Consider the following 56694-nt stretch of genomic DNA (forward strand, 5'->3'; position numbering starts at 1 on the left):
ATGGCGCTGCTGGCGCATCTTTGCTGGCTTTTTAGCATGGTGACGGCCTTCATGAGGGGATATGTGGCCCGGAGGCTGTGGCTGAAAACGCTGGCCAGGTGAAGAGAAAAAAATCGCGATCGCGACCTGCGGTCGCTCAAAAACAGAGCCCCACCAAAAAACAGTGGGGTTAGTCAGCAGTCTGAGGGGCGCAATGCGCCCCTCTTCTTATCCACGAGTTAGCGCCGCGTATTCCTTCGGGCTGAGGTAAAGTTCACGATACTTTTCATCAACCTGCTGCCACATCCGCTGAGAAAAATAGAGCGCCGCAGGCAGTGGATGATGGTGAATCATCAGCGAATCTGCCTGCCCTTGCTCATTGATATGCACCCACACTGCGCACTCCACGGCCACGCCGTCCACGCTTGCGCGGTAAGACTCCATAAAGAACCGCTCGTTGACATAATCCCGGTAAGTAAAGCGCTGGAAGTCATACAGCGGAATGGCCGCTTTCAGGATCTCCAGAATCGCCGTTTTGCCGTGAACCGGCGCTTTTAGCACCACGCCTTGCAGGCTCGCCTCATCAGCAAGGATAGCCAGCCAGGGTGGCGGCCCCTGTACATCAAGAATGGGGGATGCGGTGTCGTTAAATAACATAGAACTCTCCTGAAAGGTCAGTGGCGTGGCAAAGTCGGGTAGTCGGTGTAACCGCGGGCATCCCCGGCGTAAAATGTTGAACGGTCATAGGCGTTTAAAGGCGCATTTACGGACAGCCGATACGGCAGATCGGGGTTAGCAATAAATGCTCGCCCGAAGGCCACGGCATCCGCATTTCCTGCGGCAATAAGCGCATTTGCTGATTCGCGGGTAAAACCGCCTGAGGCAATAATAGCGCCGTCAAAATAGGGCCGTAGCAATGCAGCAATAGAGGCTGGCTGCGTCATGTCCTGCTCTTCATTTAGCCCAGTGTTGGCTCGCGGCTCCACCAGATGCAGGTAGCCAATCTGCTGTTCTGAAAGCCAGGTGGCAACGTCCGTAAACAGCGCCATCGGGTTACTGTCGCCAATGTCTCCCAGCTTGCCGAACGGGGAAAGCCTGACACCGATTTCCCCAGCGGAGTAAACCTCACGCAGCGCCGCAAGCGCTTCGCGCATGAAGCGCATTCGGTTTGCTATGCTGCCACCATATTCGTCCGTGCGCTGGTTAGTTTTGTTCTGCAAAAACTGATCAATGAGAAAACCGTTCGCCGCATGCAACTCCACGCCGTCGAAACCCGCAGCCTTCGCTCGCCGTGCCGCCTCGCGATACTCCTCAATCACCGCAGGAATGGCCGAGAGTTCAAGGGCTGCCGGTGTGGCAAACGGCTGAGGTGTAAAGTTAGCATCCAGGGTTTCACCCACAGGGCGAATAGCCGAGGGAGCAATCGACGGGGTTTCAGGGTGGTGACTCTGATGAGAAATGCGCCCCGTGTGCCAGAGCTGGAGGTAAATAGCGCCGCCCTTTTGATGCACGGCTTCCACAACCTGCTTCCAGCCTGCCTGCTGACTATCGCTATAGATGCCCGGCGTTTGCGGAAAACCTTTCCCCTGCAGCGAAATATTCGTCGCCTCGGTAATAATCAGGCCGCCTTCGCTGGCACGCTGGCCGTAGTATTCGGCGTTAAGCGCGTCAGGTGCGCCTTCTGGCCCGGATGCACGCATTCTGGTTAGCGGCGCCATCACTACCCGATGTTGTAAACTGAGCCTGCCTGCCCGTAGCGGGCTGAACAGATCTTTGACATGTGTGGTCATCATTGCACTCTCACTATTGACTTAAAATGGCGATCAACTCGCCGTCGCTTGTGGCCGGGTTTCATCCCCGGTTTGTCCTTTGTCCAGAAATAAAAACACCACCAGTGCGACCAGCAATGTGATGCTCATCAACAGCAGCAACAGGTCGCTGAATGCCGCGTCGTAGCTGGCGGCAATTGTTTTATACGTCACGCCCTGCAGCGATGTGGTTGCGGTCGCGACATCACCGGTAACAACGCTTTGCGCGACATGGGCAAGCCGTTGAGGGCTGCCGGACACCGCCTGGTGCAGGTTCTTTGCCATCAGTGAAGAGAGCAGCGCGCTCACAATGGCCATCGCAATCCCTTCCCCAGCCACCCGCGTGGTACTGAAAATACCCGTTGCCATGCCCGCCCTTTCGCGGGGCACCACGCTCACCGCCAGGCCATCCATCAATCCCCAGGGCAGGCTTATCCCGCAGCCGATCGTCCACATCGGTAAGGCAAACTGCCACGCAGATGCCCCACCCGGAATGCGGCTGAGCCACAATAATCCGGCCGCACAGACCAGCAACCCAACCCCGCACAGGACGGAAGCAGAGAACCAGCGGGTCAGGGAACCGGCAATAATCGGCAGGAACAACAGCGGCGCAGAGAGCGCAATCATTAACCGTCCGGCCTCAAGCACCGGCATCCCTTCCACGCCAACAAAGCGCAGCGGTAAGAGCAGAAGCAAAACTACAAAGGAATAGGCCGGGGCAGCCGCGAGGAGCTGAACACCAACAAACCGGGGAAACTTAAATAAAGTCAGGTCGAGCATCGGCTGCTGAACACGCAGTTCAATGCGAATAAATACCAGCAGTGAAATCGTGACCACCGCAAACAGTGCCAGGTTATAGACATCCCCCCAACCAACCTCCGGCACGCGCAGAACGGCATAAGTGAAAACACCCAGTGTCCACGTAAACACCACGGCTCCGGCCCAGTCGATACCGTTTGCCGCTGGATTGCGGGATTCGGGCATATAGCGACAGGACAAAAAACAGGCAATGCCTGCCACCAGCGTCAGTAGAATAAAGACAATTGACCAGTTGAAGAGATCGATCATTACCGCCGCTGCTACGGGGCCAAAAGCCAGGCCAATACCGAAACTGCAGCCGACGAAGCTGAAAGCACGCATCCTGTCGGTTCCGTCAAAAACCTGCGCCAGTGCCGACATCCCGCCGGAAAACGCGATAGCGGCGGCAATTCCTTGTGCCCCTCGCAGCAGGTCGAAAACAAACAAGTTTGGCGCGGCAAGCAGCGCGGCTGACAGTAACGCAAAGGCCGCAATCCCTCCGGCAAACATGCGCTTACGCCCGTAGCTGTCGGCAAGTGCGCCCGCCAGCATCAGGCAACTGCCAAAGGTCAGCATAAATGCATTAGCTACCCAGTTAACCGCCATGCTCGAGCCGTGAAAGCTTTGCCCGATAGCGGGTAAGGCCACGGCAGCGGCGGTAAAATTAAAAGGCATAGTGATCGAGGCAAGACACACAGCGACCAGCGTCAGGAGCTGTTCTTGCGGCGGGTGGAGACGGGTAACGGCCATCATTCATATCCTTAGCGGAACTCACAATCTCAAAACAGAGCCTGCAGTAAGCAGGTGGGATAGCGTGCAGAGTAGCGGGTGTTTTTCAGTGACAAAAATGATAAAACGTCCGAACATTACGGAACAAAACGCTCGAATAGAGGTATCACTATGGATCGCCTGTCCAGCCTGACCTATTTTGTCCGCACCGCAGAGTTGGGCAGTTTTGTCCGCGCCGGACAAGCTCTGGGGCTTTCCGCTTCGGCGGTGGGAAAAGGGATTACGAGACTTGAAGAGCAGCTTGGGGTGCGGCTTTTTCACCGCACCACCCGCAGCCTGCAGATGACGTCCGAAGGCAGGGTTTACTTTGAACGCTGCCGGCACATTCTGCAGGATTTGGATGAGGCGGATGCCCTGCTCTCCCATGCCAGTGAAACACCCAGAGGCCGCCTGCGAGTTAGCCTGCCCGCCGCCAGCCACATCCTGTTTGAAGCAGCCATTATCGCTTTCGTTCGCCGTTACCCAGACATCGATCTCGATCTGGATTTCAGCGACAGGCTGGTGAACTTGATTGACGAGGACGTGGATATTGCTATCCGAACCGGCGAACTCCCGGATTCTCGCTTGATGCGTCGCGCGCTGCCCTCTTTGCAACTTATTCTCTGCGCTTCTCCGGCCTATCTTGCCCGGCATGGCGTGCCACAATCGCCCCGGGAACTGGAGGGGCATTGCGGAATTCGTTTCCGCTATGTGAACACCGGCAAGCTGCAGGCCTGGCCGCTGCGTGACTTATCTGAACTGGCGGACGTTCGCACCCGCACCGTGTTCAGTTCGAACAACATGGAGATGGTGCGTAGCGCGATCATTAACGGCCTGGGCGTTGGGGCTGTCCCTGATTTTATGATTGAGCCTCAGTTGGCGAGAGGTATTGTGCAACCGCTGCTGGGTAAGTATTTGAAGGCGCCAGGACAATTCCAGATGGTCTGGACTTCGGGGAAACAGCTTTCGTCGAAGATCCGCGTTTTTGTCGACTTTATCAGCGATTTTATTCTGGCACAGCGGCAAAATAGCGACCTGGATAGTGAAGAATAAACGAGAAAAAATGCCTGATTTTATCTTTCTTATTGGTCCCGGCGGAGCCGGTAAAAGCACGGTGGGTACCAGACTTGCCCTGAAACTCGGCTATGGCGCGAAAGATCTTGATGATGAGTTTTGCCTTCGCCACATGAATATCCGCACCTTTATCTCCTCGCAGGGGTATGAAAGCTATCTTGAAGAGAATGCAAAGCTGCTGGACACGCTGCTCAAAGAAACCTACACCAGCACAGTCTTTATTCTTTCTTCGGGGTTTCTGGCGACCGACATACGGGCAGATATTGTGGCGGCGAATAAAAAGCGAGTGCAGCAGGCAGGTACTTCGGTACTGCTGATGCCCTCATGCGACTACCAGGAGGCGCTGAACATCATTGTTGCACGGCAGTTAAAACGAGGATTTGGCCTGCAAAGCGAAGGAGAAATCAAGAAATTCAGCCAACGTTTTGCGCCTTACATGGCTCAGGGCGATATTCAGATTTTTTCGACCGCTGAACCGGATACTATCGCCAGTCTTATTGCCCAACGGCTGGCAGAGCGGAAGCACTGAGGCAAGCTCCCGCTCGCCCCAGGTAAAACTAATCGACGATCTTTTCCAGATCCAGCAACTCTTCCAGCGTTAGCATGTTGCTTTGGGCGACCGCCAGCGCGTCCTCAAGTCCTTTATTGTAGAGCGCGGGTGCCATTTTTTTCACCAGCTCATCCAGGAAGAATTCAGCTTCAAACTGCCCTATTTGCAGGTCGTGCTTGTCGTCCAGCCAGTCGGTGATGAAATCACTCAGTTGCCGGTAACCCTCGGCGGGAAGCTCAATCTTTTTCATTATGCCTCCACGTCCGGCACCACCAGCGATTCGCCAATGGCGTAGAACTGGCCGCCGGCAATGTAGTGCAGGCTGCGGTATTCCGGCGGGGAGGATTCAAACGACCAGTGGCCGTTCTGGAACACACGGTCGTCAGCCCAGGCAGCAATAATTTCACCGATAAACAGATCGTGGGCCTGATGGTTATGCGGCTCGGGGATAAGTTTGCACACCATCCAGGCCGTGCAGCCTGCGACCAGCGGCACGCTGTGACCCGGCGCGCGGAACAGCTCCACGCCGGATTGTTCGAGCTTGTCGGGCATCTCTTTCAGGCTGTGGGTACCGAGAAAATGGGTCATTTTGAGCTGGGCGGCGCAGGGCACCTGAATCACAAAGATGCCGCTATTTTCGATAAGCGTGCGGGTGGCGGTGATTTTATCCAGCACCACCATCAACTTGGACGGGGTAAAGTCCAGCGCACAGGCCCAGGCAGCGGTCATTACGTCGTCCACGCCATTGTGGTGGGCAGACACCAGCACGGTTGGGCCGTGGTTGATCAGGCGATAAGACTTTTCTAACGGCACTTCAATGATATGTGGGTTCATACTTCACATCCGGTTTTCATCAGGTTGCCGTCAGTTTGCCTGAACAACTAGCGCATTACTTTTCCTTTTTGTGACGTAGCTGATGAGGCAGGCAAATCAGCACCAGGCCGACGAAAATCGCCGCCACGCCGAGAAGCTTGCCCGGACTGAACTCTTCGTTAAGCCACGGCAGGTTAATGGCAGCGAACCACACCAGCACATAGCTCAGGCTTAAAAGCGGATACGCTTTGCTGAGCGGAATGCGCTTTAGCGCCATGTACCAGCAGCCCATTGAAAATGCATAGGCCGCCAGCCCACTCATCAGCGCCAGCAGCCCGTAGCCGCCAAACAGCACGGCCTTAATAAACTCAAGGCTCGGTGCGGCGGGAGGAAACTGAATCATCGCCCATTTCATGCTGAGCTGCGCCCCGCTGACCAGCAGCACGCTCATCAACGCCCAGATATAACCCATCAGGCGTGCCCTCCCAGCGCGATAATTCCCAGAATGATCAGTATCACGCCCAGCCAGTGGTGCGCAGAAATTTTCTCTTTCCAGATCCAGCGCGCGGCAAGGGTGATGAAGATAAAGTTCAGGCTCAGCATGGGGTAAGCGATACTCACCTCGACGTGCTGGAGCACCAGCAGCCAGACGAGCATCCCCAGCCCTAGTAGCATCACGCTAATCCCAAGCCACAGCATCAGGTGACGGCGCCCCGCCCCCTGAGCCGCCTGCTTCTGGCACAGCTGCCCGCCGCAGCTAAGCAAACTGGCCAGAACGATCAGCGCAATGTTCATGGTTGCGCGTCGTACTCAAACAGAACGAAACGCCCGCTGTTGGCCCGGTGATCCGGTTCCGGCAACTTCAGGTCATTAAGATCGCTATTATTCGACACCAGCAGCATCAGCGACACTTTGCCCTGCTTGCGGTGTTCCGCCAGCCAGGATTCGAAGTCGGCGGCGCTAACATAGCGGTTAGACACGTCCGGATAATCAAGGCCGTAGCGCAGCTCGCCCGCCTGATTATAAAGATTGATATCGCTACGCTTCAGCTCCCATGCAACCCCGGCGGCGATACCGACGTTGTTGGTGAAGATGTAACGGCTGTCTTCCAGCTGCGGACGCATTTCATGGATAAATGCCTGCGGCTGCTTGGAGTTTTCCACTTTTGATGGAATGACCACGCCCACCAGCAGCGCCAGGCCCAGCGGACACAGCGCCGCCCAGTACCAGCGTTTCGCGGTCTGACTCAGCGTCAGAAGACCGAACAGCCCCCAGACGGCAAACGCCAGACAGGCCAATACCACCTTCAGCGTTTCATTGGCGGCATACACCGGATGTCTTGCCAGCCCCCACGGTGCGAGGAAGAAGGCGACGATAATCACACAGACCGATCCGAACAGCAGATTAATCCAGCCGTTGGCGCGTAAAATAGCGGAGCCGCTTTTCGCCAGCTCTACGGCGTGACGCGCCATCAGGATCGCCAGTGGCGCAAAGCACGGCAGGATGTAGGTCGGCAGTTTGCCTTTCGCGATACTGAAGAACAGCAACGGCATCACAACCCAGCCCAGCAGGTAGAACGCACCGCCCTGCTCGCCCCGGCTTTTCCAACCGCTTTTCAGCGCACCCGGCAGCAGCGCCAGCCATGGCAGGGAACCCGCAATCAGGAACGGAATGTAGTACCAGAACGGCGCTTTATGCTGCGCGTCTTTCTCGGCAAAGCGCTGAATGTGCTCCACCCAGAAGAAATAGTGCCAGAAATCAGGCTCTGCTTTGGCGATTGCCACCGCCCACGGCAGCATAATCAGCACTGCGCTCAACACCGCCAGCGGCCCAAACAGCAAGACTTCTTTCCAGCGTTTCTGTGCAATCACCCACGGCAGCACGCCAATCACCGGCACTGCCAGCGCCAGGAACCCTTTGGTCATCACGCCCATGCCGCAGGCCAGGCCCAGCAGCACGTAACCGCCGATTTTACCGCCGGTGGTTTGCGCGGTACTGGCCAGCCAGAAGCTGCACATCGCCGCCGTCAGCCACAGGGTGATCATCGGATCGAGAACGGAATACGTACCAATGCCGTAGACCAGCAGGCAGGTAAGGAAGATAACCCCAGACAGCACAGCGATGGTTTTATCGCGCCACAGACGGAACGCCAGCCAGTAAGTCAACAACGCGCTCAGGGTCACTGAAAATACGGAACCAAAACGCACGGCAAAATTGTTATGACCAAAGATGAACTGGCTGATGTTGTTGATCCAGTACCCCGCCACCGGCTTTTCGAAATAGCGCAGGTCAAGGAAATGAGGAACGATCCAGTTGCCAGACAACAGCATTTCGCGGCTGATTTCCGCATAACGCGTCTCATCCGGCTGCCACAGGTGACGAAACTCCAGCGGTATAAGGTAAAGCAAGGCAAAACAGACCAGAAGGGTCATTCCATATTTTGCAAATTTCATCGGTTCACGACTCTATAAGTTGTTGGCAACCCAGCCAGCCTTCGCGGCCTGGAATTGTCCCGCGCACAATTTTGCCTCTCGGCAGCGTGGATAAATCGTCCGGCAGAAGCTCGCTTAGCGGGCAGAACTGAACCCCCTCGGTAGCGGCCATCGCCAGCAATTCACTAAAGGAATCTCGCATCACCATCCCTTCAACTTCGGCATGAATGGTGTAAACCGGTGTGCCGCTGTCCTGGTGAATTTTATCCAGGATAAAACGGTTAAAGTTCTCTTTACTGACTTCAGTCCCAATCACCTCGTCCCACGTTGGTAGCGTGACGGGAATCTGCACCGTCGCTTCGCGACAGCCAGACAGCACAGGGATAAACGGCATGGTACCACGGCAGTCACTGTTGTACTGGAACGGGAAAGCGGCTTTCGCTTTCACTACGCGCTGGTCTGCACGCCAGCCCGCCACCGCTGAGCAGCTAACAGGCTGACCCACAATTTTCTGCAGCGCATCCAGGCCGAGGCGAATCTGGTGTTCGAGCTTGTCCTGTTCCCAGACGCCCGCCCAGGCCTGCCAGGCATGGTGATCCCACGCGTGGAGGCCCACCTCATGGTGGTCCGCCGCTGCCGCGATAACCTCTGCGTTGCCTGCGCCAATCACGCGCCCGGGCCACGCGGTCCCCGCCAGCAGAATGTCCCAGCCATACAGCGATGCTGCGTTGGAGCGCAGCATCTTCCACAGGAATTTAGGCTTGATCAGGCGCCACAAGTGGCGCCCCATGTTGTCCGGCCCAACGCTGAAGAAAAAGGTTGCCTGAGTCGAGTGTAAACTTAGCGTCTCCAGAAGGTTTGGCACCCCTTCACGGGTGCCTCGCCAGGTGTCGACATCAATACGCAGGCCGACTTTTCTCATGAAGCAGGGTCCGTCAGCTCAACGGTTTTCAGGAAGAAGTCCAGCGTTTCATCGATGGTTTTCTCCATGTGGACTTCAGGCGTCCAGTCCAGCAGGCGCTGGGCGTTGCGGATGCTTGGCTTACGGTGCTCAACGTCCTGATAGCCTTTACCGTAGTACGCGCTGCTTTCCACTTCGCGGAAACCGGCAAACGGCGGGAACTGGTTGCGCAGCGGATGGCGTTCGAAGCTTTCCAGCAGCATTTCTGCCAGCTGTTTGATGCTTGCTTCGTTGTCCGGGTTACCGATGTTGATGATCTGGCCGTCGCAGTTATTGTTTTTGTTTTCAATAATGCGGAACAGCGCTTCGATACCGTCTCCGATGTCGGTGAAGCAGCGCTTCTGCTTACCGCCGTCGATAAGCTTGATCGGGGAACCTTCTACCAGGTTCAGGATCAGCTGAGTAATTGCACGGGAACTACCGATACGCGCGGCGTTCAGGTTGTCCAGACGCGGGCCCATCCAGTTAAACGGACGGAACAGCGTGAAGCGCAGCCCTTCTTTTTCGCCGTAAGCCCAGATAACACGGTCAAGCAGCTGCTTGGACACGGAGTAGATCCAGCGCTGTTTGTTGATTGGCCCAACGATCAGCGGGGAGTTATCTTCGTCAAACGACTTGTCGGTGCACATGCCGTACACTTCGGAGGTGGACGGGAAGATAATGCGTTTTTTGTATTTCACGCAGTCGCGGATGATCTTCAGGTTCTCTTCGAAGTCGAGTTCGAACACGCGCAGCGGGTTACGGGTATATTCGATTGGCGTCGCGATCGCCACCAGCGGCAGCACTACGTCACACTTCTTAATGTGGTATTCGATCCACTCGGAGTGGATGCTGATATCACCTTCGACAAAGTGGAAACGCTCGTTGCCGATGAAGCGAGAAATCGCGTCGGAACCGATGTCCAGGCCGAAGATTTCGAAGTTGTCATCACGCAGCAGGCGTTCAGTCAGGTGGTTACCGATGAAGCCGTTCACGCCCAGGATCAGTACGCGGGTACGACGTTTGATAGCGGAAACCGGTTTGCTGCTCAGAATCGCGCCGCTGACCAGGCCCAGAGACTGCGCAAGCTGGGAGCCCTGCATGTAAACACCGTTTTCAGCCTGGCCGGTTACCACTTCCAGAGCACCGGTACCACACGCAATCACCAGCGGATTAACGGAGAGCACGGTCCCGGCTTTCGCGCCGTTATTGCTTTCCAGCACGCGGCTTTTCCAGATAATGAATTTGCCGCCGCCCACGTAGCTGAACGCACCTGGCCACGGTTCGGAAACCGCACGTACCAGGTTGTTGGCTTCTGCTGCAGTGCCTTCCCAGTTGATCGCACCATCTTTAGGTGAACGGCCGCCGAAATAGGTCGCTTTGGATTCGTCCTGAGCGGTCTGTGGGAAGTGACCGGTTTTGATCACCGGCAGGCTTTTCGCCAGCAGGGATTTCGCGGTTTCGCACAGTTTGTGATGCAGAGTCAGGGCAGTATCTTCTGCGGCAATTGCCACGCGTTCCTGAGCAACGATGTCGCCCGCGTCTGCGCGTTTCACCATGCGGTGCAGAGTAACGCCGGTTTCGGTTTCACCTTTCACCAGCACCCAGTTCAGCGGCGCGCGGCCACGGAATTTAGGCAGCAGAGAACCGTGGAGGTTAAATGCCCCGACGGAAGCGCAGTCCAGGATCTCTTCGCTCAGCAGGTTGCGGTAGTAGAAGGAGAAAATCACTTCAGGCTGCGCGTCTTTAATGCGGTCAACCCACAGCGGGTGGTTCACATCTTCAGGAGCAAAAACCGGGATGCCGAATTCTGCCGCCGTGCGGGCCACAGAACCGAAGAAGTTATTCTCAGCGGCGTTATCCGGGTGAGTATAAATTGCTGCAATGTCATAGCCTGCTTCAACCAGGGCACGAACACCCACACAGCCCATATCGTGATAGGCGAAAACAACTGCTTTCATTATTGATTTTCCTCTGAAGATAAAGCGGTTTCACTGCTAACTACGCGTTGAATAAAGTAACGAGGGCGAGCACGCACGTCGTTATAGATACGGCCAATGTACTCACCCAGCAGCCCCATTCCGATGAACTGGGCGCCAATAAAGGTGAACAGAACGGCGAAGAGCATAAACACCCCGTCCGCCGCCCACTGCGGGCCAAGAGCAAGACGTAACACCACCAGCAGCACCGCAAGCGCAAAGCCGGACAGTGCGATAATGCTGCCGACGACGCTGAGCAAACGCAGCGGCGTCGTGGTCAGACAGGTGATCAGGTCATACATCAGGTTGATCAGGCGCATGAAGCTGTACTTCGAGTCGCCAAACTGACGCTCGTCGTGGTGCACCGGGATCTCAATGGCCCGACGGGCAAAGGTGTTTGCCAGAATAGGAATAAAGGTGCTGCGTTCGTGGCAGTGCAGCATCGCGTCGATGATGTGGCGGCGGTAGGCGCGCAGCATACAACCGTAGTCGCCCATCGCTTTACCGGTGGTACGCTGGATCAGGTGGTTAATCATTTTTGACGCGCGTTTGCGGAACCAACTGTCCTGACGGTTCTGGCGCACGGTGCCCACCACGTCATAGCCTTCATCAGCCTTCTCAACCAGGCGCGGGATCTCTTCCGGCGGGTTTTGCAGGTCGGCATCCAGGGTGACAATAAGGTCGCCAGTGACGTGGCTAAAGCCCGCCATGATCGCCGAGTGCTGGCCATAGTTGCGGTTCAACAATACCGCGACAATGTGGCTGTCCGGGGCTTCTGCCGCACGGGTCAGCATGGCGGCAGAGTCGTCGCTGCTGCCATCATCTATGAGGAGAATTTCGTAATCACGGTTCAGCTTTTGACAAGCTTCAGTGGTACGACGCAGCAGTTCAGGCAGGCTGTCCTGTTCGTTGTACACCGGGATCACAACGGAAACTTTCTTGATCGGTTCCGGGGTCGTCATCTTAAAGTCCTGCTATTTCACGTAAAGCGGTAATGACGCGGGAAGTGTCATCGTCGGTCATGGTTGGGAACAGAGGAATGGAGCAAATGCGCTCGCTGTTCCAGTCGCTGTTCGGCAGTTGAAGCTGCGGATAGCGCTCGCGGTAATATTTCTGGGTGTGCGCCGCGCGGAAGTGCAGGCCGGTGCCGATGCCACGCTCTTTCAGCGCTTCCATCAGGCCGCTGCGGGAAATGCCGCAGGTGGCTTCATCCACGCGGATGATAAACAGATGCCAGGCATGGCGGTGCTGCCAGGTCGGAGTGGCAAGCGGCAGGAATGGCGTGTCGGCCAGCTCTTTGAGATAGCGTTCGGCAATTTCCTGACGGCGGATATTGATTTGCTCCAGCTTGCCCAACTGCACCAGCGCGATAGCCGCGTTGATGTCCGCAAGGTTGTATTTGAACCCCGGAGAGATAACTTCAGCCTGCGGCGCGCGGCCATGCGTCTGACGGTCAAAGGCGTCTACGCCCAAACCGTGGAACTTCAGGCTACGAATGCGGTTAGCAAACTGGTCGTCGTCGGTAACGATCAGGCCGCCTTCGGCGCAGGTCATGTTCTTGATGGCGTGGAATGAGAAGATAGCCGTACCCTTGCCGCCAACGTGCTTGCCCTTATATTCGGTGCCGGCCGCATGAGCAGCATCTTCAATCACCGGAATACCGTGACGTTCGCCGATAGCACGGATAGCGTCGATGTCAGCTGGAGCACCCGCGTAATGCACCGGGATAATGGCTTTAGTTCGTGGGGTAATGGCCGCTTCAATGGCTTCTGGCGTGACCATCAGCGTGTCACGATCGACATCAATCATCACCGGTTCGGCGCCCAACAGCACAATCATATTGAGCGTGGAAACCCACGTCAGTGAAGGTGTAATCACCTCATCACCTGCCTGCAGCCCCAGTGCCATCAGGGTAACGTGCATCCCACCCGTTGCGGAACTTACCGCAATCGCGTGTTTGTTGCCGGTTAAGTCACAAAATGCCTTCTCAAGCGCCTGGTTTTTCGGCCCGGTGGTGATCCAGCCGGATTGCATGACTTCCGTTACCGCTGCAATTTCTTCCGCACCTAACGCCGGGCGTGAAAAAGGCAGAAAATCACTCATTACGTGGATTCCTTATTAAATCGCTAAACGCCAAAAGCTGACGGGATAATGAATCAGGCTAATTAAATAAAAGCACAACACTCAGGAAGTACGGCCTGTTTAGCTAAACAACTTATCAATGAAAAGAATTTAACAAAGAAATCTTAGAACAGTATTAAGAAAATGAGATATAACGAAAAATCGTGAAGTTAAGCATCACTGGCTGAAAAAATGGCTGACAAGGACAAAATTTGTCACCTGAATGTCACGCTTTAATCTTTTTTTTGTTTAATAGCGGAATAATTCCGTATGTGACAAATAATAATTAATCCCTTACCAGTGATTAAAAAAAAACCGCCTGCGATAGACGGTTTTAAATAATAAGCAGGGAAATTAACGCTTCGCTCTGCCCGGCAGCGTTTTCATCAAATCATCCGGGCTGATGGATGCCACCACGCTTCCCGGCAGCGGCATCTTCAGAATGTGGTTCTTCATTTTGCCGATGACGTGCATTTCGCAAGGTCGGCAGTCAAATTTCAGCGTCAACACCTCGTCGCCGTGCACCAGCTGCATCGGGGTCGCTTTCCAGCTCTTGATATTCCCTTTCGCCTGTTTCGGGCAAAGGTTGAATGCAAAGCGCAGGCAGTGTTTGGTGATCATCACCGGCACTTCGCCCTTCTCTTCATGCGCTTCATAGGCAGCATCGATCAGCTGAACGCCGTAGCGGTGATAAAATTCACGAGCTTTATGGTTATAAACGTTCGCCAGGAAGCTTAAATGGCTGTCCGGGTAGACCGGCGGCGGCACGCTGACCGCTTTACGGGTTCCACGCTGGTAGTTTTGCAGGCGCGCTTCCGTCAGGGCGTCAATGGCATCACGGCGCAGCTGGTTAAGCAGGGCGTTTGGCACGAACAACGCCTCTTCCAGCAAAATGTTCACTTTCCGCGCGGAGTACATGGTCTGGCCCAGCTTGGTCAGGCCGTCACGCAGGCTGTCGAAGGCTTTCTGCGGATTATTGGCGACATCAAACTGGCCGACCAGCGTTTGACTGACGCTGACGCCCTCTTCGCTGGTGGCTTTCATCACCAGTTGCTGCTGGCTGCCGGTAAGCTCGATATCCACCGCCACGCGACGTTCACTGGAGGTTTTAAGCAGCGCCTGCTGCCAGTTGTGGTCCAGGTTACGGTTCAGCGGGTGGTTAGGGCGCACCTTTTTCAGCGTTTCCGGCATTTCGTTTGGCCAGACGCGATACTGATTTTTCCCGGTTTTTTCTACCGTATTGGCGCGGAAACCGACAATTTCACGCTTGATCAGCACGTTCAGGCCGTCACCGTTAGTCAACGTGTCGGTGGTGGTGACGTCGAGGTGATCTTTGCTTACCTTCAGCACTTCACCCACCGGCAGGCCAACGAATTTCGGCGAGTCAAACGCGCCGATGTCGATTTTGCGCTCGTTCACGAAGTAGTCTGTGCTGCCACGGTGGAATGTTTTATCCGGGGACGGAATAAAGTAGTGCGATGTCACGCCGGAAGATGCGCGGGTCAGATCGCTGCGCCCTTCCATCAGCTCGTCCAGCAGCTGGCGGTAGTACGCGGTGATGTTTTTCACGTAGCTCATGTCTTTGTAACGCCCTTCAATTTTGAAGGAGCGCACGCCCGCCTCGACCAGCGCCGCCAGGTTGGCGCTCTGATCGTTGTCTTTCATCGACAGCAGGTGTTTTTCATAGGCCACGACGCGGCCCTGGTCGTCTTTCAGCGTGTACGGCAGGCGGCAGGCCTGAGAGCAGTCGCCGCGGTTAGCGCTGCGCCCTGTCTGGGCGTGGGAAATATTACACTGCCCGGAATAGGCCACGCACAGCGCGCCGTGAATAAAGAACTCAATTGTCGCATCAACATTCTGGTGAATAGCGGCAATTTGCTGCAGGTTCAGCTCGCGCGCCAGCACGATTTGCGAGAAACCCGCATCGGACAGAAACTTCGCTTTTTCGACGCTGCGAATGTCGCACTGGGTACTGGCGTGCAGCTCAATCGGCGGCAGATCCATTTCCAGCACGCCCATATCCTGCACGATCAGCGCATCAACCCCGGCTTCGTACAGGTCGACGATCATCGAGCGCGCGGGCTCCAGTTCGTCATCATGCAGAATGGTGTTCAGGGTAACAAAAATCTTCGCCCCGTAGCGGTGGGCAAACGGCACCAGTTCGGCCAGGTCTTGCAGGCTGTTACCGGCGTTATGGCGAGCGCCAAAGCCAGGCCCACCGATGTAAACCGCATCCGCGCCATGGAGAATGGCTTCGCGGGCGATGGCGGTATCACGGGCAGGGCTGAGTAATTCAAGTTGATTTGCGTGCAGGCGCATAAAATTTGTCGTGTTCTGTAATGGCGAAAGGCGGCTATTGTAGTCACTTCCCCCGCGCAAAAATAGAGGGATTATGCCGTCGTCGCCGGATAGTGAATCAGCGAATGAAAATGCGTCTCATCGGCGCCTGGATTACGGTAAGCGTGGGGGCGATCGCCGTGAAATTTTAAGCCTTCTCCGGCCAGCAACGTCTGCCAGAGTCCATCAATATTCATATCCAGTGCACCGCTTATCACCACCACATGCTCGATAACGCCGCTATCGTGTGCCGACGACTCGCTGAGCGCGCCGGGGGCGAGGCGAATAGAAAAGTGGTCAAAACGCAGGTGCGGATCGTAAGGAAAAATCGGCACCACCACCATTTCCCGCTGCTGCGGGTCAAAGACCGGGCGAACGGGCGTGGAACCGGCTTCAAGGAACACCGAAAACGGCACGTTAAAGCCGGTGGCAATTTTCCATAATGTGGCGACAGTCGGGCTGGATTCGTTGCGTTCGATTTGCCCGAGCATGGCTTTAGAGACGCCGGTTTGTTCCGCCGCGAAGGTCAGACTCCAGCCTCTGGCCTGACGCAGGCTTTTCAGGGTGCTCGCCAGATGTTGCGCTATGTCCATTCTCTCCTCCCGTTGAGGGCGAAGTATAGCGCCTTGTACGCTATAACGCACGATGCTATATTCCCCGGACGTTATAACGCACAGCGAGTCAAATATGCGTCTTTATCTCCCGCCGTTCCCCACTGTTCTGGCCGGTTTTGTTGCCGTCCTGGTTGGCTATGCCAGTTCTGCTGCCATTATCTGGCAGGCCGCAGATGCCGCAGGTGCCAGCCCGCACCAAATCGCCGGCTGGTTGACGATGCTGGGTATCGCCATGGGGATCAGCACGCTGGGGTTAACGCTGTGGTATCGCGCGCCTCTCCTGACGGCCTGGTCAACGCCGGGCGCGGCGCTGCTGGCCACCAGTCTGCCGGGCTACAGCCTGAACGAGGCGGTGGGCATTTTTATTTTCGCTTCGCTGCTGATCCTGATTTGCGGCGTCACCGGGCTGTTCGCCAGGCTGATGCGCCTGATCCCCCCTACGCTCTCCGCCGCCATGCTGGCCGGGGTTTTGCTGCGGTTTGGCCTCGACACGTTCACATCGTTACAGGGTCACTTTTTACTGTGCATCAGTATGCTGGCCGGCTGGCTGCTGGCAAAAGTGTTTGCTCCGCGCTATGCCGTGGTTGTCGCTATGTTGGTTGGCTTACTGATTTGCTTTATCAGCGGCGAACTTCACGCCGGGAACGTCCCGGTTGCTGTCGTTGTGCCTGAATTCATTCCCCCCTCGTTTAGCCTCGCCAGCCTGCTGGGCATCGGCGTGCCCTTCTTCCTGGTAACGATGGCCTCACAAAATGCCCCAGGCGTCGCCACGCTGGCGGCTTCCGGCTACAAAGTCCCGGTTTCACCGCTGATCGTCGTGACGGCGTTAATCGCCCTGTTGCTGGCGCCGTTCGGGGTGTTTTCGGTTTGCATTGCCGCCATTACCGCCGCCATTTGCCAGAGCGCGGAAGCGCATCCGGACAAAGACAAACGCTGGCTTGCCGCCGCAGCTGCTGGGGTGTTTTATTTACTCGCAGGGGCGTTTGGCGGGGCGATTTCAACGCTGTTGACGGCGCTGCCGCTCGCCTGGATCCATACCCTTGCCGGACTAGCCCTGTTGGGCACCATTGCCGGAAGCCTGCACCAGGCACTGAACCACGAGCGCGACAGGGACGCCGCCATTGTGACGTTTTTGGTCACCGCATCCGGGGTCAATCTGCTGGGCGTCAGCTCTGCATTTTGGGGCGTGATCGCCGGGGGGATTTGCTACACCGCGCTTTTAAGGCTGAAGCGCGCGTAGCTGCGACGGCGTAGCGCCGAAGACGCTTTTAAAGCGGTTGCTGAAGTGGCTGGGTGAACTGAACCCGCAGGCCATCGCGATCTCCGTCAGCGGCAGTTTCCCCTGGCGCACCAGGGTTTCCGCCTTCGCCATTCTGCGCTGCATAACGTACTGATGAGGCGCCAGGCCGGTGGACTGTTTAAACATACGTGCAAAGTGGTATTCGCTGAGATCCGCCAGCCGGGCAAGCTCGCCAAGGGTCAACGCCTCACTCAGATTCTGTTCGATATACGCCTGTGCATTGCGCAGTACCGCAGGGGCCAGCCCGCCGCGCACCGTCGGCAGTTTCCACTGTACGCTACTGTAATGCTGCACCAGATGCGTCAACAGCAGCGTAGAAGCCGTGCTTAACGTCAGGTGATTTGCTCGCTGCTGCCAGTCGTTGCTCAGCAGGAAATGGCGATAAAGCTGAGTTATGCGCGGGTCGTCGGCAAAGGTTTTTTCATCAAGGTTGATGGCCGCCGGACTGCGGTCCCAAATCTGCGCGGCAATGTCTTTCAGATGCTCGTCGGTGCAGTACAGGTGCACAAACGAGAAGTCATCCCGTACGTCCCACGTTGATTCGCTGTCTTCCGGCATGATACAGAAGCGATCCGGGCCGCCGCCGTTGCGCCAGCCCGAAGCCGTCTTTTGGTACGTTTCGTACCCTTCAGTCACGTACAGGCTCAGCGTGTGGTGATCGCAGCGCTGTGTAATGCAGTCATTTCCGTTGGACCAGGCGGCAAGCTGAATCCCTGAACCAAGCTGAACGCTGCCGTTCAGGCGGGCTTTGTGCTGCTGCAGGTTTTCAAAGGCGTGGTATGGCGCGGTCATAGCGGGAGTCGGCTTCTGGAACATAATGGCTAGTGTAAGGACTGCGCGCCGCCGTCGCCACTGCCGCCGTGAAAAAAAACCGCAAGAATATGCAAGTTGCCTGCCCCGATGAAAGTCGCAGAGTCAGAAAAAATGGAGACTTGTCATCTGGTTTTGACTGACGAGAACAACAATGAACGCTGTACTTTATATTCTGGTGGTGGTGATTTGGGGAACAACCTGGATAGCCATTTATATGCAACAGGGCGTTGTTTCCGTCCCCGTGTCTATTTTCTGGCGTTTTGCCGTGGCAGCAGTGGTGATGCTCGTGGTGCTGCTTGCTCTGGGTCGCCTGAAGCGCATCGGACTCAAAGACCACCTGTTTTGCGTCCTGCAGGGTGCCTGTGTTTTTGGCTTCAACTTCTTCTGCTTCTACCATGCGGCGGCCTATATCAGCTCCGGCCTGGAGTCGGTAATCTTCTCGATGGCGGTGCTGTTCAACGCCTTCAACAATTTTCTGTTCTTCCGCAAGAAACCGTCTCCCCGCGTATTACCCGCCGCCGCGCTGGGCATTGCCGGCATCGTAGCCTTGTTCTGGCACGACCTTGCAGCCACACAAATGGCACCTTCGCTACTGATCGGTATCGGCCTTAGCGCGCTCGGCACCTTTGGTTTTTCGCTGGGAAATATGATCAGCGCCCGCCATCAAAGTCGGGGCCTGGAAACGCTGTCGACCAATACCTATGCGATGTTTTACGGCACCGCGATTATGGGCATAGTCGCGCTGGCAAGCGGCGAGTCGTTTATGCCGGATTTCACCGTGCGCTACATTAGCTCGCTGCTTTACCTGGCGATTTTTGGTTCGGTGATAGCCTTTGGTGCCTATTTCACGCTGGTAGGCCGCATCGGGGCGAGCCAGGCCGCCTACAGTACGCTGCTCTTCCCGCTGGTGGCGCTGACGCTGTCCACGCTCTACGAAGGGTACGTCTGGCACGCTAACGCCGTGCTGGGGCTGGTGATGATTCTGCTGGGCAACCTGGTGATGTTCGCTAAGCCGGAACAGTGGCTGCCATGGCGGAGAAAACTGGCGTAATAAAAAAACCGCAGCGCTTACCGGGCTGCGGTTTCAGTTGGCACGCTCAACGTTATTTATTCGGCACGTCAAACATCGTGGCATCGGTGGCCAAATCATCTACCACCTGTTTCAGGGTATCGACGGTGACTTTGGCATTTTCGTTGCTGAGCACTTTCCCTTCGCCCTTACGCACCACACGTAAAACGGGCTTATTGGTCGCCGCATCAATCAGTTCACCTTCGAAATAGAGATCGGTATTCATGGTGCGGTGGCCGGTGGCCATTTGCGTGCCCGCAACGACCATCGCAATCGGGATCACTTCATAGAACTGCAGCCCTTCTTTGGTGCTGTCGACGCCAGTTATCGCGCCCCGGAAAATAAGGCTGTGCGGGCCTGGCGTCGTGACCAACGGTTTCCGCTGTGCCGCCGCGGCTTTTAGCTTGGTGTTGGTGTACGCCAGCAGGCCATCCAGCGTGTTCTGACCTATTTGGGTCGTGGGCCTTGGCGTCGGATAGTAGACCACCGGATTGTAGACCAGGCTGTCGTAGTTACCGGGTTTGAAGTTCGGGTCAACCCAACGCATAACCGTTTTACCGGTTGCCGATTTTGTCTCCTGCAAACCGGAATAATCTTTTAAAAAACCAGAGTATTTTTCCGGCGCGGTAGTTTTTGAAGCACACCCCGCCAGCGCGAATAAACCTGCCAGACAAGCCACTTTAAAATACGTTTTGCTACGCATCGTTTGATCCTGTTTGTGGGGATAAGCCATTCAGGTATAGCAAAAAACGATACATTGTGTGGGGGTTAAGCCACCTTGATGTCAAAACTCAGATCTTGCGCTCATCGTCGGGAGCAGCAAGACCATCGCAAAGCAGGTCAACAATCAATAACGCGCCATAATGCCCTTCACCGGGTGGCAGCCAGACATCTCCGGTATGGGCCACGCTGGCGGGATCTTTCGTCACCATAATGATGGCTGCGCCCTGCCGCCGGGCCTGCTGCACCGCCGCCAGCAGCGCGCTGTCCGGCGTCGAGCTGGCAAAGACGATCATCGCCTGCTCGCGATTCAACATGGAGGCGGTGAAACTCATCAGTGCCGGGTCATAACAGACGCTGGCGGGCTGGCCCTGCGTCAGCAGCCGGTACTGCAAAAGGCTGGCAAAAGGCGTGTCTGCCGTGCCTGCGCTGAAAATATGAATCGCTTTCGCTTGCTTCAACAGCGAAACAGCGCGCGAAACATTGGCTTCCGGGAGCGTTTCCAGTTGCTGAGTTAGCGCCTGCTGAATGCCGTTTAACCGCTGCTGCCAGGCAGCAGGCAGCTCACTGCCCGGTATGGCGGTGCTGGCCTGAGCCAGCTTCATGCGTAAATCGCGAATATCGTCGCAGCCTGCGGCTCTGGCAAAGCGTGTGATGGTAGCCGGACTGACGCCCGCAGCCTGGGCAAGCTGGTCGATTGTTGCCGACGACGCAAAGCCCGGATCGTGCAAAATAGCCTGCGCAACTCTCGCTTCCTGCTGGCTGAACTCCGCCAGCCGCTGACGGATCCGGCTGATAATGTCGCCCTCAGTCTCCCGTCCGATGGAATGAGAAAAACGCTCCAGAACATCTTTAGCCACGCCTCCCCGGTTGGCGAGAAACTGCAGCGTGTCGTTATCCACCCAGGCGGCATCTCCCAACATTTGGGACGGCGCTGCCAGCAAATCCTGTACCCGGCTGTCGTGCTGCTGGTGGCGAACCTGGCCGAGGAAATCATTCATATCGCTGCAGCCAATAGTGCGTGCGAACTGCTGGAGCGTAGCCTGACTGACACCCGCGCGCGCCGCCAGCTGCTCCATGGTGGCATCCGGTAGCTGGAAGAAATTCTCCAGAAAAAAGCGGGCCAGCCGCGTTTCCTGGGGAGAAGAGTCGGCTAAACCATGGACCAGGTGGTAAACAATATCCATCGCTGAAAGGTTCCTTGTGTCTGCGTCGCAGGCGGATAAATCATCATAATGCGTTGAAATTATTTTTCAATTAACTTTGCCGCGTTGCCTTGCCGCAGTTTCGTCCCCTTCCGTAAAAGCCTTGTTATTCCTTTAACATTCGGGAAACCAATAATCCAACGCAGATCACGGTCATGAAAATAATTTTCATACATGCTGAATAAACGCGCTGTTGTTTGAAACACGTTTTCAATTTGAAGGATAAAGGTAATGAAAAAGATCATGTTGTGTTGTGCCGCGGGGATGTCCACCAGCATGCTGGTGCAGAAAATGCGCGCCGAGGCCACGAAACGCGCCCTGGACGTTCAAATTGACGCTGTCTCTGTGGCCGAAATTGAAAGCCACCTCCAGAGCGCCGACGTGGTGCTGCTCGGCCCTCAGGTACAGTTCGAACTGGCCCGCCTTTCCGAGCTTTCAGCCCCGCTCGGCAAACCAGTCGCGGTGATCGACATGATGGATTACGGCACCATGCGCGGCGACCGCGTACTGGATAAAGCCATAACTCTGATGGCCTGATAACCTGGAGAAACCAATGAAAATTACCGTTGTGGGCGGGGGAAGCAGCTACACCCCGGAACTGATTGAAGGCCTGATTCTGCGCCATGCCGCCCTGCCGATGACGGAGCTGGCGCTGGTGGATGTAGAAGCGGGCCGCCAGAAGGTTGAAATCATCGCCGCGCTGGCTCGCCGCATGTTCGACAGCAAAGGGCTGGAGCAGGTCAAAGTGACGGTGCATTACGAACCAGACGCCGCGATTGCGGGTTCCAGCTTTGTGCTGACCCAGCTTCGCGTGGGGCAACTGCCCGCCCGTGCCGCCGACGAACGCCTGGGCCTCAGCCACGAGCTACTGGGCCAGGAGACCACCGGCGTCGGCGGTTTTGCCAAAGCGCTGCGGACTATTCCGGTGATGCTGGACATCGCTAAACGCGTTGAGCGCCTGGCCCCGAACGCGTGGATTATTAATTTCACCAACCCGGCAGGGATCGTCACCGAGGCGGTTTCCCGCTACAGCTCCGCCAACATTGTTGGCCTGTGCAACGTGCCGGTGACCATGCACCACACCATCGCTGACATGCTTCAACTGCCTTACGACAAAGTCACGCTGCGCTTCGCCGGGCTCAACCACATGGTATGGGTGCACGAGGTGATTGCCGATAGCCGTGACGCGACAGCCGAAGTCATTGAGATGTTGTGCGACGGCGAGCAGTTGTCGATGAACAACATTAAAGCGATTCCGTGGCCGCCCGCCCTGCTGCGTGCCCTGAAAGCGATCCCTTGCCCGTACCATCGTTACTTCTGGCAAACCCGCACCATGCTCAAAGACGAGCTGGCTGATGCAGCTAACGGGAAAGGCACCCGCGCCGAACAGGTGATGAAAGTCGAGGCCGAATTGTTTGAGCTGTACGCCAACCCGCAGCTCGACAAAAAGCCGGAGCAGTTGAGCCAGCGCGGCGGCTCGTTCTATTCGGAAGTGGCCCTGGAGCTTATCGACGCCCTGCACAACAACCTCGGCAAACAGATGGTGGTGAATACCGCCAACAACGGCGCTATTCAGGGGCTACCGGACGACGCGGTGATCGAAACCAACTGCGTGATCGATGCGCTGGGGGCTCATCCGCTGGCCTTCGGCAAACTTCCTCCCCTGATGAATGGCCTGACTCAACAGGTGAAAGACTTTGAACGACTGACGATTGAAGCGGCGGTTCACGGCGATAAGCAGCAGGCACTCCTGGCGCTGATAGCGAACCCGCTGGTGGCTGACGTGAATATCGCTCAGGCGTTGCTCGACGAAGTGCTTGCAAGCAACAAGGCGTGGCTGCCGCAGTTTAATTAGCGCCGCTTACCGGTGGGTGACGCTGTACGCCCACCCCACAACAGAAATCAATAACAATAATGCCCGGCCATGCGCCGGGACAGGGGTAACCGTGTCCGCAAAGAAATCGTTTCTTGAAAAATATGTGCTGCCCGTGGCGCTGAAAATCGCCGGGCAAAAGCACGTGCTTTCCGTCCGCGACGGGATCATTCTGAACATGCCGTTCATGCTGATTGGCTCTTTCTTCCTGATTTTCGCTTATCTGCCGGTGCCGGGTTACCCCCAGCTAATGACCGATCTGTTTGGTGCCACGTGGCAGACCAAGCTGCTTTATCCGGTCAAAGCGACCTATGACATCATGGCGATTATTTCAAGTTTCGGGATCGCCTATCGTCTTGCCGAAAAATACCGCACCATCGACCCGCTTACCGCCGGGGCCGTGTCGCTGGTCGCCTTTATCATGACCATCCCGCAGAACATTATGTTTACCCCACCGTCCGGGGGGCCAGCTGAGTTCGTGAAGGGCGTGCTGCCGATGGGGCAAATTGGCAGTCAGGGACTGTTTGTCGCGATTCTGATCGCCCTGCTTTCTACCGAAATTTACCGGTTTATCAGCAACCGTAATCTGGTAATCCGCATGCCAGAGGGTGTGCCGCCAGCGGTAGCAAAATCGTTCCTCGCGCTAGTGCCGGGTTTCTGCGTGCTGGCGGTAGTGCTGGCGCTTCGCCTGCTGGTGGAAGCCACGCCGTTTGGTGACATCAACACCATGATCACCGATCTGGTCGGCATCCCGATGAGCCACATTGGCGGCTCGTTACCGGGAATGATTGTGTCGGTGATCCTGATTGGCATTCTGTGGACGCTCGGCCTGCACGGTGACACCATCGTGCTGGTGTTTATCCGCCCGGTCTGGCTGACCAACATGTCCGAGAACCTGGCAGCATTCCAGAACGGCCTGCCTATCCCGCACATCATTACCCAACAGTTCTACGACCTGTGGATTGCCCCTGGCGGCACCGGCGCGCTGTTAGGCCTGGTGATCTTTATGCTGATCCGCAGCCGCAGCGTGCAGATGAAGCAACTGGGTAAAATTGCCGCGCCGGGCAGCCTGTTTAACATCAGCGAACCGATGGTGTTTGGTATTCCGCTGGTGATGAACCCGTACCTGGTGGTGCCGTTTATTCTGACCCCAGTGGTGCTGGTGATTGTCTCCTACACGGCGATGGCAACCGGCCTGGTGGCGCCGCCTGCGGGGATTGCGCTGCCGTTCACGACGCCTATTATCGTTAGCGGCTATTTAGCGACGGGCGGCCATGTTTCCGGCTCAATTCTGCAGATTGTGAACCTGGCTATCTCGCTGGTGATGTATTACCCGTTCTTCCGGGTCTGGGATAACCTGAAGTTCCGCGAGGAGCAACAGGCGAATCAGGCGGCGACAGTTGCGCCGGTTGAGGCGGTGAGTGAACGCAGTACGGTGTAGCGGTTTATTTGGGGCCGAGTGGGTAAAGCCCCTCACCCCGGCCCTCTCCCCAAAAGGGAGAGGGGGAAACGACATGCAATCTTGTTTATTCCCTCGCCCTTAAAGGACGAGGGACCTTCAGCCCACTTACTTCTTCACATCCACCTGATAAAAAATATGCTTACCGAACGGGTCAATTTCATACCCGGTCACCTCTTTACGCACCGGCTCGAAAATCGTGGAGTGGGCAATCATCACCGCAGGCATCTGGTCATGCATCATTTGCTGCGCTTCTTTGTAGAGTTCGACTCGCTTATCGTGGTTCCCCTCGGCGCGGGCTTCAAGGATCAGCTTATCAAACGGCTGGTAGCACCATTTGGAGGAGTTAGAACCGCCGTTGGCCGACGTGCAGGTAAACAGCGGCCCGAAGAAGTTGTCCGGGTCACCGGTGGCCGTCGTCCAGCCCATCAGCGCCGCCTGGTGCTCACCGCCCTTCACTCGCTTGAGGTACTCGCCCCATTCGTAGGTGACGATTTTCGCCGTTACGCCAACTTTCGCCCAGTCAGCCTGAATCATTTCTGCCATACGTTTAGCGTTAGGGTTATACGGACGCTGAACCGGCATCGCCCACAGGTCAATGCTCATGCCATTGGCAAACCCGGCTTCTTTGAGCAGCGCCTTCGCTTTTTCAGGATCGTAATCGTAATCTTTGAGCTTGTCGTCCGCGCTCCACACTCCCGGCGGCAGCAAATTTTTCGCCTCGATACCCGTGCCGTGGAACACCGCTTCGATGATGGCCGGTTTGTTAATCGCCATCGCCAGCGCCTGGCGCACTTTCACGTTATCCAGCGGCGGCTTCTGAGTGTTAAAGGCAAGGAAACCGGTGTTCAGCCCCGCTTTTTGCATCAGGGTTATATCTTTGTTTTCCTTCATTCGCGGCAGATCCGCCGGGTTCGGGAACGGCATCACCTGGCATTCATTTTTCTCAAGTTTGGCATAGCGAATCGACGCATCCGGGGTGATGGAGAACACCAGGCGGTCGATTTTTGATTTGCCCTGCCAGTAATCCGGGAAAGCGGTATAGAGAATGCGGGAGTCTTTCTGATATTGCTTCAGCTCAAATGGCCCGGTGCCGATAGGGTCGGAATCCACGCGCTCCGGCGTGCCGGCCTTCATCATGACATCGGCGTATTCGGCAGAGAGAATCGAGGCAAAATACCAGCCCAAATCCGCGACAAACGGCGCTTCCGGGTGCGCCAGGGTGAAGCGCACCGTGTTGTCATCCACTTTATCAATCGCCGTGATCAGCTTGCCAAACTCCAGGCTTTCAAAATTGGAATAGTTGCCGTTGGAGACATTGTGATACGGATGCTTCGGATCTTTCTGGCGCATAAATGAGAAAATCACGTCATCCGCGTTGAAGTCTCTGGTGGGCTTGAAGTATTTGTTGCTCTGGAACTTAACGCCTTTACGCAGATGGAAGGTATAGACTTTTCCGTCTTCGCTGACGTCCCAGCTTTCCGCCAGGCTGGGCTGCAGTTCCGTGGTGCCGACTTTAAAATCCACCAGCCGGTTATAAACCGGCACCGCGCTGGCATCCACGCTGGTGCCCGAGGTGTAGAGCTGCGGGTTGAAGTTTTCCGGTGAGCCTTCGGAGCAATAAACCAGCGTGCTGGCCGCCACGCTGGTACTGATGGAGAGCGCCGCTAGGGCAAGTGCAAGCGTTGTAATCTTTGTTTTCATCGCTGTCTTCCTGTGGTGTTTGTCCTGACCCTGAATGAATAAAGCTTGTGCAAAGCGCCTTAATAAATAACATTAAATTTACATTGCCAACAAACAACATCGAACAATAAGGAAACACTATGTCTTCGTCGCTGAGCGAGCAGCTCACCCAACGCTTCTTTCGTTATCTGGCGGTGACCAGCCAAAGCGATCCGCGAGTCAGCAGCCTGCCCAGCACCCCAGGGCAACACGAAATGGCCAGCCTGCTCGCGGAAGAACTGCGAACGCTGGGCCTAGAAAATATTGTGATTGATGAGCACGCCACGGTAACCGCCGTGAAGAAAGGTAACGTGGCCGGTGCACCGCGCGTGGGGTTCATTACGCACATTGATACCGTTGATGTTGGCCTTTCCCCGGATATTCATCCGCAGATCCTGCGCTTCACGGGGGAAGATTTATGCCTGAATGCCAAAGAGAACATCTGGCTGCGCACGTCAGAACACCCTGAAATCAACGCTTATCCTGGGGAAGAGATTATCTTCAGCGACGGCACCAGCGTGCTGGGCGCGGACAACAAGGCCGCCGTCACGGTGGTGATGACGCTGTTGGAAAACCTGACGCCGGAGCACCAGCACGGCGACATCGTGGTGGCCTTCGTCCCGGATGAAGAAATTGGCCTGTGTGGCGCCAAAGCGCTGGATCTGGCGCGTTTTGACGTGGACTTCGCGTGGACTATCGACTGCTGTGAGCTGGGCGAAGTAGTGTATGAAAACTTCAACGCTGCCCACGCAGAGCTTAAATTCACCGGCGTCACCAGCCATCCAATGTCCTCCAAAGGCGTGCTGGTTAATCCGCTGCTGATGGCGATGGACTACATCAGCCACTTTGACCGCCAACAAACGCCAGAACATACCGAAGGCCGCGAGGGTTACGTGTGGTTTAACGGGATGCAGGCTTCACAAAGCGAAGCGCTGCTGAAGGCAAATATTCGCGACTTCGATTTGGCCAACTTTGAACGCCGCAAACAGCAGATTGGCGAAGTGGCGCAGAAGATTGCCGCGCAATACCCGACCGCACGCGTGGAGTTCAGCCTCAGCGATACTTACAGCAACATCAGTAACGCCATTACCGACGATCGCCGGGCCATTGATTTGATTTTTGCCGCCCTGGATGAGCTGGGGATTGAACCAAAGGTCATTCCAATGCGCGGGGGCACGGATGGCGCAGCGCTTTCGGCTAAAGGGTTGCTGACGCCGAACTTCTTTACCGGTGCGCACAATTTCCATTCGCGATTTGAGTTTTTACCGCTGCGGGCGTTTGAGGCTTCTTACAATGTGGCGTTGAAGCTTTGCCTGTTGGCGGCGAAGTAATTTTCCCCTCACCCTAACCCTCTCCCCAAAGGGGAGAGGGAATTAGCGCAGAGCACGCGATTGTTCCCCCTCTCCCTTCCAGGGAGAGGGCCGGGGTGAGGGTTAATTATTACTTCTTACGCGCCAGCATCGTGGCAAAACGCAGCTTGATGCGGTTGCCGTTCTCATCGGTCTTGTGCAACTGCCCCACGTCCTCGTTGTACTTAACCAGTTCCCACCCTTCGTAGTAGTTCCGCAGTTCGCCCTCTTTAAAAGCAAACGGGAAGCCGACCGTGCACGGGAAATCCTCGGTATCCATGGCCGCCACAATCAGATTGTAGCCTCCGGGTTTGGTGCAGCGCTGCATATTGGCGATAAGTCCTGGGATCGTGCTGCGTTCGAGGAACATCATCACCACGGTGGAGAGAATAAAATCGTACTCGCCGTCAAAGCTCAACTGGTTCAGGTCAACCTCGGCGGTGGCAATATTTTTCAGCCCTTCCGTCTCGATAATCTGATTCAGCCTGGCGATGCTCATCGGGTTTTTATCCCAGGCGGTGACGTCGAACCCTTTCTGGTTCAGGTACAGACTGTTGCGCCCGCCGCCGCAGCCAAGATCCAGCGTTTTGCCAGGGGCAACGTACTTCACGGCGTTCAGCACGTCAGAGTGTGTGGCGGTTAAGCCGTATTTTTCGCTGTAGTAGCTTTCAGACTTCTCGGTCATGACAGATCCTTTTTTTCAGGCCGCGCGGTGCGCAAAATCAGTTTCCCCTGCATCAGCAGGATAAAAGTACGCACCAGCAGCAGGCCGATAATCACATTAGTAAAAATAAAAAGCGGCACGGCAATGACGTGAAACAGCCCGTCCCCGCTGCCAGCACTCAGGTGGAGTGCCGTGGTGGCCAGCGCAGAAATGCCGAATGAGAAGCTCCAGAAGGAGGCATTGAACGGCTGCGCAAGGTACCAGGGCATTAAGCGCAGCATGAAGAGCAATTGCAGCAGGCCGTAGCCAAACAGCATTTTGGCAAAGAAATCCGTCACGCCGCCGTTCACGGCCAGGTAAGCGCTACAGGCCACCAGTGCTGGGGCAAGCTGAATGCCCAGCGAGGTGCGCACCGGCGTGGGCAGTTCCCCGGCGCTGCGCATGCGGTGCAAAATCGCCGGTTCCAGGCTGAGCCAGGAAAACACACCGGCCCCGAGGAACAAGATCCCCAGGTCGTGATAACCCAACGCACCACAGGCCATCGCGCTGATAAAGTTATTGGCAACGGTGGGCAAATACAGCCCCGGCGTCGTGGCATCCTGCGGGTGCGTGCCCCGCCATAATCCGGCGGATTGCCATGCGGCATAACAAAGCTGTACCACGGCACCAAAACCAAACATCACTGCGGCGAGCGGGCGCAGATAAGGCGCCACGCCGATGGCTACCAGCATGGTTGTCGCCGGGAACAGGCTCACAAAGCTGCTCATCAAAGGATGATGAATTTCTGCAATCACGCTGTGCGGGTAGAGCACCAGGCGCGTCAGAAACGCTAACGCCAGCAGCAACCAGATACCTGCAGCAAGCGCCACCAGCGTCTCACCAACAAACGACGGCACTGGCCATATCGTGGCGGCATATCGCCACGCGAACCCCATGCCGATGGTGCCCAGCACCATGCCAAAGTAGCCTGCGGGGAGATTGATAAAGCTGCCGGCGGTCGGTTTATTCATTTTGTTTATTTTTTAAAATGTATTTTAAATGCATTTTATGCGATTACGCCGCCAAACGCTACGCCGGTGAATTACCTGCTACGTTTATCAGCAGTGCACTGCGAGAATCCACCATGAAAAAATATCGGCTCACTGAGGTTTCACGGCTTCATGATTATCCGCACGAGGGCGAACAGCGGCAAGTTCGGCTCTGGCAAATTGAGGCGCTTCGCGCTTTTGGTAGCGTCGTGGCCGGGCAATGCGGAGGCTGGATTGAAGAAGAAGCGAACCTGAGCCACGAGGGAACCTGCTGGCTTGAGCCTGGCGCTCTCGCCTGGAACGGCGCACGTGTTGAAGATGATGCAAAAATTCTCGGCGAGTCTGAAATCTGTCATCACGCAAAAGTGGGAGGCACCGCGCAGGTCGAGGATTCCCGCATCAGCGGCGAATGCTCTGTTTCCGGCTCGGCCCGCGTGTTGCAGCAGAGCCAGGTGATTGCCGTGCTGGGGCTGACCGAAGATACAGAAATGCGGCTGCAAATCTACGGAAACGCCACGGTGCTGGCCTCACGCATCGTCCATCAGGCACAAATCTACGGCCACGCCCGCGTGAACAATGCCTTTGTCGAACACCGCTCAGCCATTTTCGATAATGCAGTCATTGAAGGCAATGCAGAGAACAATGTCTGGATTTGCGACTGCGCGCAGATTTCAGGCAATGCACGTATCATCGCCGGCAGCGGCGACAGCCAAATCCCGACCATCCGCTACTCCTCTCAAGTTTACGGCAACGCCCTTATTGAAGGGGATTGCGTACTCAAGCACCGCGTCCAGGTTTACGGTAATGCGGCACTTATCGGCGGCCCGGTTCTGCTGGACAACAATGTACAAGTGTATGGCGAGGCGAAAGTGATGGGTAACGTGCTTATCGAAAACAACGTGCAGATTTATGACGAGGCTGCAGTGGAAGGCTTTGGCGGCGAACTGATTCATCTTCGCGGCATGAAGGATATTAACGGCGCGCAGCGAATTACCCGCACGCCGTTTTATGGCATTTTTTAATCAATAATGCGCCCGTAAATATTCTGATCGTGGAACTCGTCATTCAGAAATTCAGCCTGCTTCAGGCAGCCTTCAAGGGCAAAGCCGTTGCGTTGAGCCACCCGGTTGCTGGCCTCGTTGGTGACGATGCATTTGATAACAAACCGGCGTACCGTCCCTTCCCCCGCATATTTGCCGATCGCGGCCTCAATCACGGCGGAAATGATCCCTTTGCCCTGCCGATCCTCGCTTAGCCAGTAGCCGATGTAGGCCGTTTTGTCGGTCGGGACTATCTGGTTAAAAGAAAAAACGCCCGCCAGCTCACCGCGATAGAGGATCATAAACATCTTCGCGTAGCCCTTATGGTGGAGAACATAGTTCCCCTGCAGCGTTTTGCGGGTGTCATCCTCGGAAACAACATACTGCGGCCAGTTCATCGCCTTTTGCAGCCAGCTCTTGTTACGCTGCACCAGGGAAAAAACGTCCTTCACGAACCGCTCGTGCACCGAATGCAGCTCGATGTCATCATTAACCGCAATCACTTCATCCTGCCAGGCCTGCTGCTGTTCCACTCGTGACTCCTGCTTTTGTTAGAAGGTGACAGTCATCATATGTCACTTTTCCCCAGTATGTTGACTCTGATTTATGGTAGTCAAAAATAAATGCATAAAAATTCACTATGGTTAAATGTAAAATCAATGCCAAAAACCAATGTCGTTGAAAAACCATTGCATGCATTTTCATCAAAATATGGAATATATCGCGAAAATGACTTCAAATATTGAAGTCAAAACACGATATACTACGATGACAATGCACGTTGAATCATGGAAGGAATCATGGGGTATGGAAAGGACTATCTAAGAAACAAACATCGTCAGACGCTAATTCAAATTTTCACCAAGCCCGTGCCGTCTGGGGTGAAATGGCAGGATGTAGAAAGACTGATACTTGCACTTGGCGGAGATGTCAGCCCCGGCCGCGGCTCTCGTATACGTTTCCAGCTTAACGGCAGTATTGCCCACTTTCATCGCCCCCATCCCTCCCCTTAAACCGACAAAGGGGCTATTACCAACCTGAAAGAATGGTTTGAGAGTATCGGAGTCACACCATGACCACTGCAGAACCACTGCCAAATATCATGATCATTTGCGGGCAACCGGCGTTAATCACCTGGGTCTCCGAAATTAATCTCTTTCGCGGAAAGTTTCTCGGCCTGACGGGATATTGTGATTTTGTCGCTGATAGCGCGTCAGGGCTGATTCGTGAAGGTGAAACGTCTTTGCAGTGCTATCTGGAAGATTGCAGCACAGCGGGCATTGAGCCTTTTGAAAAAGAAGAAAAAATGAAAACATTCACCCTCCGCTATCCTGAATCCTTTGGGGAACATCTGGCCATCGCCGCCGCCGAGCAACAAATGTCGCTGAACAGCTACATCATCGGGGCGCTGACCAGGCAGCTGAAAAATAGATAAAAAAAGCCCCGCAGCTTTTACGCGGCGGGGCTGGAGGATTAACGCATTTCGCGGTCGTCAACGTATTTACGTTTGTCCGGCGGCGGCGGGAAGTACTGGTAAAGCCAGGTTTCACTGATGGCTTTGCCCTGGCAGCGCAGGAACATGCGCATCTCGACCGGGTCGGTGGAATCATTGGTCGGGTACCAGTCAAACAGAATGCGGTAGCCGTCAAACGGTTCAACGTAGAGGATCTCTACCTGCTTCGCTTCGCCGTTGGAGAGCGTAATCACCGGCTCAATGCCCTTCGGTGCGGCGGCTTTCAAATCGCCCCCGATAAAGTCGATAGCAAAGCGGCGGGACCATTTTTCCGGGAAGTGTTCACCCGGTGCCCAGCCTTCCGGGAAGCTGCCCATCCCGGTGCGGGTGGCGTAAACGCGAGCCAGGTCCGTTGTCACCGGCGGCAGACCGCTCCAGTAGAGGCGATATTTGAACTCGAACTCATCCCCTGCTTTGACCGGTTTTTCCGGCTGCCAGAAGCAGACAATATTGTCGAGCGTTTCGCCGGTGGTCGGAATTTCCATCAGGCCAACGGTGCCTTTACCCCACTTGTTACGCGGCTCCACCCACAGGCTCGGACGCTTGTTGTACCAGCCCATGATGTCCTGGTAGCTGGCAAAGTCGTGATCCAGCTGCAGCAAGCCAAAGCCTTTCGGGTTCTCGTCCATAAAGGCGTTGAACTGAAGTTTCTGCGGGTTATTCAGCGGACGGCAAATCCATTCGCCGTTACCGCGCCACATGGCCAGGCGGTCGGAATCGTGAATTTGCGGGTGAATAGTGTCGCAGGTCCGGCGTTCATTGGTGCCGCAGGCAAACATGCTGGTCATCGGCGCGATGCCCAGTTGCTTGACGTCTTTACGGGCATAAAGGTGGTTGTCCACCTCCATCACCACGCGCTCGGCTTCACAGCTGATAATAAATTTGTACGCGCCGGTCACGCTCGGGCTGTCGAGTAAGGCATAGACCACAAAAGTCGTGTCGGAGGCTTTCGGCGTTTCAAACCAGAACGAGGTGAAGTCCGGGAACTCTTCCGGTGTGTCGGTGAAGGTGTCTACCGCGAGGCCACGGGCGGAAAGGCCGTACTGATATGTGCTGTCCACGGCACGGAAATAGCTCGCCCCGAGGAAGGACACCACGTCACGACGCGCCAGCTCCGGTGCCTTAAAGACTTTAAGGCCGGCAAAGCCGAGATCCGTCTGGCCTTCGAGCTGTTTGGTGTCTACGCCAGCATTGTTGTAGTTAAACAATTCCGGGCGGAAGTGGATTTCGCGCGCCTGATGGGTGGCGGAATCCAGCGAGAACATTCTGACGCGGCGGCGGAACCCCATGCCAACGTGGAAGAACTGCACGTCAAGCTGGCGGTTTTCGATGTTGTTCCACAGCGAATGATCGGCGTCGTATTGAATGGCGTTATAAGCCTGAGGCGTCAGGTTAGCCAGGGTATTGGGCAGCGCGCGCGGTGCACCACCCCATGGTTTTTTCGACAGGTCGTGCGCCATGCCCTGAAGCACCGCAAAATCGAAGGCGGTTGAATGCCCGTCAGCGATGCCGGATTCGGCGGCAAAGGCGCTTCGGGAGAACAGCGTGGCAAGGGTTGGCGTGCCGCAGGCAGCGGCGAGAGCCATAGAGGCCTGGATAAAACGTCTGCGATTCATGCCTGAGAAATCGTCCTTATGTGTCGATGTGTTTTGTTCCTCCTTACGGGAAGAACAGCGGCAAGAGACTGCTACCTGTACGACCGCACACTCTAGACAAAATTCACAGTGAATCCAATGGGCGGAGAAGGCGTTTGGGGGAGGAACGAAGTTTTTTTTTCAGGAAACCAGATATCACCGAAAAATTCGCCATTGCCTGGCGAAAAAAGCGTTAAAGACCCGTCAGCCAGTGTGCCGACGAGCCCTGATAAACATTACTTCACGCTAACGTCGATGCCAGGGAAGAACTTCTGCGCGAGCTTCGTCACGGTGCCGTCGGCTTTCACCTTATCGATGGCAGCATCCAGTTCTTTTTTCGTGACAGCGTCACCTTTCCGCAGGCCAAAGCCAATCCCGCTGCCGAGGATAGTGTCGTCGCTGACCGGTTTGCCGATAAAGCCAAAGCCCTTGCCCTGCGGCGTGCTGAGGAAGCCAGCCTGGCCCGCCGCGGACATCACCAGCGAGGCATCAATACGGCCATTCAGCAAGTCAGCCCAGGCCATATTCTGGTCTTTGTACGACACGACATTCACGCCCTGCTTTTCCCAGTGCTCTTTGGCATAGGTTTCCTGAATGGAGCCCTGGAGCACGCCGATGGTTTTTCCTTTCAGCCCTTCCGCCGTGGCTTCAAGGCCGCTGCCTTCTTTACCCACTAGCTGAGACGGAATACGGTAGATTGGCTGCGTAAAATCAATACTTTTTCGGCGCTGCTCGGTGATGTTCATTGCCGAGTTGATGGCGTCAAACTTCTTCGCCACCAGCCCCGGGATCAGTGAATCAAACGACGTTTCAACCCAGGTACATTTCAGGCTGGCCGCCTGGCAAATGGCTTTGCCCAGTTCGACGTCAAACCCTTCCAGCTCGCCCGCGCTGTTGCGGCTTTCGAACGGCGGATATTCAGCCTCAAGGCCATAGCGCAGTTCGCCGGCGGCCAGCGCAGAAAACGAAGAACACAGCCCAAGCAGCAAACTTAGCGCATACACTTTTTTCATCATGACCCCTTATCAGCGTGGCTTAACCTGGCCCAGCGCCTCAGCGCCCGCCCGTAATGTGGCTTCATCTTTGGCAAATGAGAGCCGGATAATTTTATTGTCAGTACCGTCGGTATAAAACGCGGACAGCGGAATGGTCGCCACACCGTAGTCGGTGATTAACCGCTTCACCATCTCACTGTCGGACTCATCGCTGAAGTGCCCGAAGCGAGCCAACAGGAAGAATGACCCACCGCTCGGCAACAGTTCAAACGGCGAATCAGCCAGCAAAGACTGCATTAAATCACGCTTGCGCTGATAAAACGCCGCCAGTGAAAGATAAGTTTGCGGGTCGCTCATATAGTCGGCGAAGGCATACTGCATCGGCGTGTCGGCGGAGAACATCAGGAACTGATGCACCTTGCAGATTTCATCCATCAGCGCCGCCGGAGCCAGGCAATACCCGACCCGCCAGCCTGTGACGTGGAAGGTTTTACCGAATGACGACACAATCACGCTGCGCTCGGCAAGCTGCGGGTGCGTCGCCATGCCGTGGTGTTTTTTGCCGTCAAAGACGATGTGTTCATACACTTCATCGGACAGGATCACAATGTCGGTGTCGCGAGTTACCGCCGCCAGCATTTCCAGGTCATGGGCACTGAACACCTGCCCGCTTGGGTTATGCGGCGTGTTCACGATGATCATCCGCGTGCGTGGCGTAATCGCCGCCTGCACTTCGTCCCAGTCAACGGTGAAATCCGGCAGGCTTAGCTTGAGCGCCACCGGTTTGGCGCCCTGCAGGCGGACAATCGGCGCGTAGCTGTCGAAAGAAGGCTCAAAGTAGATAACTTCATCGCCGGGATGTACCAGGCCGCCGATGGCAGAATAAAGCCCTTCGCTGGCGCTGGCGGTGACCAGCACCTCATCGGCAGGGTCATACACGGTCCCGTAAAGGCTCGCCACTTTGTCGGCAATCAGCTGTTTCAGGGACGCCAGGCCGGTCATTGGGGCGTACTGGTTATGCCCTTCCTGCATGGCTTTGGTGACCCCAGCGACCAGTTTCGGATCGCAGGGGAAATTGGGGGCACCTTGAGAAAGATTTATCGCCTTGTGCTGCGCGGAAAGCTGGCCGATCACCGTAAAAATCGTGGTTCCGACGTCCGGCAATTTTGAACGTTGTTGTACCGGGGTTTGTATGGCCATAGCGGCTCCTGAACATGATGCGATTTGCATAACTATTCAATCTTGCGGCGATTGCCACGACAATCGAATTGTTGTCATAATAGCCATGCAAAAAATGCATAGCTCAGCGGAGAGCATCATGACCCGGCGTAATTTTCCCCTTAATACCCTCGATGCTTTTCTGGTCACGGCCAGGCACCTGAATCTCACCAGGGCGGCAAAAGAACTTTGCCTGACCCAGGGCGCCGTCAGCCGTAAAATTGCGGCGCTGGAGCAGTGGCTGGGGTTCGCGCTTTTTGAGCGCCATGCACGCGGATTACGCCTCACGCCGCAGGGCAGCGCCCTGCTCCCCGATCTCCAGAGCGCCTTCAACACGTTGCTGGATGTGGCCGACCGAGCCTGCCATAAGCCTGAAATTATTCGTCTTAAAGCCCCCACCTGCGCCATGCGCTGGCTGGTGCCGAAACTGATTCAGCTTGAGCAACGTATGCCGGAGATTCAGGTCGCGCTGACGACCACGGTAGAGCACAGCGTCAATTTCAAAAATGAGCCGTTTGATGCCGCCATTGTGTTTGGTCAGCAGGCCAAAAGCGGCGCGCTGCTGTTTGAAGAAAGGCTGACGCCGGTTATCAGTCAGGCACTGTTGCCGCCGGAGACAAGCAACTGGGAGCGACTAACCTTTTTGCACCCGACTCGCGATCGCACCGACTGGTCATTATGGCTTTCAAATACCCCTTCGCCACCGTGGCAGATGATGCAGAAAAATCAGCATTTCGACACCATGGATCTGGCGATCAGCGCCGCCATTCAGGGGTTTGGGATAGCCATCGCAGACGAAACGCTGGTGGCCGAAGATCTTCGTACCGGGCGGTTAGTGCGGCCTTTTGCCGGGAGCGTAAAAACCGGGGCCAGTTATCGACTGGCGGTGAAACCCGGCAGCGAAGGCGCCGCCGGGCTGGAAGCATTTTGCAATGCGTTACTCAGTCCAGACTGACGTGGTGTTTCATCACTCGCTTAAATAACTGCATTCTCAGCCGCATAAAGCGATTTTCGACCTTAAACTGCGCCCGCAGATGAACGCCCAGCCGCAGCGTGCGGTCCCGCCCTTTGGTGCTGGCAGGCCAGCTTAACGGCCCAGGTAACGCTTTGCTGTGCGCCCCGGCGCTGCGGGCGAAGCTAACCCAATAATCGCCAATTTGAGCGGCAAACTGCAGATCTCGTTCGGTCACATATTCGCTGGCCGGCGGGGAAAGCTGCAGCGTGTTAAAGACATAAGCCACTTCGTTACCGTGCCAGGTGCCGTTGGCGTAGGTTTCACGCTCGGCCTCCGCCACGTAGTCAAAATAATACCGCCAGCAGGGCTGGCCTGCACGCTGCTGCGCCTGCATTACCACAAACCCCAGCGTGGTAAACGCCATGTCCCGACACACCTGACGCCCCAGCTCAGCATCGCCTTTAACGCCGGGATACAGCAGCTTGATAAGCCCCAGGCCAAAACGCTTTTCCCGGCGCAGAAGCTCAACCTGCCCCGCGGGATCTATCCCGAAGTAGCTCAGCACGCTCGCCTCATCACTGTTGCTGCCCACCATCAGCGGCATGCGGTGCTGCCGTCCGGCAAAAAACGTGTCCAGCATCGGTTCAGGCAGAACAATGTCACCGCTGACGGGCGTTGGCCCGATATTTAGCGGGGCTTCCAGCGCCCATAGCTCACTGGCGGGAAGGGAACGTAGCGCTTCAGCGTTCGCATTCTTCAGCCCAAAATGTTCCGCCACCGCCACGCCGCGCTTCAACGCTTTACGGCGATCAACATCCGGCAGCGTATAGGCGCTTTGTATAATCCCTTTGTGGAACAAACCGCTGGCTAAAGGCGACGCCAGCAAAGAAAGCACGCTGCGAGCGCCTGCTGACTCGCCAAACAGTGTAACGTTGGCAGCATCTCCCCCAAAAGCGGCGATGTTGTCCTGCACCCATTTCAGCGCGGCTATCTGATCGAGCAAGGCAAAGTTGTGTATCGGCCCATCGGGGTTCTCTTCATCCAGCGCGGGATGAGCAAAAAAGCCCAGATGCCCGAGCCGGTAGTTCACCGTGACTAACACCACGCCCCGCGAGGCCAGCGCGGTGCCATCATACGGAGGTAAAGAACCGGCCCCGATGGTATAACCGCCACCGTGCAGCCAGACCATCACCGGCAAAGGTTTGCCCGTTCGCCGGGCGGGCGTCCAGATATTGAGGTAAAGGCAGTCTTCTGAGAACTGGCCAGGATCGCCGCCGCCGACGGCTTTACAGTATTCCAGACTTTGCCAGCAGGCCGGAGCGAAAGTATCGGCGACGCGAATATCTTGCCAGTTTTCTGGCGGCTGAGGCGCTCGCCAGCGCAGGTTTCCAGTGGGGGGCATGGCAAAGGGAATACCGCGATACACCGCAATATCCCCCTGAAGGACGCCGCTCAGTTGACCCTGAGCGACGTTAACAACGTGTTCCATCTGCTGTTCCTTGTGACTGACATTCCAGCAGGGTAACGCGTTTACAATAAACCGCAACGCCGTTTGCTGCGATCTTCCGCCTGTTGATAAAGGCTGAATTCATCGGCCACCGCCGCGCCAAGCGCCGTTTCGAACTCGCTACGGCTGGAATGCCCGTGCTGCCGCTGCCCTCCGTCACTGCCTAAATTTGACTGGAAGATGCCCGCCGCACTAACCGGCAGGAAATCCTCATAGATGATAGGCTGGGCGATGAGCCAGCCGCGCTCAATCAGCAACTGCGGATCGTCACCCGGTTTGATGGACTGGCGGTGCATGTCACCCACCGGCGTCAGGCGGTAGCGAAAATAGGCCAGCCCCTGACGGCGAAGCAGCGCGTCGCTGTCAGGGAAGCGGCTGAACACTTCCTGCAAATGCTGCTGGTGACTTAGGTTGTCCGTGCCGTTACCCGCCTCCAGCAGGAGTTCATCATACAGCGCACGGCCTTTGGGCGTCAGCGCCACGCCGCGTTGTTCAATCTCACCAAAACGGGCGGTGTGCGTGCCGTGATGCTCACCGGCAAACAGAATCGGCTCTTCAAGCGCTTTAAAACTGGTCTGCCGCAGCAGAATAGGCCGTTCACGGCGAGGCGGACCTTCAATAATGGCTTTGGGCGAAATGCCCCGCTCCGGCATCAGCGCCTGAACGCGGTCGATATCCAGCGTGCGCGGCGTGAGATGGTTAATGTGGCAGCCACGGAAGCAAACCACGTCGGCAATCAGGCGATGTTCGTCGTGTAGGGCGCGGTATGTGTCGGCGTCAACCGTGGCATGCTGATGCCAGCGAAAGGTTTCCAACGCTTCGGCCACAAAGGTGTTTGCTTCGGCCTCGCTGAATCCGCCCTGCCTGTCGTAGAGATCTAGCATTTCGCGGCAGCGAGGAGTGAAAATGTCGCGTTTATCGAGAATGGCGGCAGCACGCGCCCTTAGCGTCGGGTTGTCGATAAGCTCAAGCCGCAATAAAGAGGTAAACACGCGGAAGGGATTACGCGCCAACGCCTGGTCGTCAATCGGACGAAAAGCGGTGGAATGCACCGGCACGCCGGCCTGCGAAAGATCGTAGTAGCCCACCGGATGCATGCCCATCACCGCGAAAATTCGCTTCAGCACCGCCAGTTCTTCGGCCTTACCGACTCGAATCGCGCCGTGGCGCTCTACGTTTAATCTTGCCAGCTCGTCGGCATTTTCCAGCTGTTGGTGCAGCTCAGGATCGTGTTCCAGTACGGCCAGGTTTACATCCGCCACCAGTTCTAACAGCGTGCCGTACTGCGGAACTTCTTGCTGGTACATCGCCGACATAGCTTGCGAAAATTTGTCCCGAATCTCATCGGCCGTGAGGGTGTTCGCCATGATGTCATGCCTCCAGTGGATAGTGCTGAAAGCGTAGAACCTGGTGGATCACTTATCAGGAAGAATTTCCATTTTGTGATCTGCTTTGCAGCACCTAAAAAGTAATTTTTTCAGCACATTACATAACGCAGCGTTATGCAGAATGCCTGCCACAAAGAGTATAAATTAACAAAAAATTAACTAAAACAGGCCGCGTTAAAATCTGCAGACCGGCGCCACTTTTCAGCAAAATAGCGCCTGTTGTCGAAAAAATCTTCTCTGATTTAAAGCGGTTATGACCCTGGCCATAACAAAATGTTAATAATATTTTGCAATGAAGTTATCAAAATTCAACACCGAGGCTTGTCAGCGCCGCCGGACTGTTTTTAACATTGCTTATGGAAAAAAATGGTCTCTTCAGTCAGCGCATTCGCTTGCGCCATTTACATACTTTCGTGGCCGTCGCTCAGCAGGGAACACTGGGTCGCGCGGCTGAAACTCTTAACCTGAGCCAGCCGGCGCTCTCCAAAACCCTTAATGAGCTGGAGCAGCTTACCGGTACACGCCTGTTCGAACGCGGGCGGTTAGGCGCTCAGCTAACGCTCACCGGAGAACAGTTTTTAACCCATGCGGTAAAAGTGCTGGATGCCCTGAATCATGCCGGGCAGTCGTTTGTCCGCCGGGAAGACCGGCCTTCTGATGTGATACGGATTGGCGCCCTGCCTACCGCCGCGCTGGGTATTTTACCGGCGGTCATCGGCGAGTTTCATAGGCAACAGAGCGACGTCACCCTGCAGGTTGGCACCATGAATAACACCATGCTGCTGGCGGGGCTTAAGTCCGGGGAACTGGATTTAGGCATCGGGCGCATGTCCGATCCTGAGCTGATGACGGGCCTGAACTATGAACTGCTGTTCCTTGAGTCTCTCAAGCTGGTTGTTCGCCCTAACCACCCGCTGCTGCATGAAAATATTACCCTTAGCCGGGTGATGGAATGGCCTGCGGTGGTTTCCCCGCAGGGCACGGTGCCGCGCGATAACGCGGAATCTTTGCTCGCGTCACAGGGCTGCAAGCTGCCTTCAACCTGCATCGAAACGCTTTCGGCTTCGCTATCCCGCCAGCTGACCGTCGACTACAACTATGTCTGGTTTGTACCTTCCGGCGCGGTGAAGGACGATTTACGCCAGGGCACTCTGACCGCTCTTCCTGTCCCGATCCCAGGCGTTGGAGAGCCTATTGGTATTCTGACGCGGGTGGACACTCAGCTCTCAACGGCCGCGCAAATTTTGCTGTCCTCGATTCGTAAATCAATGCCGTCCTGAGTGAAGTTGCCGCCATTTCGCTGCTCAACGGCTTCGTTTGGCGTGCTTTTCCCAGGTTTCCAGTTTGGCCTGCTCTGATTTTTTTAACGCCACATAGCAGGCCCCGCTGCCGCCGTGGTGCGGCATCGCCGCGCAAAAAGCCTGGACTTCGTCAAACTCGGCCAGCCAGCGACCAAGGAAGCTACGCACCACGTTGGCGTGGGATTTATCTTCTCGCCCTTTGCCGTGCACGATCAGCAGATTACGCAGGCCATCCTGCTTAGCCTGCATAATGTAGGCAAACAACATCTGCCGGCAGCGCTCCACGGGCTGGCGGAGCAGATTAAGACTTGCCTGCTGGCTGTATTTTCCGAGACGGAGTTTGTCCAGCACGCCACTCTGCAGGCCCTCACGCTTGAACTCCAGCGGCGTGTCGAGGGGGATGATGTCCAGAAAATCGGTAGTGAGAAAGTTGTCCAACTGAGAGGTGTCTGGCTTTACGCCAATGTTCTCTTTCTGAGGTTTGATCCACTGGCTGTCCGCACAGTTTTTCAGCGGTTTGACATCCTCCATGGCGTCAAGAAACAGCGATTTGTCGTCAAGGTTCACGGTCAATCCTCCTGAGTTAGCTGCCGCTACTATAACCCCGCCCTGCCTGAGGCTCAACGGGACAGCCGTGGGAGATATTCCAGAATAGTTGGCAAATTATTTATGTCACTGGTTCTTTAAAATGAGAATATAAAGTTTGCATTTGCGTTAAAAAAACGTAAATCAAATGGCCGTAAAAGAAATTATTATTCCCTTCCCCGAGAAAATAATCACTGCCGCAATCAGACAGCCAGACGCTAACTATTTCGGGTGATGAGTCAGGAAAATTATCAAACTTTTTTCTCCGCGCCCGGCCATTATTTTTCAGTCTTCGACTGGGAATTTAGATGTGGTGATAATCCTTTTGAGGTCTGGATGGCGTCATTGGGGCTATGTTATCTTTTCAGCCTCAAAATGGGCCGCGCATTCGCTCAGGCCCGACTAAAAACGGAGTAATACCGTGCTGACAATACTGGAAGATAAGATTGACACCCCGCTTGGTCCGCTGTGGATCCTGTGCGACGAGCAGTTCAGGCTTCGGGCCGTGGAATGGGAAGAACACAGCGACCGCATGGAACAGCTGCTGAACATTCACTATGGGAAACAAGGATTTCAACGCGTTAGCAGCCGCAACCCGGGGAACCTTAGCGGCAAGCTGAGTGACTATTTTGCCGGCGATCTGGCGGTGATTGATACTCTGCCCACGGCGACGGCAGGCACGGATTTCCAGCGTCAGGTTTGGCAGGCTCTGCGTGATATTCCCTGCGGGCGTGTGATGCATTATGGCGAACTGGCAGAACAGCTTGGCCGCGCTGGAGCCGCGCGCGCGGTCGGTGCCGCGAACGGCTCAAACCCGGTCAGCATCGTGGTGCCGTGCCATCGTGTCATTGGCCGAAACGGCACAATGACAGGCTACGCAGGCGGCGTGGCGCGGAAAGAGTGGCTACTGCGTCATGAAGGTTATTTATTACTGTAATGGTGCCAAAAGTGCGGCTATTTATTCCAAAACAGAGTAGCTGCATTTTAATGTTTTAGGGAATTCAACAAGATGAAGGCCCTTTTAAAACCTCCTACCTTTATTATTGTCCGAATAACGTTCTGCCAGACTTACCTGATCGCGAAAAAGATGTTAAAATTGACCAATATCAATTACGGTCCGAGCATATCTATGATCCCTGAAAAGCGTATTATTCGACGAATTCAGTCTGGCGGTTGTGCTATCCATTGCCAGGATTGCAGCATCAGTCAATTATGCATCCCCTTCACGCTTAATGAGCATGAACTCGATCAGCTTGATAATATCATCGAGCGTAAAAAGCCGATTCAAAAGGGACAAACCCTGTTTAAAGCAGGAGATGAACTGAAATCGCTGTACGCTATCCGCTCCGGCACCATCAAAAGCTACACCATTACCGAGCAAGGCGATGAGCAAATCACCGGTTTCCACCTCGCGGGTGACCTGGTCGGCTTTGACGCCATTGGCACAGGGCATCACCCGAGCTTCGCTCAGGCGCTCGAAACGTCGATGGTTTGTGAAATCCCGTTTGAAACGCTCGACGATTTGTCTGGCAAAATGCCGAGCCTGCGCCAGCAGATGATGCGCCTGATGAGCGGCGAAATTAAAGGCGATCAGGACATGATTTTACTGCTGTCGAAAAAGAATGCCGAAGAACGCCTGGCGGCGTTTATCTACAATCTTTCTCGCCGCTTTGCGCAGCGTGGCTTCTCACCGCGTGAGTTCCGCCTGACCATGACCCGTGGCGATATCGGTAACTATCTGGGTCTGACGGTAGAAACCATCAGCCGCCTGCTGGGACGCTTCCAGAAAAACGGTATGCTGGCGGTAAAAGGCAAGTACATCACTATCGAGAATATCGATCTGTTATCAGACCTTGCGGGCCAGTCGCGTAACGTTGCCTGATAACCTTCTCCTTTGCCGGATCGGCTTTTATCCCTTTTATTGATCCGGCAAGGGCTCTCCACCTGTTTCATTCCTTTCTTATGGGTTAATCTTACTTCACAGACTGTGGTTAAGCAGTTGTAAGGAGACCTGTATGGCAAACTACCAAAACATGCTAGTCGCGATTGATCCCAACCAGGACGATCAACCTGCCCTGCGGCGTGCTGTTTATTTGCATCAACGGATTGGCGGCAGGATCAAAGCCTTCCTGCCTATCTATGATTTTTCCTACGAAATGACCACGCTTCTGTCACCTGATGAACGCACCGCTATGCGCAAAGGGGTTATCAGCCAGCGAACGGCCTGGATTAAACAGCAGGCGCACTACTACATCGAAGCCGGTATTCCTATTGATATTAAGGTGGTGTGGCATAACCGCCCGTTCGAAGCCATCATCCAGGAAGTGATCGCTGGCGGACACGACCTGCTGCTGAAAATGGCGCACCAGCATGACAAGCTGGAAGCCGTGATCTTCACGCCCACCGACTGGCACCTGTTGCGTAAATGCCCCTGCCCGGTGTGGATGGTTAAAGATCAGCCGTGGCCGGAAGGCGGCAAAGCGCTGGTGGCAGTGAATCTTGCCAGCGAAGAGCTTTACCACAACGCGCTGAATGAAAAACTGGTGAGAGAGACGCTGAAGCTAGCGGATGATGTTAACCACACCGAAGTTCACCTGATCGGAGCCTATCCGGTCACGCCAATCAATATTGCCATTGAGTTACCTGATTTTGACCCAAGCGTATATAACGACGCCATTCGCGGCCAGCATCTTGTGGCCATGAAGGCTCTGCGACAAAAATATGGCATTGACGAAAAAATGACGCACGTCGAGAAAGGCCTGCCGGAAGAGGTAATCCCTGACTTAGCAGAACATCTTGAGGCCGGGATTGTAGTGCTCGGCACCGTTGGGCGCACGGGGCTTTCCGCCGCGTTCCTGGGCAATACCGCGGAGCAGGTTATCGACCATTTGCGCTGTGATTTGCTGGTGATAAAACCGGACGATTACCAGACGCCGGTTGAGATGGATGACCCGGAAGACGACTGATATTGCTCTGCGTTTAAGCGAAAAATCCCGCTGATTACCGGCGGGATTTTTATTTGCAAATCAGGCGTTATCATCGAGGCGGATAATAATACCCCGCAGGTAATCGAGCACCATTCGGTCATTTTCCGCCAGAGGTTTTTCCTTCAGGGCTACAGCACCCACATCCATGTAAGTTGAGCTATCTTCTATCGTTTTTCTCATCACCCGAAGCCCCTCAAGAGACCAGGGACGATAGACCAGGTCGGATAAAATAGTTACGCCCCTTCCCTTTGCTACCAGACTGCGCACGGTTTCAAAAGACGTGGTAGTAAAAACAACATTTGGCTGCCCTCCTTTCGCCTGCCAATGCTGGCAAATGACGTCCGGGTATTTATCTGTATCCAGCATGATAAACGGCACGCCTGCAATATCGGTCAGTTTCACACCCGGCTGGCTGAGCAGCGGATGCCCCTGAGCAACCCATAGACGGCGCTGCGAACGAATAAATGTCTCAACGTTCAGTCCCGCGTCGTGACTAATGTTCGACGTAAGCACCAGGGAAAACGCCAGAGTTCCGTACCGGAGTTGTTCGATGAGTCTGGCTGGCTCGTTTTCAACAAAGCGAATGACCATCAGGGGAAAGTGCTGTTCGACTTCACTGATAATTGCCGGCAGTAAATAGGCCGAAAGCGTCCTGGCGATGCCAATTGTTATCTCTCCCGCAGCCAGCTCAGGCTGGAATTGCAAATCCTCGATAGCATGCTGACTGTCGCTGATAATTTTGCGGGCATGAAGCAGGAAGCGCTCGCCGGACGGTGTAAGCTGCACGCCCTTAGGCTGGCGCAGAAAAAGCTGACTGTTCAGCGCTTCTTCCAGATTTCGCATGGCCACCGTCATTGAGGACTGCGAAATATGGCAGTAGGTCGCCGCTTTAGAAACCTGTTTCGTGCGTGCTAAAGCGATGAAAAATTCCAGTTGCCGCAGAGTAAACTTCATAGATAAAAACGATACCTTTAAATAAAAAAGATGAATTAGCTTTGCAGCTCGCTCGTCCTTATCCTTTTCGTGTCGACAGGCAAGCACTACATGCCTTAAAAATCAAGCCATCAGGCGCCTGTATCCACTTTAATGTATCAAGCTGGCCGCATGTCTTATCGTAAGTATAGATAGAAGCGATATCCACAACATCCTGTCAGCTCCCAAAGATGGAAATTTCTCTATGCCGTATTTATTACTCAGTCTCGCCGCCCTGTTTTGGGGGGGCAACTACGTTGTCGGGCATTTGCTGGTGACTCAGGTTGATCCGATTATTCTCTCCGAAGCCCGCTGGTTAGCGACCGCCCTGCTGTTGATGGCTCTTTACCGGGTGCAGGTTAAAAACCAGTGGCCGGAAATGGTAAAAGCCCGGGGAACTGTCTTTTTTCTGGCACTTTGTGGTCAGGTGCTGTTTCCGGTGACGCTGTATATAGGCCTGCAGTATACCTCCTCGCTTAACGCTGCCATTTACCTGTCGACCACGCCGGCGCTGGTGCTGCTCATCAATAAACTGGTGTTCAAAGAGACCATCTCACGGCGAAACATCCTGGGCGTTCTGCTCAGCTCAGCAGGGGTGCTCTATCTGGTGATGCAGGGTGATTTGCTGCATATCGACACACTAAAAAACCTGAACAAGGGGGATGCCTGGACGATGGGCTCGGCGGCAAGTTGGGCGCTGTATTGTGCATTTTTACGGCTCAAGCCCCAAACCATCGGCGGCAATGCCTTTGTGGCCGTCAGCGCTGTGATTGGCGCGCTGGTGCTGATTCCGCTCTTTATTTTTACGCTCGTTCATCAGCCACATTCACTGAGTGGCCCTTACCTGAATACTCGTTTCTTATCCGGGCTGGCCTACCTGGTTATTTTCCCCTCATGGCTGTCATATCTGCTCTGGAATAAAGGAATTTTGGCCATTGGCGCAACACGTGGAGAGATCTATTCACACCTGATTCCACTTAGCGGCGGCGCGTTCAGCATCCTCTTTTTGAATGTCCCTCTACATGCTTTTCATGTGATAAGCGCATTGTTGATTACGGCCGGGATAGCCCTTTGCTCAGGGCAGACAAAAAAAAGCCGCCCCTTAGGACGGCTTTCACAAGATAGCTGACGCTTATAGCGCTTTCAGAATCGCTTCCACGCTGGCTTTGGCATCGCCAAACAGCATCTGGGTGTTCTCTTTAAAGAACAGCGGGTTTTGCACACCTGCGTAACCGGTATTCATTGAGCGTTTAAACACAATCACGTTCTGCGCTTTCCACACTTCCAGCACCGGCATACCGGCGATTGGGCTGCGCGGATCGTCCTGAGCGGCCGGGTTAACAGTATCGTTAGCCCCGATAACCAGCACGGTATCGGTATCGGCGAAATCATCATTGATCTCGTCCATTTCCAGCACGACGTCATACGGCACACGGGCTTCAGCCAGCAGTACGTTCATATGGCCCGGCAGACGCCCTGCGACAGGATGAATACCAAAACGCACTTTGACTCCGCGGGCACGCAGTTTTTCGGTAATTTCCGCCACCGGATACTGCGCCTGAGCCACCGCCATACCGTAGCCTGGAGTGATAATAACCGACGTGGAGTTCTTCAGCATCTCTGCGGTTTCTTCCGCGCTGATCTCACGGTGTTCACCCGCTTCTTCCGTTTCGCCAGTTGAAGAACCGTCGGTCCCAAAACCACCAGCGATAACGCTGATAAACGAACGGTTCATCGCCTTACACATGATGTAAGACAGGATAGCACCAGAAGAACCTACCAGCGCCCCCGTGACGATAAGCAGATCGTTACTGAGCATGAAGCCCGCAGCCGCGGCAGCCCAACCGGAATACGAGTTAAGCATTGACACCACAACCGGCATGTCTGCCCCACCGATGGAAGCCACCAGGTGCCAGCCAAAGGCCAGCGCAATGATCGTCATCACCAGCACAGCAAGAACCTGCATCCCCACGCTTTCAGTACGCACAAACACCAGCAGCAGCGCAAAGGAAACCACCAGTGCCGCCAGATTGAGCTTATGACGATTTGGCAGCATCAACGGTTTAGACGAAATTTTACCGCGCAGCTTGCCGAAGGCGACAATAGAGCCAGTAAAAGTGACGGCCCCGATAAAGATCCCGATGAAGACTTCCGTTAAATGTATATTCTCCATGATCGGCTCAAGGCCCGGGCCGTGATCAAGGTAGCTGTTAAAGCCAACCAGAACCGCCGCCAGGCCCACAAAGCTGTGCAGCACAGCAACCAGCTCCGGCATTTCAGTCATTTCGACTTTCTTCGCCAGGTGAATACCAATCGCCCCACCGATCACCATTGCGATGATAATCCACACCACGTTACCGGTTTCCGGACCAAAAATGGTCGCCACCAGCGCAATCGCCATCCCCGCAATACCAAACAGGTTGCCCTGCTTTGAGGTTTCGTGTTTTGACAGGCCAGCCAGGCTAAAAATAAACAGAATCGCGGCAACAATGTATGCAGCTGTCACTAATCCACCAGACATGTGTTACCCCTTAGTTCTTCCGGAACATTTTCAGCATGCGCTGAGTGACGGTGAAACCACCAAAAATATTGATACTGGCGATCAGTACCGCAATGAAGCTCAGGAAGCTAACCCAGCCACCGTGACCAATTTGTAACAGCGCACCCACCACGATTATCCCCGAAATGGCGTTAGTTACCGACATCAGCGGCGTATGCAGAGCATGGGAGACATTCCACACCACGTAGTAACCCACTACGCAGGCCAGCGCAAAGACGGTAAAGTGGCCAAGGAACTCTTTTGGTGCCACGCTGGCAAACCAGCCAAACAGAATGATGGCCAGTGCCATCAGGCCATATTTAAACCATGGCGACGTTGGTTTTTTCTCTTCGACCGGAGCTGCCGCTGGTTTTGCTGCGGCCTGAGGCTGAGCGGACACCTGAATTGGCGGCGCAGGCCAGGTCACTTCACCTTCGCGGATAACGGTCACGCCGCGCACCACCACATCATCAAAATCAACGGTGATATTGCCGTCTTTTTCTTTGCACAGCAGTTTAAGCAGGTTTACGAGGTTAGTGCCGTAAAGCTGGGAAGACTGGGTCGGCAAACGACCCGGCAGATCGGTATAACCAATGATTTTCACGCCGTCAGGCGTCACGGTAACCTGATTCGCAACGGTGTATTCACAGTTGCCGCCGTTTTGTGCCGCAAGATCGACAATCACGCTGCCCGGCTGCATGGTATCTACCATTTCACGGGTAATCAGCTTCGGCGCAGGTTTGCCTGGGATCAGTGCCGTAGTGACGATGATATCCACCTCTTTCGCCTGAGCCGCAAACAGCGCCATTTCGGCTTTGATAAAGGCTTCGGACATCACCTTCGCATAGCCATCCCCGCCGCCGGCTTCTTCTTTAAAGTCCAGCTCGAGGAATTCGGCGCCCATGCTTTGCACCTGCTCTTTTACTTCCGGGCGGGTATCAAACGCACGAACAATGGCCCCGAGGCTGTTGGCCGCGCCAATGGCTGCCAGGCCCGCAACACCCGCACCGATAACCATCACTTTGGCTGGCGGGACTTTACCGGCAGCGGTGATTTGCCCGGTAAAGAAGCGGCCAAACTCATGTGCAGCTTCGACAATCGCACGATAACCAGCAATGTTAGCCATGGAGCTCAGCGCATCGAGGGATTGCGCACGTGAAATACGCGGCACGGAATCCATCGCCATGACGGTGATGTTACGCGTCGCCAGCTTTTCCAGTAGCTCCGGGTTTTGCGCCGGCCAGATAAAACTGACCAGCGTCGAACCTTCACGAGCAAGCGCAATTTCGTCATCCAGCGGCGCATTAACTTTAAGAATAATGTCCGACTGCCAAACATCAGCGCTGTTGGCAACGATCGCCCCCGCGCGCTCAAACGCTTCGTCGTCAAAACTTGCCAGTTTACCCGCATCGTTTTCAACGGCGACACTGAACCCCAGTTTAATCAGCTGCTCTACCGTTTTCGGCGTGGCGGCTACACGGGTTTCATTGGCCAACCGCTCTCTTGGTACACCAATACGCATAGTATTCCCTTCCATCTGTTTTTGATGATGGTTTGCCAGACCTTGCCATGGCCAGACGCAAGCATCCGCCCGTATATGCAGGCAGATATCTGTTCCATTACCACTTCAACAAAAAATACATCTGTAACAAACTTTTTATAACCTACTGAAAATAACGATTGTGATCTACATCCGCATCCGGGTATTTGTATTTTTATCGCAAAAATTCAGCCATCACACACTCAGGCAGTCATTTTAATCTCTATTTACACGCGGAGGCCTGATAATACGCTTAAGCGAGGCGGTATGACATGATTCTGCGCCGCTATAAAACTCATTTTTAACAACATATTAACCAAATAAGTCATAAGATTTATCAGTTTTACCGGTGAACGTCTCTTTTTTTAACTTAATAACGTTTGCTGCTGCTATTCCGCCCCGGGAAGGCACAAGGCGTGAAAAATGGCGCAGACAAGGACGTTATTTCCAGCCATAATCGGCGACTAATCGGTCTTTATCAGAGAAGTATCTGTATTCATTTTGCGCAAGGCGAAGGATTATTTTTATGAATCTCAAGAACACCCTTCTGGCGTCAGCTCTTATTTCTGTCACCTCACTGTCCGCTCAGGCGGCGACTGAATTGACGCCAGATCAAGCTGCTGCTCTCAAGCCGTACGAGCGTATTACCGTCACGGGACGCTTCAACTCTATCGGCGATGCCGTGGCTGCCGTTTCTCGCCGTGCCGATGACATGGGCGTTGCATCATTCTACGTTCTGGACACAAACTTCATCGGCGAAAGTGGCAACGCCCGCGTTGTCGCAGATGTCTACAAAGCTGATGCACCAAAAGCCGATGCAGTAAAAAATCGCGTCATTAATGGCGTTGTTGAATTGCCGAAAGATCAGGCATTCAAACTTGAGCCTTTCGATACCGTCACCGTCCAGGGCTTCTATCGCAGCCAACCGGAAGTGAATGACGCCATCACCAAAGCTGCGCGTGACAAAGGTGCCGCTTCGTTCTTTATCGTTCGTCAGGTTGACGCGAACCAGGGCGGCAACCAGCGCGTAACAGCATTCATTTATAAAGCTGATGCTAAACAACGCGTGGTGCAAAGCCCGGATTTACTGCCGGCTAACTCTGAAGCAGGTAAAGCCGCGTTGGCCGCCGGTGGCGCTGCCGCTAAGCAGGTAGAAATTCCGGGTATTGCCTCTTCTGAAGCGCCGTCCAGTGATGTTGGCCGCTTCTTTGAAACCCAGTCATCTAAAGGTGGCCGTTACACCGTTACGCTGCCAGACGGCACCAAAATTGAAGAAGTGAATAAAATCACTGCAGCGCAAATGGTTCCGTTCGATAGCGTTCAGTTCACCGGTAACTACGGCAACATGACGGAGATCTCCTATCAGGTTGCGAAACGTGCCGCGAAGAAAGGGGCTAAGTTCTACCACATTACTCGCCAGTGGCAGGAACGTGGTGGCAACATCACCATCAGCGCAGACCTGTTTAAATAAGATACACCACATCCCAAAAGGCAGCGAAAGCTGCCTTTTTTTTGCGCCCAAATCATTTTATCGCACCACACGCATTGCAAGCAGTGTACACACTCCGTAAAATCCCGCGCCTTAGCGTGATCCTCCATTTTTATGCGTAAAAGCAAAATAATTATGCTGGTTCACTTCAGACCTCAACAGGATACCTATGGAAAAGAAACTTGGTCTCGCCGCGCTAACCGCGCTGGTATTAAGCTCCATGCTCGGTGCGGGTGTATTTAGCCTGCCGCAGAACATGGCGAGCGTTGCGAGTCCGGCTGCGTTGCTGATCGGCTGGACGATCACTGGCGTAGGTATTCTCTTGCTGGCTTTGGCGATGCTGGTACTCACCCGACTACGCCCCGATTTAGACGGCGGGATATTTACTTACGCGCGCGAGGGTTTCGGCGAGCTTATCGGCTTTTTCTCAGCCTGGGGTTACTGGCTGTGCGCGGTGATCGCCAACGTTTCTTATCTTGTCATTGTGTTCTCGGCACTGAGTTTCTTTACTGACACCCCTGAACTACGCTTTTTCGGCGATGGCAATACCTGGCAATCCATCGTCGGCGCTTCCATATTGTTATGGATGGTGCATTGGCTGGTACTGCGAGGCGTACAAACTGCGGCCAGCATTAACCTGGTCGCAACCCTTGCGAAGCTCCTGCCTTTGGGGATGTTCGTGGTACTGGCGATCATTGCCTTTAAGCTCTCCACTTTCTCTCTCGATTTTACCGGTATTGAACTCGGCGTTCCTGTCTGGGAACAGGTGAAAAACACCATGCTGATTACCCTTTGGGTCTTTATCGGCGTGGAAGGTGCCGTCGTGGTATCCGCGCGTGCAAGAAATAAAAAAGACGTTGGCAGAGCCACGCTGCTGGCCGTTATTGCCGCACTAAGTGTCTATTTACTGGTCACCTTGCTTTCTCTCGGTGTCGTCGCTCGTCCAGAACTCGCCGCAATGCGCAATCCGTCAATGGCGGGGCTGATGGTCGAAATGATGGGGCCATGGGGCGAAGTGATTATTGCGGCCGGACTGATTGTTTCCGTGTGCGGCGCCTATCTGAGTTGGACAATTATGGCTGCAGAGGTGCCACTGCTGGCGGCAACCCATAAAGCCTTCCCCAAAATGTTCGCCCGGCAGAATAAAAACAACGCACCGTCGGCTTCCCTTTGGCTGACAAACATCAGCGTGCAGGTATGCCTCGTGCTGATCTGGCTGACCGGCTCGGACTACAACACGCTGCTGACCATTGCCTCAGAAATGATTCTGGTGCCTTATTTCCTGGTCGGCGCTTATCTACTAAAAATTGCTACCCGTCCTCTGCACAAGGCGATTGGTGTTGGCGCCTGTCTTTACGGTTTGTGGCTACTTTACGCGTCGGGCCCGATGCATCTGCTGCTTTCAGTCGTGCTGTATGCGCCTGGATTATTAGTCTTTATTTACGCACGCCGTACCCATACGCACGAAAAGTCGCTAAATTTAAAAGAGCGTACAATGATTTGTCTAATGCTGCTGGCAGCATTTCCGGCAACGTGGCTGCTGGTGGGGTAACGAATGCTTCCCCGGCAGCGATTCTGGATCAGGGGAGCCAAGCTATTAACCGACCCATTCTTATCACCGGTGCAGGCCAGCGTATCGGCCTGGCACTGGCTCAGCATTTTCTGGCTAAATCTCAGCCGTTAATTGTCAGTTACCGCACGCGCCATCCTGCTGTCGATAAACTCGAACAGGCTGGCGTCACATGCCTGTACGCCGACTTTTCAACAAACGAAGGCATCCTTGAATTCGCTCAACGAGTGAAGTCGCACACGCCTGCTCTGCGGGCCATCATCCATAATGCCAGCGAATGGAAGCCGGAAACCCGCGAGACTGCGCCAGGCGATACACTGCAGGCAATGATGCAGGTTCATGTGGCAGCACCTTATTTACTTAATCATGAACTGGAAGACTTACTTCGCGGGCACGGGCAGGCCGGCAGCGATATTATCCATCTGACCGATTACGTCGCGGCACGCGGCAGCGACAAACATATCGCCTACGCCGCCAGTAAGGCGGCACTTGAAAATATGACGCTCTCTTTTGCGCTAAAGTTGGCCCCGGAAGTTAAGGTCAACGCCATCGCGCCAGCGCTGATTATGTTTAACGACGGGGATGATGCTGACTATCGCCAGCGCTCGCTGAACAAATCGCTGATGAAAATCGCCCCCGGCGAACAGGAAATTGTGAGTCTGGTTGAGTATCTGTTGACCAGCCGCTATGTCACCGGCAGAAGCCATGCAGTAGACGGCGGACGACACCTACGCTAACGCTGTTTACCAACCATTAATGGTGTAATCTATTGCATCATTGTATGTTCAAATTTTAAAAGCCGACGCGGCGGATTATGAGCAAAATAGTTTACGTGGAAGACGATCCTGAGGTTGGTGGCCTGATAGCCGCTTATCTCGGGAAACATGACATTGACGTTATTGTCGAAACCCGCGGCGATCGCGCCGAGGCCGTTATCCAGCAACAGCAGCCTGACCTGGTACTACTGGATATTATGCTGCCAGGAAAAGATGGCATGACGCTATGTCGCGATCTTCGCCCGCAGTGGGATGGCCCGATTGTACTGCTGACGTCATTAGACAGTGATATGAACCACATCCTCTCACTTGAGATGGGTGCTAATGACTATATTTTGAAAACGACGCCGCCTGCCGTCCTCCTGGCACGGCTTCGTCTGCATCTGCGCCAGCGCGTTTCAGCGCAACAAACGGTCGAGACAACCACCAGTAACCTTAAACCGCATAAAGCTATCCGCTTTGGCACGCTGTGCATTGACCCGCTGAACCGCCAGGTGACGCTGGGGGATGACAATGTCGTGCTGTCTACCGCGGATTTCGATCTCCTGTGGGAGTTGGCAACGCATGCTGGACAGATAATGGATCGCGATGCCCTGTTAAAAAATCTGCGCGGCGTGACCTACGATGGAATGGATCGCAGCGTGGATGTGGCTATCTCCCGTCTGCGTAAAAAGTTACTCGATAATGCGACAGAGCCTTTCCGTATCAAAACCGTTCGCAACAAAGGCTATTTATTTGCCCCTCATGCCTGGGAAAGCGAAGCTTAATAATCGCGTTAGAGATAAAAATACCCGCCGACGCGGGTTTTAGATAATCACTTAATTTATAGAGATTTTATTTCAAGATAAGTCAGTAGATCGACGTTCTGTGTTTGCCTGGCCCTGTCATTCAACGCGGTAAGCGTGAAGCCATAGGCTTTATCACTTGCATCATTGACGCTGTAAGCAAATTGGCTCGAACCATCCTGAGTAATGCAGAGAATATCCCACTCCCCACTCTGCTGTTTGTTACTTGAGCAATGCTGCGGCCCGAAACTATAGGAAAGATAGGATTCGACCCGGTCTTGTGCAGCGGAAACGTAAGGAGGCACGGAAGAAGTAAAGCCAGAAACCATAACCACGCCAGCAGCAACCAGAACCGCGATAACAGCGAAACCCCATTTCTTGGTCATTTTCATATTCCTTATGAACGAACAGCTATAATAAATTTATTGTGAAGTGGCTTATGATAAATCGTATTAATTTTAGATAGAGATAGATTTAATACAAGAAAAATCCTAAAAAAATAGCACTTTATTTATCCGTACCCTATCCCTTACTGGCAAAGCGATGAAACACAAAATCACGTTGGATAATGCAATCAGCGGCCGGGAAGATATAATGCACCATAGCGCCTGCAGGGATGAAGGCGACACAATCAACCAATTGATTTAATGGTAAAATTTAATGAAAAAGCTGTTTGTACAGTTTTATCTTCTGCTGTTTGTCTGCTTCCTGGTGATGACCATGCTGGTCGGGCTGGTGTATAAGTTCACCGCCGAGCGGGCGGGCCGCCAGTCGCTGGATGATTTAATGAAAAGCTCGCTGTACCTGATGCGCAGCGAGCTACGTGAAATTCCGCCACGGGACTGGAATAAGACCATCAACGATCTCGACCTGAATCTCTCTTTTAAGCTCAATATTGAGCCGATGAGCAAGTTCAAACTCGATGATGTTGCCGCTCGCCACCTGCGTGAAGGCGAGATCGTGGCACTGGACGAAGAATATACGTTTATCCAGCGGATACCCCGCAGCCACTACGTGCTGGCCGTCGGCCCGATCCCCTACCTCTTTTATCTGCACCAGATGCGACTGCTGGATATTGGCCTGATTGCCTTTATCGCCATCTCACTCGCCTTCCCGGTGTTTATCTGGATGCGCCCACACTGGCAGGACATGCTCAAACTGGAAAGCGCCGCCCAGCGATTTGGTAAAGGGCACCTGGATGAGCACATTCATTTTGATAACGCCTCAAGCTTTGAACGACTTGGCATTGCCTTCAACCAAATGGCCGATAACATCAATGCCCTGATTGCCAGTAAGAAGCAACTGATTGACGGGATTGCACACGAGCTTCGTACCCCACTCGTTCGTCTGCGTTACCGCCTTGAAATGAGCGACAACCTCAGCGAAGAGGAATCTCTGGCGCTCAATCGGGATATTGGCCAGTTAGAGGCGTTGATTGACGAGCTACTGACATACGCCCGCCTCGACCGTCCGCAGACTGAACTTCATCTGGCGCACGTCAAATTTGCCAACTGGATGGAAACGCATATTGCCGACGTACAGCTCATTCACCGTCAGCGCCGGATTACGCTAGAAACAGATACCGTCACCGCCATTGACTATGGCGCGCTGGATCTGCGTCTCATGGAACGAGTCACGGATAACCTGATCAATAACGCGCTGCGTTACAGTGAGCAGCAGCTTCGTATCAGCCTGTGGAGAGAAGACGATATTGCCTATCTACAGGTTGAAGATGACGGTCCCGGTATCCCGGAAGAAGAGCGCGACCGCGTATTCGAGCCTTTTGTTCGCCTCGACCCCAGTCGGGACAGAGCAACCGGCGGCTGCGGGCTTGGCCTGGCGATAGTCCACTCTATTGCCGTGGCGATGGGTGGACACGTCACCATTGAAAGCAGCCCTTTGGGCGGTGCCAGCTTCCGTTTTGCATGGCCGATAAACACCACCTATCTCTCCTGAATTCTCCGGCCCGAGCGTGCTATCGGGCCTGTTTTTCCCTGGTGAACACAAACGACGCTATTGCTGATGTGGTTACCCATTGCTACAGTTAATTAGTATGTTGTAACTAATGTGAGTCGCTATGCCCCGCTACGATCTTATTGAACGCTTAACGTCCACCTGCAGGGAGCTGCAACAGCACCTGGCGATGCTCAAGGCACAGCTCGGTCAGCTCCGGCTGCTCAGCGGACGCGTCTTTACGCTGCCGGAAATAGAAAAAAGCAAAGAGCACGATCCGCTCTCTAAGATTGAAGTCACCCAGTACGTCGGGCAGGAAGCGCATCAGGCTGCAGTTGCCCACTTTACCCGGCTGTTTATCCAGCAGCAGTCGGAAAAAACCAGCACCAAGGCCGCCGTGCGTTTACCCGGCGTGCTCTGTTATTCGGTTAACGCAGAGCAATATCAACAAACGTTCGAGCTTCTGGAAGATATCAACAGGCTGAAACACGCGCTCGAGCAGATTATCAGCGTCGAGTCGGAGCTTCCCTCC

At 54.7% G+C, this 56694-nt stretch carries 53 protein-coding genes and 1 pseudogene (1 of these 54 only partly in view); 23 read left to right on the forward strand and 31 right to left on the reverse strand.

All coding sequences use genetic code 11. From position 1 onward, the window contains the following. Positions 1-207: 207 nt before the first annotated feature. From B9Y90_RS15495 to B9Y90_RS15505, 3 genes are read right to left on the reverse strand one after another with little or no spacing between them, the layout of a single operon-like run. The gene (locus B9Y90_RS15495; protein ID WP_085541752.1) at positions 208-636 is read right to left on the reverse strand and encodes a hypothetical protein; all 429 of its coding nucleotides are present in this window, start codon (positions 634-636) and stop codon (positions 208-210) included. A 17-nt stretch (positions 637-653) separates the two neighbouring features. Next, the gene (locus B9Y90_RS15500) at positions 654-1772 is read right to left on the reverse strand and encodes an alkene reductase (RefSeq protein WP_139827402.1); all 1119 of its coding nucleotides are present in this window, start codon (positions 1770-1772) and stop codon (positions 654-656) included. A gap of 30 nt (positions 1773-1802) precedes the next feature. Next, positions 1803-3338: an MFS transporter gene (locus B9Y90_RS15505; protein ID WP_217808986.1), complete on the reverse strand. Its 1536-nt coding sequence runs from the start codon at positions 3336-3338 to the stop codon at positions 1803-1805. Between the two features lie 147 nt (positions 3339-3485). Between B9Y90_RS15505 and B9Y90_RS15510 the strand changes: the two genes are divergently transcribed. Both B9Y90_RS15510 and B9Y90_RS15515 read left to right on the forward strand, forming a co-directional pair. Then, positions 3486-4406: a LysR family transcriptional regulator gene (locus B9Y90_RS15510; protein ID WP_085541755.1), complete on the forward strand. Its 921-nt coding sequence runs from the start codon at positions 3486-3488 to the stop codon at positions 4404-4406. Between the two features lie 10 nt (positions 4407-4416). After that, on the forward strand, positions 4417-4956 hold the full coding sequence (locus B9Y90_RS15515; protein WP_085541756.1) for a shikimate kinase: 540 nt from the start codon (positions 4417-4419) through the stop codon (positions 4954-4956). A 28-nt stretch (positions 4957-4984) separates the two neighbouring features. On the opposite strand, the gene B9Y90_RS15520 is transcribed toward B9Y90_RS15515, so the two are convergent. From B9Y90_RS15520 to B9Y90_RS15570, 11 genes are all read right to left on the reverse strand, one after another. Continuing rightward, a complete protein-coding gene (locus tag B9Y90_RS15520) occupies positions 4985-5227 on the reverse strand; it encodes a DUF2164 domain-containing protein (protein WP_085541757.1) in 243 nt (80 codons plus the stop codon). Continuing rightward, the gene (locus tag B9Y90_RS15525; RefSeq protein ID WP_085541758.1) at positions 5227-5811 is read right to left on the reverse strand and encodes a flavin reductase family protein; all 585 of its coding nucleotides are present in this window, start codon (positions 5809-5811) and stop codon (positions 5227-5229) included. The genes B9Y90_RS15520 and B9Y90_RS15525 overlap by 1 nt, the downstream gene beginning before the upstream one ends. A gap of 55 nt (positions 5812-5866) precedes the next feature. After that, entirely contained in the window at positions 5867-6262 is a 396-nt protein-coding gene (gene arnF, locus B9Y90_RS15530) for a 4-amino-4-deoxy-L-arabinose-phosphoundecaprenol flippase subunit ArnF (protein WP_085541759.1), read from the reverse strand. Next, positions 6262-6585 carry a 4-amino-4-deoxy-L-arabinose-phosphoundecaprenol flippase subunit ArnE gene (gene arnE / locus B9Y90_RS15535; RefSeq protein WP_085541760.1) on the reverse strand — a complete coding sequence of 108 codons (324 nt, stop codon included), beginning with the start codon at positions 6583-6585 and terminating at the stop codon, positions 6262-6264. Before arnE ends, arnF begins: the two co-directional genes overlap by 1 nt. Continuing rightward, complete coding sequence (gene arnT, locus B9Y90_RS15540; protein WP_085541761.1) at positions 6582-8243, reverse strand: lipid IV(A) 4-amino-4-deoxy-L-arabinosyltransferase; 1662 nt, start codon at positions 8241-8243, stop codon at positions 6582-6584. Before arnT ends, arnE begins: the two co-directional genes overlap by 4 nt. A 4-nt stretch (positions 8244-8247) precedes the next feature. After that, a complete protein-coding gene (gene arnD / locus B9Y90_RS15545; RefSeq protein ID WP_085541762.1) occupies positions 8248-9144 on the reverse strand; it encodes a 4-deoxy-4-formamido-L-arabinose-phosphoundecaprenol deformylase in 897 nt (298 codons plus the stop codon). Next, a complete protein-coding gene (gene arnA / locus B9Y90_RS15550) occupies positions 9141-11123 on the reverse strand; it encodes a bifunctional UDP-4-amino-4-deoxy-L-arabinose formyltransferase/UDP-glucuronic acid oxidase ArnA (RefSeq protein WP_039292718.1) in 1983 nt (660 codons plus the stop codon). Before arnA ends, arnD begins: the two co-directional genes overlap by 4 nt. Then, entirely contained in the window at positions 11123-12103 is a 981-nt protein-coding gene (gene arnC, locus B9Y90_RS15555) for an undecaprenyl-phosphate 4-deoxy-4-formamido-L-arabinose transferase (protein WP_008460725.1), read from the reverse strand. The genes arnA and arnC overlap by 1 nt, the downstream gene beginning before the upstream one ends. Position 12104: 1 nt before the next feature. After that, a complete protein-coding gene (arnB, locus tag B9Y90_RS15560) occupies positions 12105-13244 on the reverse strand; it encodes a UDP-4-amino-4-deoxy-L-arabinose aminotransferase (RefSeq protein WP_085541763.1) in 1140 nt (379 codons plus the stop codon). Between the two features lie 372 nt (positions 13245-13616). Next, positions 13617-15581, reverse strand: coding sequence for a peptidase U32 family protein (locus B9Y90_RS15565; RefSeq protein ID WP_085541764.1), 1965 nt, complete (start codon positions 15579-15581; stop codon positions 13617-13619). A gap of 71 nt (positions 15582-15652) precedes the next feature. Further along, positions 15653-16192, reverse strand: a complete 540-nt coding sequence (locus B9Y90_RS15570; RefSeq protein WP_085541765.1) for a helix-turn-helix domain-containing protein — start codon at positions 16190-16192, stop codon at positions 15653-15655. Between the two features lie 94 nt (positions 16193-16286). Here B9Y90_RS15570 and B9Y90_RS15575 point away from each other — a divergent pair, with 94 nt between their 5' ends. Next, positions 16287-17453, forward strand: coding sequence for a benzoate/H(+) symporter BenE family transporter (locus B9Y90_RS15575; protein WP_085541766.1), 1167 nt, complete (start codon positions 16287-16289; stop codon positions 17451-17453). Here the strand turns inward: B9Y90_RS15575 and B9Y90_RS15580 are convergent. Beyond that, complete coding sequence (locus B9Y90_RS15580) at positions 17433-18305, reverse strand: helix-turn-helix domain-containing protein (protein ID WP_085541767.1); 873 nt, start codon at positions 18303-18305, stop codon at positions 17433-17435. The genes B9Y90_RS15575 and B9Y90_RS15580 overlap by 21 nt on opposite strands. Before the next feature lie 172 nt (positions 18306-18477). Between B9Y90_RS15580 and B9Y90_RS15585 the strand changes: the two genes are divergently transcribed. Continuing rightward, positions 18478-19377, forward strand: coding sequence for a DMT family transporter (locus tag B9Y90_RS15585; protein ID WP_085541768.1), 900 nt, complete (start codon positions 18478-18480; stop codon positions 19375-19377). Positions 19378-19429: 52 nt separating this feature from the next. Here B9Y90_RS15585 and B9Y90_RS15590 read toward each other — a convergent pair whose 3' ends face one another. Both B9Y90_RS15590 and B9Y90_RS15595 read right to left on the reverse strand, forming a co-directional pair. Further along, entirely contained in the window at positions 19430-20098 is a 669-nt protein-coding gene (locus B9Y90_RS15590; RefSeq protein WP_085541769.1) for a DUF3313 domain-containing protein, read from the reverse strand. A gap of 88 nt (positions 20099-20186) precedes the next feature. After that, a complete protein-coding gene (locus tag B9Y90_RS15595; protein ID WP_085541770.1) occupies positions 20187-21302 on the reverse strand; it encodes a MurR/RpiR family transcriptional regulator in 1116 nt (371 codons plus the stop codon). 249 nt (positions 21303-21551) lie between these two features. On the opposite strand from B9Y90_RS15595, the gene B9Y90_RS15605 reads away from it, so the two are divergent. From B9Y90_RS15605 to celB, 3 genes are all read left to right on the forward strand, one after another. Next, positions 21552-21857 (forward strand): PTS sugar transporter subunit IIB, encoded by a 306-nt coding sequence (locus B9Y90_RS15605; RefSeq protein ID WP_085541772.1) that lies wholly within the window; start codon positions 21552-21554, stop codon positions 21855-21857. A 16-nt stretch (positions 21858-21873) separates the two neighbouring features. After that, complete coding sequence (locus B9Y90_RS15610; RefSeq protein WP_085541773.1) at positions 21874-23175, forward strand: 6-phospho-beta-glucosidase; 1302 nt, start codon at positions 21874-21876, stop codon at positions 23173-23175. A gap of 91 nt (positions 23176-23266) precedes the next feature. Then, positions 23267-24634: a PTS cellobiose transporter subunit IIC gene (gene celB, locus B9Y90_RS15615; RefSeq protein ID WP_085541774.1), complete on the forward strand. Its 1368-nt coding sequence runs from the start codon at positions 23267-23269 to the stop codon at positions 24632-24634. Between the two features lie 126 nt (positions 24635-24760). On the opposite strand, the gene B9Y90_RS15620 is transcribed toward celB, so the two are convergent. Then, a complete protein-coding gene (locus B9Y90_RS15620; RefSeq protein WP_085541775.1) occupies positions 24761-26356 on the reverse strand; it encodes an ABC transporter substrate-binding protein in 1596 nt (531 codons plus the stop codon). Positions 26357-26475: 119 nt separating this feature from the next. Between B9Y90_RS15620 and pepT the strand changes: the two genes are divergently transcribed. Further along, positions 26476-27705, forward strand: a complete 1230-nt coding sequence (pepT, locus tag B9Y90_RS15625) for a peptidase T (protein ID WP_039292669.1) — start codon at positions 26476-26478, stop codon at positions 27703-27705. Between the two features lie 109 nt (positions 27706-27814). Here pepT and tehB read toward each other — a convergent pair whose 3' ends face one another. Next, entirely contained in the window at positions 27815-28408 is a 594-nt protein-coding gene (gene tehB / locus B9Y90_RS15630) for a tellurite resistance methyltransferase TehB (RefSeq protein ID WP_039292666.1), read from the reverse strand. Then, complete coding sequence (gene tehA / locus B9Y90_RS15635) at positions 28405-29397, reverse strand: dicarboxylate transporter/tellurite-resistance protein TehA (protein WP_139827403.1); 993 nt, start codon at positions 29395-29397, stop codon at positions 28405-28407. Before tehA ends, tehB begins: the two co-directional genes overlap by 4 nt. Before the next feature lie 113 nt (positions 29398-29510). Between tehA and ydcK the strand changes: the two genes are divergently transcribed. Next, positions 29511-30437, forward strand: coding sequence for a YdcK family protein (gene ydcK / locus B9Y90_RS15640; RefSeq protein WP_176227874.1), 927 nt, complete (start codon positions 29511-29513; stop codon positions 30435-30437). On the opposite strand, the gene rimL is transcribed toward ydcK, so the two are convergent. Then, complete coding sequence (gene rimL / locus B9Y90_RS15645) at positions 30434-30988, reverse strand: 50S ribosomal protein L7/L12-serine acetyltransferase (RefSeq protein ID WP_085541778.1); 555 nt, start codon at positions 30986-30988, stop codon at positions 30434-30436. The two genes, ydcK and rimL, sit on opposite strands and share 4 nt — an antisense overlap. A gap of 267 nt (positions 30989-31255) precedes the next feature. Here rimL and B9Y90_RS15650 point away from each other — a divergent pair. After that, positions 31256-31531 (forward strand): annotated as a pseudogene (locus B9Y90_RS15650) (type II toxin-antitoxin system HicA family toxin). After that, entirely contained in the window at positions 31528-31890 is a 363-nt protein-coding gene (locus tag B9Y90_RS15655) for a type II toxin-antitoxin system HicB family antitoxin (RefSeq protein ID WP_085541779.1), read from the forward strand. Before B9Y90_RS15650 ends, B9Y90_RS15655 begins: the two are co-directional and overlap by 4 nt. Positions 31891-31928: 38 nt before the next feature. Here the strand turns inward: B9Y90_RS15655 and B9Y90_RS15660 are convergent, their stop codons facing one another. The 3 genes from B9Y90_RS15660 to B9Y90_RS15670 form a co-directional block, all read right to left on the reverse strand. Then, entirely contained in the window at positions 31929-33584 is a 1656-nt protein-coding gene (locus tag B9Y90_RS15660; protein ID WP_085541780.1) for a glucan biosynthesis protein D, read from the reverse strand. A gap of 254 nt (positions 33585-33838) precedes the next feature. Continuing rightward, on the reverse strand, positions 33839-34615 hold the full coding sequence (locus tag B9Y90_RS15665; protein WP_085541781.1) for a transporter substrate-binding domain-containing protein: 777 nt from the start codon (positions 34613-34615) through the stop codon (positions 33839-33841). Between the two features lie 12 nt (positions 34616-34627). Next, positions 34628-35797 carry a pyridoxal phosphate-dependent aminotransferase gene (locus tag B9Y90_RS15670; RefSeq protein WP_085541782.1) on the reverse strand — a complete coding sequence of 390 codons (1170 nt, stop codon included), beginning with the start codon at positions 35795-35797 and terminating at the stop codon, positions 34628-34630. Between the two features lie 118 nt (positions 35798-35915). On the opposite strand from B9Y90_RS15670, the gene B9Y90_RS15675 reads away from it, so the two are divergent. Beyond that, the gene (locus B9Y90_RS15675) at positions 35916-36770 is read left to right on the forward strand and encodes a LysR family transcriptional regulator (RefSeq protein ID WP_085541783.1); all 855 of its coding nucleotides are present in this window, start codon (positions 35916-35918) and stop codon (positions 36768-36770) included. On the opposite strand, the gene B9Y90_RS15680 is transcribed toward B9Y90_RS15675, so the two are convergent. After that, positions 36757-38259: a carboxylesterase/lipase family protein gene (locus tag B9Y90_RS15680; protein ID WP_085541784.1), complete on the reverse strand. Its 1503-nt coding sequence runs from the start codon at positions 38257-38259 to the stop codon at positions 36757-36759. The two genes, B9Y90_RS15675 and B9Y90_RS15680, sit on opposite strands and share 14 nt — an antisense overlap. 41 nt (positions 38260-38300) lie before the next feature. Next, on the reverse strand, positions 38301-39644 hold the full coding sequence (gene hglS / locus B9Y90_RS15685; protein ID WP_085541785.1) for a 2-oxoadipate dioxygenase/decarboxylase HglS: 1344 nt from the start codon (positions 39642-39644) through the stop codon (positions 38301-38303). A 377-nt stretch (positions 39645-40021) separates the two neighbouring features. Here hglS and B9Y90_RS15690 point away from each other — a divergent pair, with 377 nt between their 5' ends. Beyond that, on the forward strand, positions 40022-40945 hold the full coding sequence (locus tag B9Y90_RS15690) for a LysR substrate-binding domain-containing protein (RefSeq protein WP_039302512.1): 924 nt from the start codon (positions 40022-40024) through the stop codon (positions 40943-40945). Between the two features lie 24 nt (positions 40946-40969). On the opposite strand, the gene smrA is transcribed toward B9Y90_RS15690, so the two are convergent. Continuing rightward, positions 40970-41533, reverse strand: coding sequence for a DNA endonuclease SmrA (gene smrA / locus B9Y90_RS15695; protein ID WP_039292634.1), 564 nt, complete (start codon positions 41531-41533; stop codon positions 40970-40972). Between the two features lie 439 nt (positions 41534-41972). Between smrA and ogt the strand changes: the two genes are divergently transcribed. The 3 genes from ogt (at position 41973) to uspE (ending at position 44517) form a co-directional block, all read left to right on the forward strand. Then, on the forward strand, positions 41973-42488 hold the full coding sequence (ogt, locus tag B9Y90_RS15700; protein WP_039292631.1) for a methylated-DNA--[protein]-cysteine S-methyltransferase: 516 nt from the start codon (positions 41973-41975) through the stop codon (positions 42486-42488). Positions 42489-42680: 192 nt separating this feature from the next. Next, positions 42681-43433 carry a fumarate/nitrate reduction transcriptional regulator Fnr gene (gene fnr / locus B9Y90_RS15705; protein WP_039292628.1) on the forward strand — a complete coding sequence of 251 codons (753 nt, stop codon included), beginning with the start codon at positions 42681-42683 and terminating at the stop codon, positions 43431-43433. 133 nt (positions 43434-43566) lie between these two features. Continuing rightward, the gene (gene uspE, locus B9Y90_RS15710; RefSeq protein WP_085541786.1) at positions 43567-44517 is read left to right on the forward strand and encodes a universal stress protein UspE; all 951 of its coding nucleotides are present in this window, start codon (positions 43567-43569) and stop codon (positions 44515-44517) included. A gap of 60 nt (positions 44518-44577) precedes the next feature. Here the strand turns inward: uspE and B9Y90_RS15715 are convergent, their stop codons facing one another. Next, positions 44578-45579: a LysR family transcriptional regulator gene (locus B9Y90_RS15715; RefSeq protein WP_254902702.1), complete on the reverse strand. Its 1002-nt coding sequence runs from the start codon at positions 45577-45579 to the stop codon at positions 44578-44580. A gap of 136 nt (positions 45580-45715) precedes the next feature. Between B9Y90_RS15715 and B9Y90_RS15720 the strand changes: the two genes are divergently transcribed. Further along, positions 45716-46639, forward strand: coding sequence for a DMT family transporter (locus B9Y90_RS15720; protein WP_085541788.1), 924 nt, complete (start codon positions 45716-45718; stop codon positions 46637-46639). A gap of 3 nt (positions 46640-46642) precedes the next feature. Here B9Y90_RS15720 and pntB read toward each other — a convergent pair whose 3' ends face one another. Both pntB and pntA read right to left on the reverse strand, forming a co-directional pair. After that, positions 46643-48031, reverse strand: coding sequence for a Re/Si-specific NAD(P)(+) transhydrogenase subunit beta (gene pntB, locus B9Y90_RS15725; protein WP_008456379.1), 1389 nt, complete (start codon positions 48029-48031; stop codon positions 46643-46645). Between the two features lie 10 nt (positions 48032-48041). Then, positions 48042-49571 (reverse strand): Re/Si-specific NAD(P)(+) transhydrogenase subunit alpha, encoded by a 1530-nt coding sequence (gene pntA / locus B9Y90_RS15730; RefSeq protein WP_176227875.1) that lies wholly within the window; start codon positions 49569-49571, stop codon positions 48042-48044. A 544-nt stretch (positions 49572-50115) separates the two neighbouring features. On the opposite strand from pntA, the gene ydgH reads away from it, so the two are divergent. From ydgH to rstA, 4 genes are all read left to right on the forward strand, one after another. Continuing rightward, on the forward strand, positions 50116-51060 hold the full coding sequence (gene ydgH / locus B9Y90_RS15735; protein ID WP_085541790.1) for a DUF1471 family protein YdgH: 945 nt from the start codon (positions 50116-50118) through the stop codon (positions 51058-51060). Between the two features lie 187 nt (positions 51061-51247). Continuing rightward, positions 51248-52630, forward strand: coding sequence for an amino acid permease (locus tag B9Y90_RS26465; protein ID WP_139827404.1), 1383 nt, complete (start codon positions 51248-51250; stop codon positions 52628-52630). 44 nt (positions 52631-52674) lie between these two features. After that, positions 52675-53385, forward strand: coding sequence for a dihydromonapterin reductase (gene folM, locus B9Y90_RS26470; RefSeq protein WP_139827407.1), 711 nt, complete (start codon positions 52675-52677; stop codon positions 53383-53385). Between the two features lie 77 nt (positions 53386-53462). Continuing rightward, entirely contained in the window at positions 53463-54191 is a 729-nt protein-coding gene (gene rstA / locus B9Y90_RS15745) for a two-component system response regulator RstA (protein ID WP_039292609.1), read from the forward strand. 56 nt (positions 54192-54247) lie between these two features. Here the strand turns inward: rstA and B9Y90_RS15750 are convergent, their stop codons facing one another. Beyond that, positions 54248-54595: a hypothetical protein gene (locus B9Y90_RS15750; RefSeq protein WP_085541792.1), complete on the reverse strand. Its 348-nt coding sequence runs from the start codon at positions 54593-54595 to the stop codon at positions 54248-54250. A 274-nt stretch (positions 54596-54869) separates the two neighbouring features. Here B9Y90_RS15750 and rstB point away from each other — a divergent pair, with 274 nt between their 5' ends. Further along, positions 54870-56165 carry a two-component system sensor histidine kinase RstB gene (gene rstB, locus B9Y90_RS15755; protein WP_085541793.1) on the forward strand — a complete coding sequence of 432 codons (1296 nt, stop codon included), beginning with the start codon at positions 54870-54872 and terminating at the stop codon, positions 56163-56165. A 121-nt stretch (positions 56166-56286) separates the two neighbouring features. Further along, a protein-coding gene (tus, locus tag B9Y90_RS15760; RefSeq protein ID WP_085541794.1) for a DNA replication terminus site-binding protein crosses the window boundary here: on the forward strand, positions 56287-56694 show its start. Its footprint extends 522 nt past the window's final position; only the first 408 of its 930 coding nucleotides appear in the window; it begins with the start codon at positions 56287-56289; the stop codon falls past the right edge of the window.

Origin of the sequence: Cedecea sp. NFIX57, assembly GCF_900177785.1 — a bacterium.
GTDB classification, from domain to species: Bacteria; Pseudomonadota; Gammaproteobacteria; order Enterobacterales; family Enterobacteriaceae; genus Cedecea; species Cedecea neteri_C.

Excerpts from the sequence above, each read along its gene's own strand:
- B9Y90_RS15750 (WP_085541792.1), bottom strand. The coding sequence starts at position 54,595 with ATGACCAAGAAATGGGGTTTCGCTGTTATCGCGGTTCTGGTTGCTGCT.
- arnC (WP_008460725.1), bottom strand. The coding sequence starts at position 12,103 with ATGACGACCCCGGAACCGATCAAGAAAGTTTCCGTTGTGATCCCGGTG.
- B9Y90_RS15520 (WP_085541757.1), bottom strand. The coding sequence starts at position 5,227 with ATGAAAAAGATTGAGCTTCCCGCCGAGGGTTACCGGCAACTGAGTGAT.
- pntA (WP_176227875.1), bottom strand. The coding sequence starts at position 49,571 with ATGCGTATTGGTGTACCAAGAGAGCGGTTGGCCAATGAAACCCGTGTA.
- B9Y90_RS15665 (WP_085541781.1), bottom strand. The coding sequence starts at position 34,615 with ATGAAAAAAGTGTATGCGCTAAGTTTGCTGCTTGGGCTGTGTTCTTCG.
- B9Y90_RS15610 (WP_085541773.1), top strand. The coding sequence starts at position 21,874 with ATGAAAATTACCGTTGTGGGCGGGGGAAGCAGCTACACCCCGGAACTG.
- B9Y90_RS15585 (WP_085541768.1), top strand. The coding sequence starts at position 18,478 with ATGAACGCTGTACTTTATATTCTGGTGGTGGTGATTTGGGGAACAACC.
- B9Y90_RS15510 (WP_085541755.1), top strand. The coding sequence starts at position 3,486 with ATGGATCGCCTGTCCAGCCTGACCTATTTTGTCCGCACCGCAGAGTTG.
- B9Y90_RS15670 (WP_085541782.1), bottom strand. The coding sequence starts at position 35,797 with ATGGCCATACAAACCCCGGTACAACAACGTTCAAAATTGCCGGACGTC.
- B9Y90_RS15655 (WP_085541779.1), top strand. The coding sequence starts at position 31,528 with ATGACCACTGCAGAACCACTGCCAAATATCATGATCATTTGCGGGCAA.
- ydgH (WP_085541790.1), top strand. The coding sequence starts at position 50,116 with ATGAATCTCAAGAACACCCTTCTGGCGTCAGCTCTTATTTCTGTCACC.
- B9Y90_RS26465 (WP_139827404.1), top strand. The coding sequence starts at position 51,248 with ATGGAAAAGAAACTTGGTCTCGCCGCGCTAACCGCGCTGGTATTAAGC.
- arnE (WP_085541760.1), bottom strand. The coding sequence starts at position 6,585 with ATGAACATTGCGCTGATCGTTCTGGCCAGTTTGCTTAGCTGCGGCGGG.
- tehA (WP_139827403.1), bottom strand. The coding sequence starts at position 29,397 with ATGAATAAACCGACCGCCGGCAGCTTTATCAATCTCCCCGCAGGCTAC.
- B9Y90_RS15515 (WP_085541756.1), top strand. The coding sequence starts at position 4,417 with ATGCCTGATTTTATCTTTCTTATTGGTCCCGGCGGAGCCGGTAAAAGC.
- B9Y90_RS15690 (WP_039302512.1), top strand. The coding sequence starts at position 40,022 with ATGGAAAAAAATGGTCTCTTCAGTCAGCGCATTCGCTTGCGCCATTTA.
- B9Y90_RS15620 (WP_085541775.1), bottom strand. The coding sequence starts at position 26,356 with ATGAAAACAAAGATTACAACGCTTGCACTTGCCCTAGCGGCGCTCTCC.
- fnr (WP_039292628.1), top strand. The coding sequence starts at position 42,681 with ATGATCCCTGAAAAGCGTATTATTCGACGAATTCAGTCTGGCGGTTGT.
- arnD (WP_085541762.1), bottom strand. The coding sequence starts at position 9,144 with ATGAGAAAAGTCGGCCTGCGTATTGATGTCGACACCTGGCGAGGCACC.
- arnA (WP_039292718.1), bottom strand. The coding sequence starts at position 11,123 with ATGAAAGCAGTTGTTTTCGCCTATCACGATATGGGCTGTGTGGGTGTT.
- B9Y90_RS15720 (WP_085541788.1), top strand. The coding sequence starts at position 45,716 with ATGCCGTATTTATTACTCAGTCTCGCCGCCCTGTTTTGGGGGGGCAAC.
- B9Y90_RS15605 (WP_085541772.1), top strand. The coding sequence starts at position 21,552 with ATGAAAAAGATCATGTTGTGTTGTGCCGCGGGGATGTCCACCAGCATG.
- B9Y90_RS15580 (WP_085541767.1), bottom strand. The coding sequence starts at position 18,305 with ATGACCGCGCCATACCACGCCTTTGAAAACCTGCAGCAGCACAAAGCC.
- pepT (WP_039292669.1), top strand. The coding sequence starts at position 26,476 with ATGTCTTCGTCGCTGAGCGAGCAGCTCACCCAACGCTTCTTTCGTTAT.
- pntB (WP_008456379.1), bottom strand. The coding sequence starts at position 48,031 with ATGTCTGGTGGATTAGTGACAGCTGCATACATTGTTGCCGCGATTCTG.
- B9Y90_RS15570 (WP_085541765.1), bottom strand. The coding sequence starts at position 16,192 with ATGGACATAGCGCAACATCTGGCGAGCACCCTGAAAAGCCTGCGTCAG.
- B9Y90_RS15590 (WP_085541769.1), bottom strand. The coding sequence starts at position 20,098 with ATGCGTAGCAAAACGTATTTTAAAGTGGCTTGTCTGGCAGGTTTATTC.
- arnT (WP_085541761.1), bottom strand. The coding sequence starts at position 8,243 with ATGAAATTTGCAAAATATGGAATGACCCTTCTGGTCTGTTTTGCCTTG.
- B9Y90_RS15575 (WP_085541766.1), top strand. The coding sequence starts at position 16,287 with ATGCGTCTTTATCTCCCGCCGTTCCCCACTGTTCTGGCCGGTTTTGTT.
- B9Y90_RS15495 (WP_085541752.1), bottom strand. The coding sequence starts at position 636 with ATGTTATTTAACGACACCGCATCCCCCATTCTTGATGTACAGGGGCCG.
- B9Y90_RS15500 (WP_139827402.1), bottom strand. The coding sequence starts at position 1,772 with ATGATGACCACACATGTCAAAGATCTGTTCAGCCCGCTACGGGCAGGC.
- rstB (WP_085541793.1), top strand. The coding sequence starts at position 54,870 with ATGAAAAAGCTGTTTGTACAGTTTTATCTTCTGCTGTTTGTCTGCTTC.
- B9Y90_RS15525 (WP_085541758.1), bottom strand. The coding sequence starts at position 5,811 with ATGAACCCACATATCATTGAAGTGCCGTTAGAAAAGTCTTATCGCCTG.
- uspE (WP_085541786.1), top strand. The coding sequence starts at position 43,567 with ATGGCAAACTACCAAAACATGCTAGTCGCGATTGATCCCAACCAGGAC.
- arnB (WP_085541763.1), bottom strand. The coding sequence starts at position 13,244 with ATGAGTGATTTTCTGCCTTTTTCACGCCCGGCGTTAGGTGCGGAAGAA.
- B9Y90_RS15660 (WP_085541780.1), bottom strand. The coding sequence starts at position 33,584 with ATGAATCGCAGACGTTTTATCCAGGCCTCTATGGCTCTCGCCGCTGCC.
- B9Y90_RS15565 (WP_085541764.1), bottom strand. The coding sequence starts at position 15,581 with ATGCGCCTGCACGCAAATCAACTTGAATTACTCAGCCCTGCCCGTGAT.
- B9Y90_RS15675 (WP_085541783.1), top strand. The coding sequence starts at position 35,916 with ATGACCCGGCGTAATTTTCCCCTTAATACCCTCGATGCTTTTCTGGTC.
- hglS (WP_085541785.1), bottom strand. The coding sequence starts at position 39,644 with ATGGCGAACACCCTCACGGCCGATGAGATTCGGGACAAATTTTCGCAA.
- tehB (WP_039292666.1), bottom strand. The coding sequence starts at position 28,408 with ATGACCGAGAAGTCTGAAAGCTACTACAGCGAAAAATACGGCTTAACC.
- B9Y90_RS15595 (WP_085541770.1), bottom strand. The coding sequence starts at position 21,302 with ATGGATATTGTTTACCACCTGGTCCATGGTTTAGCCGACTCTTCTCCC.
- B9Y90_RS15505 (WP_217808986.1), bottom strand. The coding sequence starts at position 3,338 with ATGATGGCCGTTACCCGTCTCCACCCGCCGCAAGAACAGCTCCTGACG.
- arnF (WP_085541759.1), bottom strand. The coding sequence starts at position 6,262 with ATGGGTTATATCTGGGCGTTGATGAGCGTGCTGCTGGTCAGCGGGGCG.
- B9Y90_RS15680 (WP_085541784.1), bottom strand. The coding sequence starts at position 38,259 with ATGGAACACGTTGTTAACGTCGCTCAGGGTCAACTGAGCGGCGTCCTT.
- rstA (WP_039292609.1), top strand. The coding sequence starts at position 53,463 with ATGAGCAAAATAGTTTACGTGGAAGACGATCCTGAGGTTGGTGGCCTG.
- ydcK (WP_176227874.1), top strand. The coding sequence starts at position 29,511 with ATGAAAAAATATCGGCTCACTGAGGTTTCACGGCTTCATGATTATCCG.